61 protein-coding genes (1 of these 61 only partly in view) are annotated in these 53,535 nt (G+C 64.4%); 25 read left to right on the top strand and 36 right to left on the bottom strand.

Translation table 11 applies throughout. The features are described from left to right. The 5 genes from QQL24_RS04715 to QQL24_RS04695 form a co-directional block, all read right to left on the bottom strand. Window positions 1-893, bottom strand: the 5' portion of a protein-coding gene (locus QQL24_RS04715) for an aldo/keto reductase (protein ID WP_284310751.1). It extends 97 nt beyond the left edge of the window; 893 of the gene's 990 nt are visible here — the first part of the coding sequence; it begins with the start codon at window positions 891-893; its stop codon lies beyond the left edge, outside the window. A 23-nt stretch (window positions 894-916) separates the two neighbouring features. After that, on the bottom strand, window positions 917-1,147 hold the full coding sequence (locus tag QQL24_RS04710; protein ID WP_284310750.1) for a tautomerase family protein: 231 nt from the start codon (window positions 1,145-1,147) through the stop codon (window positions 917-919). A gap of 11 nt (window positions 1,148-1,158) precedes the next feature. Next, complete coding sequence (locus tag QQL24_RS04705; RefSeq protein ID WP_284310749.1) at window positions 1,159-1,530, bottom strand: DUF2255 family protein; 372 nt, start codon at window positions 1,528-1,530, stop codon at window positions 1,159-1,161. Between the two features lie 39 nt (window positions 1,531-1,569). Then, entirely contained in the window at window positions 1,570-1,896 is a 327-nt protein-coding gene (locus QQL24_RS04700; RefSeq protein ID WP_284310748.1) for a carboxymuconolactone decarboxylase family protein, read from the bottom strand. A gap of 66 nt (window positions 1,897-1,962) precedes the next feature. Continuing rightward, window positions 1,963-2,358, bottom strand: a complete 396-nt coding sequence (locus QQL24_RS04695; protein ID WP_284310747.1) for a (R)-mandelonitrile lyase — start codon at window positions 2,356-2,358, stop codon at window positions 1,963-1,965. Window positions 2,359-2,480: 122 nt separating this feature from the next. On the opposite strand from QQL24_RS04695, the gene QQL24_RS04690 reads away from it, so the two are divergent. Continuing rightward, on the top strand, window positions 2,481-3,416 hold the full coding sequence (locus QQL24_RS04690; RefSeq protein ID WP_284310746.1) for a LysR family transcriptional regulator: 936 nt from the start codon (window positions 2,481-2,483) through the stop codon (window positions 3,414-3,416). A 111-nt stretch (window positions 3,417-3,527) separates the two neighbouring features. Beyond that, the gene (locus QQL24_RS04685; protein WP_284310745.1) at window positions 3,528-3,923 is read left to right on the top strand and encodes a VOC family protein; all 396 of its coding nucleotides are present in this window, start codon (window positions 3,528-3,530) and stop codon (window positions 3,921-3,923) included. 40 nt (window positions 3,924-3,963) lie between these two features. On the opposite strand, the gene QQL24_RS04680 is transcribed toward QQL24_RS04685, so the two are convergent. Beyond that, window positions 3,964-4,854, bottom strand: coding sequence for a LysR family transcriptional regulator (locus QQL24_RS04680; protein ID WP_284310744.1), 891 nt, complete (start codon window positions 4,852-4,854; stop codon window positions 3,964-3,966). A gap of 121 nt (window positions 4,855-4,975) precedes the next feature. Here QQL24_RS04680 and QQL24_RS04675 point away from each other — a divergent pair, with 121 nt between their 5' ends. The 3 genes from QQL24_RS04675 (at window position 4,976) to QQL24_RS04665 (ending at window position 7,035) form a co-directional block, all read left to right on the top strand. Continuing rightward, window positions 4,976-5,725, top strand: coding sequence for an SDR family NAD(P)-dependent oxidoreductase (locus QQL24_RS04675; protein ID WP_284310743.1), 750 nt, complete (start codon window positions 4,976-4,978; stop codon window positions 5,723-5,725). 255 nt (window positions 5,726-5,980) lie between these two features. After that, window positions 5,981-6,775, top strand: a complete 795-nt coding sequence (locus tag QQL24_RS04670; protein ID WP_284310742.1) for a DUF899 domain-containing protein — start codon at window positions 5,981-5,983, stop codon at window positions 6,773-6,775. Next, on the top strand, window positions 6,772-7,035 hold the full coding sequence (locus tag QQL24_RS04665) for a hypothetical protein (RefSeq protein ID WP_284310741.1): 264 nt from the start codon (window positions 6,772-6,774) through the stop codon (window positions 7,033-7,035). Before QQL24_RS04670 ends, QQL24_RS04665 begins: the two co-directional genes overlap by 4 nt. Window positions 7,036-7,308: 273 nt before the next feature. On the opposite strand, the gene QQL24_RS04660 is transcribed toward QQL24_RS04665, so the two are convergent. The 6 genes from QQL24_RS04660 to QQL24_RS04635 all read right to left on the bottom strand — a co-directional run bounded on the left by QQL24_RS04660 (window position 7,309) and on the right by QQL24_RS04635 (window position 16,052). Further along, window positions 7,309-8,229: a hypothetical protein gene (locus tag QQL24_RS04660; protein WP_284310740.1), complete on the bottom strand. Its 921-nt coding sequence runs from the start codon at window positions 8,227-8,229 to the stop codon at window positions 7,309-7,311. Between the two features lie 198 nt (window positions 8,230-8,427). Further along, window positions 8,428-9,375, bottom strand: a complete 948-nt coding sequence (locus QQL24_RS04655; RefSeq protein ID WP_284310739.1) for an amidohydrolase family protein — start codon at window positions 9,373-9,375, stop codon at window positions 8,428-8,430. 79 nt (window positions 9,376-9,454) lie between these two features. Next, complete coding sequence (locus QQL24_RS04650) at window positions 9,455-10,165, bottom strand: transporter substrate-binding domain-containing protein (RefSeq protein ID WP_284310738.1); 711 nt, start codon at window positions 10,163-10,165, stop codon at window positions 9,455-9,457. Between the two features lie 39 nt (window positions 10,166-10,204). Next, a complete protein-coding gene (locus QQL24_RS04645) occupies window positions 10,205-13,531 on the bottom strand; it encodes a VWA domain-containing protein (RefSeq protein ID WP_284310737.1) in 3,327 nt (1,108 codons plus the stop codon). Between the two features lie 329 nt (window positions 13,532-13,860). Beyond that, a complete protein-coding gene (locus QQL24_RS04640) occupies window positions 13,861-14,850 on the bottom strand; it encodes a hypothetical protein (RefSeq protein ID WP_284310855.1) in 990 nt (329 codons plus the stop codon). Window positions 14,851-15,347: 497 nt separating this feature from the next. Then, on the bottom strand, window positions 15,348-16,052 hold the full coding sequence (locus QQL24_RS04635; protein WP_284310736.1) for an SDR family oxidoreductase: 705 nt from the start codon (window positions 16,050-16,052) through the stop codon (window positions 15,348-15,350). Between the two features lie 127 nt (window positions 16,053-16,179). On the opposite strand from QQL24_RS04635, the gene gcvA reads away from it, so the two are divergent. Beyond that, entirely contained in the window at window positions 16,180-17,085 is a 906-nt protein-coding gene (gene gcvA, locus QQL24_RS04630; RefSeq protein ID WP_284310735.1) for a transcriptional regulator GcvA, read from the top strand. Between the two features lie 388 nt (window positions 17,086-17,473). Here the strand turns inward: gcvA and QQL24_RS04625 are convergent, their stop codons facing one another. The 7 genes from QQL24_RS04625 to QQL24_RS04595 all read right to left on the bottom strand — a co-directional run bounded on the left by QQL24_RS04625 (window position 17,474) and on the right by QQL24_RS04595 (window position 23,591). Then, entirely contained in the window at window positions 17,474-18,466 is a 993-nt protein-coding gene (locus QQL24_RS04625) for a carbon-nitrogen hydrolase family protein (protein WP_284310734.1), read from the bottom strand. A 291-nt stretch (window positions 18,467-18,757) separates the two neighbouring features. Beyond that, window positions 18,758-19,390 (bottom strand): LysE family translocator, encoded by a 633-nt coding sequence (locus QQL24_RS04620; protein WP_284310733.1) that lies wholly within the window; start codon window positions 19,388-19,390, stop codon window positions 18,758-18,760. 569 nt (window positions 19,391-19,959) lie between these two features. Further along, window positions 19,960-20,451, bottom strand: a complete 492-nt coding sequence (locus QQL24_RS04615; RefSeq protein WP_284310732.1) for a YciE/YciF ferroxidase family protein — start codon at window positions 20,449-20,451, stop codon at window positions 19,960-19,962. 88 nt (window positions 20,452-20,539) lie between these two features. Beyond that, window positions 20,540-20,827 carry a hypothetical protein gene (locus QQL24_RS04610; RefSeq protein ID WP_284310731.1) on the bottom strand — a complete coding sequence of 96 codons (288 nt, stop codon included), beginning with the start codon at window positions 20,825-20,827 and terminating at the stop codon, window positions 20,540-20,542. A gap of 238 nt (window positions 20,828-21,065) precedes the next feature. Further along, complete coding sequence (locus QQL24_RS04605) at window positions 21,066-21,416, bottom strand: low affinity iron permease family protein (RefSeq protein ID WP_284310730.1); 351 nt, start codon at window positions 21,414-21,416, stop codon at window positions 21,066-21,068. A 309-nt stretch (window positions 21,417-21,725) separates the two neighbouring features. Further along, window positions 21,726-22,727: an NADP-dependent oxidoreductase gene (locus QQL24_RS04600; RefSeq protein WP_284310729.1), complete on the bottom strand. Its 1,002-nt coding sequence runs from the start codon at window positions 22,725-22,727 to the stop codon at window positions 21,726-21,728. A 48-nt stretch (window positions 22,728-22,775) separates the two neighbouring features. Next, window positions 22,776-23,591: an oxidoreductase gene (locus QQL24_RS04595; protein ID WP_284310728.1), complete on the bottom strand. Its 816-nt coding sequence runs from the start codon at window positions 23,589-23,591 to the stop codon at window positions 22,776-22,778. A gap of 89 nt (window positions 23,592-23,680) precedes the next feature. Here QQL24_RS04595 and QQL24_RS04590 point away from each other — a divergent pair, with 89 nt between their 5' ends. Beyond that, window positions 23,681-24,109 carry a winged helix-turn-helix transcriptional regulator gene (locus QQL24_RS04590; protein ID WP_284310727.1) on the top strand — a complete coding sequence of 143 codons (429 nt, stop codon included), beginning with the start codon at window positions 23,681-23,683 and terminating at the stop codon, window positions 24,107-24,109. Window positions 24,110-24,387: 278 nt separating this feature from the next. Here the strand turns inward: QQL24_RS04590 and QQL24_RS04585 are convergent, their stop codons facing one another. Continuing rightward, window positions 24,388-24,750, bottom strand: coding sequence for a hypothetical protein (locus QQL24_RS04585; protein WP_284310726.1), 363 nt, complete (start codon window positions 24,748-24,750; stop codon window positions 24,388-24,390). 566 nt (window positions 24,751-25,316) lie between these two features. Here QQL24_RS04585 and QQL24_RS04580 point away from each other — a divergent pair. From QQL24_RS04580 to QQL24_RS04565, 4 genes are read left to right on the top strand one after another with little or no spacing between them, the layout of a single operon-like run. Then, window positions 25,317-25,586, top strand: a complete 270-nt coding sequence (locus QQL24_RS04580) for a hypothetical protein (RefSeq protein ID WP_284310725.1) — start codon at window positions 25,317-25,319, stop codon at window positions 25,584-25,586. A 44-nt stretch (window positions 25,587-25,630) separates the two neighbouring features. Further along, window positions 25,631-26,491, top strand: a complete 861-nt coding sequence (locus tag QQL24_RS04575; RefSeq protein ID WP_284310724.1) for an ABC transporter ATP-binding protein — start codon at window positions 25,631-25,633, stop codon at window positions 26,489-26,491. Beyond that, window positions 26,488-27,327, top strand: coding sequence for an ABC transporter permease (locus QQL24_RS04570; RefSeq protein ID WP_284310723.1), 840 nt, complete (start codon window positions 26,488-26,490; stop codon window positions 27,325-27,327). The genes QQL24_RS04575 and QQL24_RS04570 overlap by 4 nt, the downstream gene beginning before the upstream one ends. A 27-nt stretch (window positions 27,328-27,354) precedes the next feature. Further along, window positions 27,355-28,389: an ABC transporter substrate-binding protein gene (locus QQL24_RS04565; RefSeq protein WP_284310722.1), complete on the top strand. Its 1,035-nt coding sequence runs from the start codon at window positions 27,355-27,357 to the stop codon at window positions 28,387-28,389. Window positions 28,390-28,647: 258 nt separating this feature from the next. Here QQL24_RS04565 and QQL24_RS04560 read toward each other — a convergent pair whose 3' ends face one another. From QQL24_RS04560 to QQL24_RS04530, 7 genes are all read right to left on the bottom strand, one after another. Then, window positions 28,648-29,607, bottom strand: a complete 960-nt coding sequence (locus QQL24_RS04560; protein WP_284310721.1) for a peptidoglycan-binding domain-containing protein — start codon at window positions 29,605-29,607, stop codon at window positions 28,648-28,650. A gap of 146 nt (window positions 29,608-29,753) precedes the next feature. Beyond that, the gene (locus tag QQL24_RS04555) at window positions 29,754-30,263 is read right to left on the bottom strand and encodes a hypothetical protein (RefSeq protein WP_284310720.1); all 510 of its coding nucleotides are present in this window, start codon (window positions 30,261-30,263) and stop codon (window positions 29,754-29,756) included. Next, window positions 30,263-31,153, bottom strand: coding sequence for a hypothetical protein (locus QQL24_RS04550; protein WP_284310719.1), 891 nt, complete (start codon window positions 31,151-31,153; stop codon window positions 30,263-30,265). The genes QQL24_RS04555 and QQL24_RS04550 overlap by 1 nt, the downstream gene beginning before the upstream one ends. Then, window positions 31,068-31,979 carry a hypothetical protein gene (locus tag QQL24_RS04545; protein ID WP_284310718.1) on the bottom strand — a complete coding sequence of 304 codons (912 nt, stop codon included), beginning with the start codon at window positions 31,977-31,979 and terminating at the stop codon, window positions 31,068-31,070. The genes QQL24_RS04550 and QQL24_RS04545 overlap by 86 nt, the downstream gene beginning before the upstream one ends. Continuing rightward, a complete protein-coding gene (locus QQL24_RS04540) occupies window positions 31,976-32,497 on the bottom strand; it encodes a helix-turn-helix domain-containing protein (protein ID WP_284310717.1) in 522 nt (173 codons plus the stop codon). Before QQL24_RS04540 ends, QQL24_RS04545 begins: the two co-directional genes overlap by 4 nt. A 9-nt stretch (window positions 32,498-32,506) precedes the next feature. Continuing rightward, the gene (locus QQL24_RS04535; protein WP_284310716.1) at window positions 32,507-32,686 is read right to left on the bottom strand and encodes a hypothetical protein; all 180 of its coding nucleotides are present in this window, start codon (window positions 32,684-32,686) and stop codon (window positions 32,507-32,509) included. Between the two features lie 280 nt (window positions 32,687-32,966). Next, a complete protein-coding gene (locus tag QQL24_RS04530; protein WP_284310715.1) occupies window positions 32,967-33,122 on the bottom strand; it encodes a hypothetical protein in 156 nt (51 codons plus the stop codon). Window positions 33,123-33,318: 196 nt separating this feature from the next. On the opposite strand from QQL24_RS04530, the gene QQL24_RS04525 reads away from it, so the two are divergent. The 4 genes from QQL24_RS04525 (at window position 33,319) to QQL24_RS04510 (ending at window position 35,589) form a co-directional block, all read left to right on the top strand. Then, window positions 33,319-34,152 carry a LexA family transcriptional regulator gene (locus QQL24_RS04525; protein ID WP_284310714.1) on the top strand — a complete coding sequence of 278 codons (834 nt, stop codon included), beginning with the start codon at window positions 33,319-33,321 and terminating at the stop codon, window positions 34,150-34,152. 239 nt (window positions 34,153-34,391) lie between these two features. Beyond that, the gene (locus QQL24_RS04520) at window positions 34,392-34,721 is read left to right on the top strand and encodes a hypothetical protein (protein WP_284310713.1); all 330 of its coding nucleotides are present in this window, start codon (window positions 34,392-34,394) and stop codon (window positions 34,719-34,721) included. Then, on the top strand, window positions 34,721-34,891 hold the full coding sequence (locus QQL24_RS04515; protein WP_284310712.1) for a hypothetical protein: 171 nt from the start codon (window positions 34,721-34,723) through the stop codon (window positions 34,889-34,891). Before QQL24_RS04520 ends, QQL24_RS04515 begins: the two co-directional genes overlap by 1 nt. Window positions 34,892-35,130: 239 nt before the next feature. Beyond that, window positions 35,131-35,589 (top strand): hypothetical protein, encoded by a 459-nt coding sequence (locus QQL24_RS04510; RefSeq protein WP_284310711.1) that lies wholly within the window; start codon window positions 35,131-35,133, stop codon window positions 35,587-35,589. 104 nt (window positions 35,590-35,693) lie between these two features. Here QQL24_RS04510 and QQL24_RS04505 read toward each other — a convergent pair whose 3' ends face one another. The 6 genes from QQL24_RS04505 to amaB all read right to left on the bottom strand — a co-directional run bounded on the left by QQL24_RS04505 (window position 35,694) and on the right by amaB (window position 41,605). Then, entirely contained in the window at window positions 35,694-36,662 is a 969-nt protein-coding gene (locus QQL24_RS04505; RefSeq protein WP_284310854.1) for a GDP-L-fucose synthase family protein, read from the bottom strand. 117 nt (window positions 36,663-36,779) lie between these two features. Beyond that, a complete protein-coding gene (locus QQL24_RS04500; RefSeq protein ID WP_284310710.1) occupies window positions 36,780-37,037 on the bottom strand; it encodes a hypothetical protein in 258 nt (85 codons plus the stop codon). 75 nt (window positions 37,038-37,112) lie between these two features. Then, a complete protein-coding gene (locus QQL24_RS04495; RefSeq protein WP_284310709.1) occupies window positions 37,113-37,886 on the bottom strand; it encodes a glycosyltransferase family 25 protein in 774 nt (257 codons plus the stop codon). Window positions 37,887-38,183: 297 nt separating this feature from the next. After that, window positions 38,184-38,927, bottom strand: coding sequence for a glycosyltransferase family 2 protein (locus QQL24_RS04490; protein ID WP_284310708.1), 744 nt, complete (start codon window positions 38,925-38,927; stop codon window positions 38,184-38,186). A gap of 225 nt (window positions 38,928-39,152) precedes the next feature. Then, window positions 39,153-40,046, bottom strand: coding sequence for a transglycosylase SLT domain-containing protein (locus QQL24_RS04485; protein ID WP_284310707.1), 894 nt, complete (start codon window positions 40,044-40,046; stop codon window positions 39,153-39,155). Beyond that, the gene (gene amaB, locus QQL24_RS04480; RefSeq protein ID WP_284310706.1) at window positions 40,043-41,605 is read right to left on the bottom strand and encodes an L-piperidine-6-carboxylate dehydrogenase; all 1,563 of its coding nucleotides are present in this window, start codon (window positions 41,603-41,605) and stop codon (window positions 40,043-40,045) included. Before amaB ends, QQL24_RS04485 begins: the two co-directional genes overlap by 4 nt. Window positions 41,606-41,771: 166 nt before the next feature. On the opposite strand from amaB, the gene QQL24_RS04475 reads away from it, so the two are divergent. The 4 genes from QQL24_RS04475 to QQL24_RS04460 are packed head-to-tail and all read left to right on the top strand — an operon-like array spanning window position 41,772 to window position 43,077. After that, window positions 41,772-42,068 carry a type II toxin-antitoxin system HigB family toxin gene (locus QQL24_RS04475; protein ID WP_284310705.1) on the top strand — a complete coding sequence of 99 codons (297 nt, stop codon included), beginning with the start codon at window positions 41,772-41,774 and terminating at the stop codon, window positions 42,066-42,068. Beyond that, the gene (locus tag QQL24_RS04470) at window positions 42,065-42,448 is read left to right on the top strand and encodes a helix-turn-helix domain-containing protein (protein WP_284310704.1); all 384 of its coding nucleotides are present in this window, start codon (window positions 42,065-42,067) and stop codon (window positions 42,446-42,448) included. Before QQL24_RS04475 ends, QQL24_RS04470 begins: the two co-directional genes overlap by 4 nt. A 52-nt stretch (window positions 42,449-42,500) precedes the next feature. Further along, window positions 42,501-42,794: a CopG family ribbon-helix-helix protein gene (locus QQL24_RS04465; protein ID WP_284310703.1), complete on the top strand. Its 294-nt coding sequence runs from the start codon at window positions 42,501-42,503 to the stop codon at window positions 42,792-42,794. Further along, a complete protein-coding gene (locus QQL24_RS04460; protein ID WP_284310702.1) occupies window positions 42,781-43,077 on the top strand; it encodes a type II toxin-antitoxin system RelE/ParE family toxin in 297 nt (98 codons plus the stop codon). Before QQL24_RS04465 ends, QQL24_RS04460 begins: the two co-directional genes overlap by 14 nt. A 92-nt stretch (window positions 43,078-43,169) precedes the next feature. Here QQL24_RS04460 and QQL24_RS04455 read toward each other — a convergent pair whose 3' ends face one another. Continuing rightward, window positions 43,170-45,341 carry a primosomal protein N' gene (locus QQL24_RS04455; RefSeq protein WP_284310701.1) on the bottom strand — a complete coding sequence of 724 codons (2,172 nt, stop codon included), beginning with the start codon at window positions 45,339-45,341 and terminating at the stop codon, window positions 43,170-43,172. A 491-nt stretch (window positions 45,342-45,832) separates the two neighbouring features. Here QQL24_RS04455 and leuB point away from each other — a divergent pair, with 491 nt between their 5' ends. The 5 genes from leuB (at window position 45,833) to QQL24_RS04430 (ending at window position 51,073) form a co-directional block, all read left to right on the top strand. After that, window positions 45,833-46,942: a 3-isopropylmalate dehydrogenase gene (gene leuB, locus QQL24_RS04450; protein WP_284310700.1), complete on the top strand. Its 1,110-nt coding sequence runs from the start codon at window positions 45,833-45,835 to the stop codon at window positions 46,940-46,942. Between the two features lie 352 nt (window positions 46,943-47,294). Then, on the top strand, window positions 47,295-48,044 hold the full coding sequence (locus QQL24_RS04445; RefSeq protein ID WP_284310699.1) for a rhomboid family intramembrane serine protease: 750 nt from the start codon (window positions 47,295-47,297) through the stop codon (window positions 48,042-48,044). A 312-nt stretch (window positions 48,045-48,356) separates the two neighbouring features. Further along, window positions 48,357-49,106, top strand: coding sequence for an electron transfer flavoprotein subunit beta/FixA family protein (locus tag QQL24_RS04440; protein ID WP_284310698.1), 750 nt, complete (start codon window positions 48,357-48,359; stop codon window positions 49,104-49,106). 20 nt (window positions 49,107-49,126) lie between these two features. Then, entirely contained in the window at window positions 49,127-50,068 is a 942-nt protein-coding gene (locus tag QQL24_RS04435) for an electron transfer flavoprotein subunit alpha/FixB family protein (protein ID WP_284310697.1), read from the top strand. Between the two features lie 201 nt (window positions 50,069-50,269). Next, window positions 50,270-51,073, top strand: coding sequence for an alpha/beta hydrolase (locus QQL24_RS04430; RefSeq protein WP_284310696.1), 804 nt, complete (start codon window positions 50,270-50,272; stop codon window positions 51,071-51,073). Here the strand turns inward: QQL24_RS04430 and QQL24_RS04425 are convergent. Both QQL24_RS04425 and QQL24_RS04420 read right to left on the bottom strand, forming a co-directional pair. Continuing rightward, window positions 51,060-51,644: a type II toxin-antitoxin system VapC family toxin gene (locus tag QQL24_RS04425; protein WP_284310695.1), complete on the bottom strand. Its 585-nt coding sequence runs from the start codon at window positions 51,642-51,644 to the stop codon at window positions 51,060-51,062. The genes QQL24_RS04430 and QQL24_RS04425 overlap by 14 nt on opposite strands. A 1-nt stretch (window position 51,645) precedes the next feature. After that, window positions 51,646-51,921 (bottom strand): hypothetical protein, encoded by a 276-nt coding sequence (locus tag QQL24_RS04420; protein WP_284310694.1) that lies wholly within the window; start codon window positions 51,919-51,921, stop codon window positions 51,646-51,648. A 170-nt stretch (window positions 51,922-52,091) separates the two neighbouring features. Here QQL24_RS04420 and QQL24_RS04415 point away from each other — a divergent pair, with 170 nt between their 5' ends. Continuing rightward, on the top strand, window positions 52,092-52,973 hold the full coding sequence (locus tag QQL24_RS04415; protein WP_284310693.1) for a 3-hydroxybutyryl-CoA dehydrogenase: 882 nt from the start codon (window positions 52,092-52,094) through the stop codon (window positions 52,971-52,973). Window positions 52,974-53,535: the final 562 nt, after the last annotated feature.

Raw genomic sequence — 53,535 nt, 5'->3', positions numbered from 1 at the left:
GTCAGGTGCACGGACAGCGCCCCGATATTCTCTTCGAACCGCTCAAGCCTGCGGGTGCCGAACAGGGGCACGATCCAGGGCTTGCGAGCGAGAAGCCAGGCGAGCGCTACCTGCGCCGGGCTTGCCTTGTGCCGCTCGCCGACTTTGCGCAACAGGTCGATGAGACGCTGATTGGCGTCACGCGCCTCGGTCGCAAAGCGTGGAACGCCGCGACGCATGTCGGTATCGCTGAACTTCGTGCTGGCGTCGATCGTGCCAGTGAGGAAGCCTTTGCCGAGCGGGCTGAAGGGAACCATGCCAATGCCAAGTTCTTCGAGCGTCGGAATGATCTCGTCCTCGGGCTCGCGCGTCCAAAGCGAGTATTCGCTTTGAAGCGCCGCCACTGGCTGCACAGCATGTGCGCGGCGAATGGAGTTCGCCCCGGCTTCCGAGAGGCCGAAGAAGCGAACCTTGCCCTGCTGAATCAGGTCCTTGACCGCGCCGGCAACCTCCTCCATCGGCACCTCGGGATCGACGCGGTGCTGATAATAGAGGTCGATGTAGTCCGTGCCGAGCCGCTTCAAGCTGCCTTCGGCCGCGCTGCGAATTTGCGCGGGCTTGCTGTTGACGTTGCCTCGATGCTCGCCGGTCTGCTGATCGATATCCCAGCCGAACTTTGTCGCGATCTTCACCTTGTCGCGCATTCCGCGAAAGGCCTCGCCCACCATGACCTCGTTCGTCCACGGGCCATAGACTTCGGCGGTGTCGAAGAAATCCATGCCGAGATCGGCGGCTTTGCGCAGCAGCGCAATCATCTCGGGACGATCGGGAATGTCGCGTGATTTGCCGTAGCCCATCGCGCCGAGCGATAGGGCTGTGACTTCCAATCCCTGGCTTAGCATGCGCTTTTCCATTGTTCGGCTCCTTTGGCTGTTGTTCAGAAGGGCTTGTAACCAGGCCGCTTGTAGAGCTTGCCGGGACTATTGATTATGTCGGGCGTGTAGACCTTTTCGGTCCACTCGGATGGCGCGATCTCTTCAAGACTGACCGAAACGGCATCCTCACCCACGCCGAGGCTCGTCATGACCGCTTGTGTCACGCTTTCGGCGAGCTGCTGCTTGTGCTGCTCCGACCTGCCGAGCGCGAGTTTGACGATGATATGTGGCATGGCTCCTCCTCTCAGGCGCGAAGGTCAATCCTGATCGTGGTGGTCCGCGCGCGCGTGCTGATCATTGGATCGAGGTAGCGGCTACCGCGATATTTCGTCCGGTAAGCGTCATCGATACGGTCGTCGAGCGAGCCTTCGGCTTGCTCAAAGGCAACTTCCCGCGTCATGCCGGCAGCGGTAATCCGTCCCGCTTTTTGCCGTACAGCGGCCTGGTACCAATGTGAGGCTTGTCCATTGTAAGCGCGCACGTAGAGGGCATCATCGACCACAACCGACCAAATCCACGCGAGGGTACCGTAGGTGGTCCCGTCCTCACGAAACGGTGCGATACGAAGGTCGTCCGTCTCAGCGATCTTTCTCAGTTCCACAGCGGGCCACGGCATCGCGTTCCTCATATCCAGGGTGAAGGGCGACAACCCGACTTATCTGCCGGTCTCTTCGAACACCTTGCGCGCGATCTGGAGCGAGGTCATCGCCGGCGGCCACCCTGCATAAAAGGCGAGATGGCTGATGGTTTCGATGATCTCGTCGCGCGTAACACCGTTTTCCAAAGCCCTTATCAGGTGGAAGGGCATTTCATTCATGCGGTAGAGTGAGATCAGGCAGGTGATCGTTACCAGGCTACGGTCGCGCGGCGACAAGGTTAGATTTTCCCAGACATCGCCAAACAGCACCTTGTCGGTGATGTCGGCAAGATGAGGCGCGATATCGCCAAAATTCTTTCGTGCGTTTGTCGGTTCGTCGGCCATGGTCAGACCTCCTGGAGTGAGCGGCGAGGCTGCAAGGATTGTCAATGAAGCGAGGATGGTCGGGCCTCAGCCGCCATATTGCTCGTCGGTGACCTTTTCCATCCAATCGACGTTCTTGCCGTCGAGCTTTTCCTGAATTGCCATATGGCTCATGGCCGTGGTCGCGCCCGCGCCATGCCAGTGCTTTTCGCCGGGCGGAAACCATACGACATCGCCTGGGTGAACGAGTTCGATCGGACCACCTTCGCGCTGTACCTGTCCGCAGCCGACCGTAACGATCAGCGTCTGCCCGAGCGGGTGGGTATGCCAGGCCGTGCGCGCGCCTGGCTCGAATGTCACAAGCGCGCCGGAAACACGGGCGGGCTCAGGCGGGCTGAACAGCGGATCGACGCGCACTATACCGGTAAACCAGTCGGCGGGACCTTTGCCGGACGGCTGCGCGCCACTGCGTTTGATCTCCATGACCCAATTCCTGTCGAGAAAGGAAGGGCGACGCCGCGCCCTCGTATTTCTCAAAAATAACAAGCGCCATTGCTCGCGATAATGGGATATAATCCGCATAAACTTATTAGTGAGACTTCTTAATGCGGAAGGAAACGGCTGCCGATCTGGTCGCCTTTCTCGTGGTGGCCCGGGAGCAAAGCTTCACACGCGCGGCGGCGCAGCTTGGCGTGTCACAGTCCGCATTGAGCCAGACCATGCGCGGCCTCGAAGCGCGGCTCGGGGTGCGGCTCCTGGCGAGAACGACGCGCCGTGTGTCGGCGACGGAGGCCGGCGAACGCCTGCTGCGTGCGGTCGGCCCGCGTTTTGCGGAAGTTGATGCCGAGCTGGAAGCGGTGATGGCGTTGCGTGACAAGCCGGCAGGCACGATCCGCTTGACCGCGAGCGAAAACGCCGCAGCTTCGGTTCTCCTTCCGGCATTGGAAGGCTTCCTGCCGAAGTACCCCGATATCAAAGTTGAAATCATTACCGATGTCGGGCTGACGGACATTGTGGCTGAGCGGTTCGATGCCGGTGTGCGGTTCGGTGAGATGGTCGCGAGCGGCATGATTTCGGTCCGCATTGCGCCGGATGCACGCATGGCTGTGGTCGGCGCCCCCTCATATTTCACCGAACGCAAGCCGCCGATAACGCCGCAGGACCTGACAGAGCATGACTGCATCAATCTGCGCCTGCCAACCCATGGCGGGCTCTACAGCTGGGAATTCGAAAAATCTGGGCGCGAGCTGAATGTGCGAGTCGAAGGCCAGCTCGTTTTTGGAACGGCCGGGCTCATTCTCGACGCTGCGCGGGCAGGCCTAGGCCTCGCTTACCTGACAGAAGAACAGGTGAGCGGCGATCTCAAAAGCGGTCGCCTGGTTCGCGTGCTCGGCGACTGGTGCGCGCCCTTCTCAGGCTACCATCTCTACTACCCGAGCCGCCGCCAGCCGACACAGGCTTTTGCGCTACTGGTCGAGGCGCTGCGCTATCGAGGTTCTGCAAATTTGTCGCGAAACGCCCGCAGACCGCGTGAAAACTGAGCTTGGGGGATTCCTGCGGTGTGCGGTGCGGGCTAGAATCGCATCCCTAGTGGTTTTCGGCTGCCAATACTCGCCGGTCAGTAGGATAGGATACCGCAAAAGGGAGCACCCATGCTGGACCATATGTTTCTGACGGTGAGCGACATCGAGCGCTCGATCGCCTTCTATGAGGCCGTGCTTCCGCATATCGGCATGACGGTTCGCTACGATTACGACGGCAAGGACGGGCCAGCGGGGCATCCCGACCTGAAGGGCTTTGGCGCGGATGGGCGGATACCATTCTGGCTCAGGCATGGCACGCCCGCTCCCGGCGCTGTCCATGTGGGCTTTATCGCCCATTCCGAAGCCGAGGTGCGGAGCGCCCATGAAGCTGCCTTGCAGGCCGGCGCTGCCAACAAGATCACGCCGGGACCGCAGGCCTACTACGATCCCCGCTATTACGCCGGGCAAGTAACCGATCCTGACGGCTACACGCTGGAATTCGTCTACAAGCCTTGGCAGCACTGATTGTCGTGGACCCCAAAGCGTTTTGCGACAAGACCGATCCCTACAATCGCTGCGGTATCGCCTTCGCGAAGAAGTCGGTCGCGCGGCGCACGCGGGCGGGGATGAAGCGGCGTTTCGGCCAGACGAGGCTTACGTCCCGGACATCGCTTATGAACTCGTCGAGGATCGTGATCACGTCCGGATGCCCAAGGTCATCGGCAAGCGAGACCTTGGCAAACAGGCCGATGCCAACGCCGGCCAGAACACCCGCCCGGATGGTTTCGACGCTGTTGGATGAAAGATTTCCACGAACGGACACACTGAAACGGCCCTCCGGTCCCACAAAGGGCCAATTCGCCGACTCCACCAGACCGCCATAGACGAGGCAGTTGTGATCGACGAGCTCGGCGGGGTTCCTGGGCATCCCGTGCTGCTCGAAGTAGTGGCGGGAACCGACGCAGACGAGCGGCGTCGCGGCCACGCGCCGGACGACCGCGTCCGGCAAGTCGACGGGCCCCACGCGTATCGCCAGATCGATCCGGTCTTCCACCATGTCCCGCACGAAATCCGAGAGCACGAGATCGACCTGGAGGCCGGGATTGGCTGACAGCAGTTCCGGGATCAGCGGCAGGATATGCAGGCGGCCGAAGGTGGCGGCGGCAGCGATCCTGATCAGGCCCGAGGCATCGAGTCTGCTGCTTGTCAGTTCGCTGTCGGCCTCGTCCATCTCGTCGACGAGCGGTTTCGTCCGCTCATAATATCGCTGTCCCTGATCGGTCAGGGTCACGCTGCGCGTGCTGCGGTTGAAGAGCGCCACGCCGAGGCGTTTTTCCAGCGCGCCGATGGCCTTGCTGACGGCCGGCTGCGACTCGCCGGTTCTCCGTGCCGCCGCGGAAAAACCGCCTGCTTCAACGACGGCGATAAAGGCATTCAATTCGTGAAATCGATCCATCTTATTCTCTATTAGAATTAATCTTATGGAGTTTTATATCATTATCTTTGGATTTGACATGACCTAGCTAAGAACCCTCAGCCCCGGGATGAGCCGGGACCGCAAATTGAAGGGAAGCACCATGTCTGGATTGACAGGCAAAATTGCCGTGATCAGCGGCGGCACCAGCGGCATCGGGCTCGCCATTGCCCAGCGTTTCGTGACGGAGGGCGCGCATGTCTTCATCTTCGGCCGGCGCCAGGATACGCTCGACGAGGCGGCGCAGGTCATCGGCGCCAACGTCACCGCCATCCGGGCGGACGCGTCCAGGCTCGAGGATCTCGACCGCGTCGCCGACGCCGTCCGCAGTACCAAGGGCAGGGTGGACGTGGTCGTGTCCAACGCCGGCTTCACCGAACAGGTGCCGCTGCGCGACATCACGGAGGAGCACTACGACCGCACGTTCAACCTGATGGCCAAGGGGCCGCTGTTCCTCGTGCAGAAGATGCTGCCGATGATGGGTCGCGGAGGATCGATCATCCTGGTGTCCTCGGCCATGCACTATATGGGCCTGGCGAACCACTCGACCTATGCTGCCACCAAGGCGGCGGTGCGTTCATACGTCCGGACCTGGGCGGCCGAATTCAAGGACAGCGGCATCCGCGCGAACCTCCTGAGCCCGGGGCCCGTCGACACGCCGATCATGGACGCGCAGGCGACGACGCCCGAGGAGGCTGCCGCACTTCGCAAGATGTACGCCACCTACACGCCCATGCTGAGGCTCGGGCGTCCCGAGGAGCTCGCCAACGCCGCCCTCTTCCTCGCCTCGGACGAGAGCTCGTTCATGACGGGCTCCGACATGGTCGTCGACGGCGGCGTCAGCAACGTCTGACGGCGCTCGTCCGAGTGGAGGCGCCGGTCATTCAAGGCCGGCGCCCCTCGGAGATCACGGCGCATATTAATCGCCCCCTACGCCCCGCGGCCGCGATCAGCGTCCCCGCAAATCCCGTCACACTTGTAACTCCCGCCCTTCGCGGCCCGGTGACACACTCGCCTCACGGTCAACAACCGCTGACCAGCAGCGCGTGGGCTCGCCCTCCGGCATTGGGGTGCGAGGGCCCGCCAGGAATTCGGAGGTTACAAAGCCATGACGACAGTACAGCAGAACGGACAGGAAGGCGGTCTATCCGCCATGAAGACGCCACCCGTCGTATCGCCGCAGGCCTGGGAAGCCGCTCGCCAGCGCCTGCTGGTGAAGGAGAAGCAGCAGACCCGGGCTCGCGACGCCCTGGCGGCCGAGCGGCGGCGGATGCCGTGGCTGGCGGTCGAGAAGGACTATGTGTTCGACGGGCCGCAGGGCAAGGCGAGCTTTACCGATCTGTTCGAGGGGCGGCGCCAGTTGATCGTCTACCGCGCCTTCTACGAGCCCGGCGTGTTCGGCTGGCCCGAGCGTGCCTGCCGCGGTTGCTCGATGGTGGCGGACCAGGTCGCACACGTCGCCCATCTCAACGCCCGCGACACCACCCTCGTCTTCGTCTCGCGGGCCCCGCAGGACAAGATTGCGGACCTCAAGGCGCGGATGGGCTGGACGATGCCGTGGTACACGATCACGGATGGCTTCGACAAAGACTTCGGCGTGGACGAATGGCACGGCACGAATGTGTTCATCCGCGACGGCGGTCGCGTGTTCCGCACCTACTACATCAACAATCGCGGCGATGAGCAGATGGGCGGCACCTGGAACTATCTCGACATTACGCCGCTGGGCCGGCAGGAGGTCTGGGAGAACTCGCCCGAAGGCTACCCGCAGACCCCGACCTACAAATGGTGGAACTGGCACGACAGCTATGTTCCGGAAGCCGCGCCGGACAAGGAGTGGGTCAAGGTCTCGGACGTCGGCGAGGCGGCTTTCCGGGAGCAGCAGGCGGGCACCAAGCCATGAGCGAGGCATGTTCCAGCGGGCCCGGCGGCGCCATCCGCCGGAACCCCGCCGCCTTCGGCGCGGCGGACTGGCTGGCCCTGGCGGCATCGCCGACTTTCGCGCTGATGGCCGTGCTCACCACGGTGCTGGGCGGAGAGTCGATGAGCATGCCCTGCTCGGCAAGCCCTGCATCGCCGCTGAGCGGCATGGCGATGATGTATCTCCTGATGAGCGCCTTCCACCTGGCGCCATGGCTGAGGCTGATCCGTGGCGTGCGCTGATCGGTCGTCCTTCTACAACGCCTCAAATTGTTGACTGATCGGCACAAAATGGGGTGCAAGAAAGCGGTTGGGCGAGATGAGGCGTTTGAAAAGAAGGCTCGCCGTCGAAGCCCCCTCTCCCCGTAAACGGGGCGAGGGGGCGCAAACGGCGCGCCTTGTTTCGAGATGCCTCATCTCGCCCAACCGTGGAGCGTATTCACTCCAATACAGAATCAGTGAATCGCTGGGGATGGCTGCGCATTCTGGGTTGGTCAAAGCGCCCGATCGACAGTGCTACTTCGACCCGAATTTATCGAACGTGCCGCCCCAGCTCAGCGTCAGCGTCTGCTGGCCGTCGTGCCAGTAGTAGTTGGCCTGCACGGTCGAGTTCTTGAAGTGCCACAGGTCAGCCGTCAGGCCGATGGGCAGGAACGTCTTGCCGATATCCTCGACGTCATTGATGCCCTTGATGCGGTTCACCTTGCCTTCCAGGCCGGCGAAGCCGTTCTCGGCGTCGGGAAATCGCAGCGACAGGTGGTTGACCACTTCCACGACGAGCGCTCCGATGACATTGTCGCCGATCTTGCGGTTGAGCCAGTCGCGGAACTTGGTCTTGAGCAGCAGTTCGTTCGCCAGATGCCCCCAGAAGGTGGGCGTGACGATGGCGCCATCGGGTGCGTTCACCACGAAGCCGCGCTCGTCGATGTGGACGTTGCACTTCCTCTTGGAAACGGAGGCGTGAAGGGCGGTGAAGGTCAGCCTTTTGCCGGTCTCGCCGAAGCCCAGCGAGATGCGCTTGCTGCCATATTGGGTCTGCGGCAGCAGCGCTGGCCGGGGCTGCGGCGGGGGCCGCCACTGCTCGCGGAAGCCCACGCCCTCGGTCGCGCCCAACGAGGCCTCCAGGGCCCAGTTGGTGGGATCGTCCCTCATGCCGATCATCGAGGCGTTGGCTGAACGGGGCGTGCGCGTGGCGTCGAAGGAGGTGCCGCACTCGCCGGGCTTGGGCAATTCACCGGCGTCGGGACGTTTCGCCCGCCCGCTCAGCTCGGCCTCGAAATCGGCGGGATCGTTCGCCCAGAAGTCGATGCCGTCCAGCGTGCTGTGGGACACCACCAGCGTGCCGTGCTTGATGTGCTTGTGGAGGTCGAGAGGCGGGATCAGGTCCTTGCAGCGGGCCAGAATCGCGTCGTATGTCCATTGCTGTCGGTCGTCCATGATCGATTTCCAAAGGCCCCGGCGGATGGCGGGGCGACGGTAAGAACAAGGGGCGGCACTGCCCCGCATGGACCGTCATATGGCCGATTGCTTGTGCCCGACATTTGCCGGGCGCGCGGCTCATCCCAGCAAGATTGATCCCAAAGGCCGCCATTGGCAAGGTGCAAATCCGCCCCAGCCGCCGCGGCGAGGGCGAGTTCAGGCCTCGGACAGCAGCTCTCGCTTCGGCACGCCGAACCATTGCATGGCTGTCCGCCGGAAGACCTGGTTTTTCTCGTCTTCCGAAAATCCGGCCAGAATGGCTTCGTAACCGTCGTAGAGCGGGCCGAAGCCGTGTGAAAGCCCGGTGATAGGCAGATGGCTGCCGAACATGGCTCGCCCGGGCCCGAATGCCTCCACCATGGACAGCACCCAGGGCTTCACTTGCTCCGGCCGCCAGGACATTCCGAAGATGCACTCCACCGCCGAGATGCTCACCACGGTGTTGTGGCATCGGGCGATGGCCGTGAGATCGGACCGCCAGCGCCTGTAGCCCTCGGCCGAGAGGTCGGTCGGCCAGCCCATGACGGCGACCGTGAAGCCGATGTCCGGAAACTGCCTGACGACGTCGAGCAAATCGGGCAATTGCGGGGAGAAGACCTCCAAGCCGCAGCGCAGCCTTCCATGGCGCAACCGCTTCAATCCTTCCCGCCACTTGCCGTCCGAAAGGAAGTCGGGGCGCGTGGCAAAACATCGGAGCGGATTGTTCTCGTCCCAGCCCAGATGCTGCCGAACGCCTGTAACAGCCGGTAGGGAACCATAGAACTCCAGCCGTTCCATCAGGCCTGGGTCGAGGAAGTCGACAAGGCCGACCAGGGCCATGGGAAGCTGCGACGCAGACGCGAGTTGTTGGCCCCATGCCATTTCCCGGTCGGCATCCCGGGAGATGAATTCATGCCAGACGATGCCTTCGACATCCCTCGAAGCGCTGTCGCGAAGATAGGCGTCGAGGAGATAGGTCCTGGGCAGGGCCGCATAGTCGCCGACCAGGGCCTCAAGGCCGGGTTGCCTCTGTTCGAAGATGGCAAAGGCATTGGCATGGCTGTCATAAAGATGCAGATGCGCATCAACAATCGCCCGCCGCCGAGGCTTTGAGTGGTCGGTCATGAAAGCTGCTCCGCCCGTGGATGGCCAGATATACGACGTCGGCATCTCGCAAAAAAGGGTCGGCATTTCTGCGGCTTCGTCACGCGACGAGATCGATGTCGGCATCGCTGAAGCCGTATCCTTTCATCATCGCACGATGTTGCAGGGAGCCGAGGTAAGCCCCAAGCGCCTCGTCGACCGCCTGCCTGAAGGCATCGTCGTCCAGGTTGAAGGCGAAGGCGCCGAAGGCTGGCTCCTTTTCAGCCGCGCCGATAGTCACCACCTCGAGATCCAGTGCTCCCGCCCCATCGATGAAGCCGCCATGCGCCCGTGCCACGCTCGCATAGGCCTGGGCTCGGCCGTTCAGGATGGCGCTGGCGGCGCTGGCGTAGGTCTCGAAGACCTGGATGCGATCTTGGGGGACGCCGAGCGCCACGGCGGAGCGGTGCTGGATCTGGTCGCGGACCACGGCGAGGATAGATCCGGGCGTGCGGGCGAGGGAGCGGTAGCCCGTCAGCCGCAGGGGATTGCCCTTGCGCACCAGCAGCCCGTCCGGCAGCGCCCAGATCGGCCGGCTGAAGGCGGCAAGCCTGCGGCGCTCCGCAGTGGCGAACAAGCCTGTCGTCATCCGCCAGCGGCCATCGACGAGGCCCGGCAGGAGCTGCGCGAATTCGGTCTCGGCGGGCTGGAAATCCTCGGCGCCGGCCAAAGCAAGGACCGTCCGCGCCAACTCGACGTCGCAGCCCGTGACGGTGCCGTCGGACATGCGGTCGCAGAAGGGAGGCTCGATCAGAAAAGCGAAACGGGTCATTCTGTCTTTCTATGAGGGGGGACCAAGATCACGCGAACGCTAGATGATCGGCCGATGCGGCGCATTGGCAATCTCCCGTTGCATCCACGTGACCGCAGCCGGAGGGTCGGACCGCAAGAGGTCCACCAGCGATCGAACCGCGTCCAGGCCTTTTCTGGCATAGACCTGCTCGATCACCGCAGCCCCGGCATAGGGCCAGGTCGGATATTCGCCGAAATTGATGTAGTCCCAGACCTTCGCGGACAGATCCGGCAGGTCGCGTGCCAGATGCACCTGCATCCAGGTGGCGAGCGCTTCATTGACCGGAATCGCATCTTGCCAGACCTGCTCGAAGCCGGGGCCTGCCGGCGGGTGCCCGTCCTCCGTGGGGGACGTCGCCGCATAGGCGTGGAAATGTTCATGGACGAGAATGCTGCGCAGAAACAGCCGGGCCAGGTTTGGCGCGGCCCGCTCGGTCTCCACGGCGGCGCGGAAGTCATCGAGAGCATCGCTGCAGAGTAGCACCCGAGCCGTGCCGGGCAGCACCAGACCTAGAGGCACCGCCCAATTCCGGGCCTTGTCGAACAGATGCGCGTCCACCTCGCTGGCGCGCGCCGGGGCAAAAATGCCGTAGGTGGGGGCGTCCACCACAGCGAGGGTCGAAGACTTGCGATGTTGCGCCGAGGTCAACAAGGCTCTTGCCTGAGCCCAGGCCCGCTCCACCGCCTGCGCAAATGCGCTCACGGGTCCCACCCTATAGACCTTGGGTGTCTGATCCTGGCCGTAGCTCGGTGCTGCCACGGTCTCGAGACCCGCCGTGACGCCTGTCGGCACGAGCCGCTCCCAGATCTCCAAATCCAGGGCATATCCGCTGGTAAACGGCCCAGCGCCGATTTCACGCGCGCGCGCGTGAAGGATGCGCGCTACCGCGCCAAAATAGGCGTCGGCAAACTCGATGAAGGGTTGCGCCGGGCGCAGACCGGGAAGCCCGGCGGCCAGCAGAATCCCATGGGCCGCACGCCAGCCGCCTTCGGGCTCAACTTCTCCACGAACGAATCCCAGCCCGTGGGATGGCTCGCCTTTGCTCTTCATCAGAAGGCCGTCGCAGAGGGCATCGGCGAGCCTCAGCGACGCATCGAACCCCTCAGGGAGTGCCGGCCGTTCGCCAAAGCGATCCTTGCAGGCCACAAGTGCAGGCTCCATGTCGGCCCACAGCAGGCCGAGGCCTTGGCGAAACGCAGCCCGGCTTCCGCTGATCGTCGTGGCATAGGAATGGCCGGCAAGCGTCAGGCCGAGCGGTTCGAGCCGGTCCCGCCATGCGGGCCAGACTTTATCGAGCTCGTAGCGCCCTATCTGCAAGTCGGCGCCGTCGCCGGTCTCCTTCAGGGCAGAGGCCACCACGCGGGCCGCCGCATCCCGCACAGTTGCGCAATCGGCGAGGCCGGCAGGATGGTCCCTCCACGGGGGAAGGAGCCATGAGGCAGGGTCGAATTCACACCAATACCTCAACTGCTCGAAGGCGGTGGCGGACACACCGGCATGCTGCGCGGTCGCCGTCGCAGCGGCCTTGGCGATCTCCCAGTCGGCATCCTTCCAAAACCTGCCGACATGGAGATCAAGACAAACGACTTGGAGCAGTTCGGCCAGGTCGTGCAGCGTGCCTTGGCGAGCCTGTTCATACGGTCCGAGATCGACGGTTTCCGTCTTGCGCACTGCCCGGACGGTGAAGCGATCGACCAGCAGGGTCGGCACGGGATAGTAGCGGACACCGAGGGTCTGCTCGATGAAGCGGACGGCAAAGGCGGTATCGGCGGCTATCTCGCGGTTGGCGGTGGCAGAGGAATCCGGCATGAGCGGCAACACTGTCACCGGGATGGGACTTGCGCCTTCCAGAGGGATGTCGCGGCCGCGAGGGGGCGGCAGGACCTGCGCCGGCGATGCTCCCAGGCCTTTCAGATCCAGGAATGCGAAATTCAGATGGCTGAGATTGGCTGGCAGTGTCGGGGGAGGCTCTTGCCAATAGGTGGGGCGGATAAAGCCGACACCGCGATTGCTCTGAATGGCCAAACCGTCCACTATTTCATCCTTGACATTGTCCGATACGCTGCTCGCGGGTGACCAGAAGAGCTGAAAGGCATCGGATTTTGCAATCAGCAACTTGATCGCGCTTCGCCACGCCTCTCCGGCCAGCAGTTCCTGCTTGTCCACGATCACATAGATACCGAGACCCCTGTAGACCTTGGCGCAGGCTTCCACGACCGGCAGATCGGTCCGCGCATAGGAGGCGAAAACCGTGCGAAAGGCGCTCGCGCTGTTCAGCGTCGGCTGGCTGTCCGAGGGCCGCGGCTCCTTCGGCGACCGAACCTGAATCGAGAGGGGGATGCGGGCGATGGCAAGGCCTTGTACCGTGACCTCCACTTCGCCAACCACAGGTCCCGGCGGGGCATTGGTTGGCCGGATGCGGAACTCGCTCTTGCTGATATCCTCCAACCAGGTTGTGGGCACGAATCTCGGGTTCACGTCGAAGCCCGGGATCTTGGGCGTGAGCACCACATCCGTGCCTCGCGACAGCCGCGTTGAAGCAACCGGGGCGCTCAGGACATCGGCTCCCTTGAGCCTGCCGGTGCTGAGCGCATCGCCGCGCACCTGATCCGTCAGACTCGCCAGGTGCATGAAGACCAGCAGCGACGCCCAGGCATCCTGGGCGAGCTCTCCAGGCGATGCGAGGGTGAACCCGACATCGTCCTTGGTCGGCGTCGGAGCGGATTGCGCCACCGCCTTCTGCAGGTTTTGCAGCGCCGTCTCCGTGGCCGCCAACTCCGCCGCGAAGTCGTTGCCGACCGACTCGAGCGCCGCTTTCATACCCGGCTCCGAGGTGACGCTCGTCACGCTGCCGCTGGCGCCAACGACGCGTCGTATCAGGTCGATGCCTGCTTCCGCTGTATCGATCAGAATGGCGTCGATCGGAATTCGTCCGCGCTGCAGTTCCGCAGCAGCCTCGGCGGCCTCCGTCGCATCGGAAAGCCCATCCGAGATCAGCAGGATCCTTGCCAGCAGATCGGCCGGATGGGCGTCCAGCCGTGTCTTGGCGGCCCGCAGGGCGGCTGCGATGTCGGTGCCTCCCTTCGGCTCGACGCCGGCCAAGGCCGCGCGAATGGCTGCGATGTCGGTGCTCGCGCCTTCGAAGATGGGCTCTGCGGTGGTCGTGAAGGCGAGGATCGTCACCTGCGTTGCCCGGCCGAGGCTCTCGAGATGAAGCAGAAGGGCTTCCCTTGCAGCCTCGATCTTGGTCTTGGCCTGTGTCGTTCGCTGGCGGCCGCCGGTAATGATCGTTCCGCTGAAGGGGTCGGCCATCGAGCCCGATATGTCCAACAGGATCAGCCACATCGCTTCCCGCCCCCCGGTCGCGTGGTTTGCTCGCGAGCAATAGTGTCGGCAAAGCCCCGCTCAAGCCAGCGCTTTTTGCCCTGGATTACTGGCATCGTCGTATCGCGATGCGGGGATTATTGGACGTGCGAGATATAGATCTGTCGCGTGCCAGTGCAGGAAGGCGGATGTATCGGCCGAATCTCGCCGCAGGAAGGCGATTACGGGAAGGGTTTACTTGATTGCTGGGATCGAGCCTCGCGCCAGGCTCCTGCTCGTCGCAGGATTGGCGCGGCCGATGGTGTATGAGCGGGCTCAGGCCTTGACGCCGCCTTCAGGGGCGGCAGCCCTCACTGCCCCGCGCAGATCGGCGTCGGCCGTTGTGGTCCCGGCGGATGGGCCGCCTTGTATTGGGCGATGAGCGGCTCCAGCGTCTGCCTTGGCCAGAAATGCGGCGCGCCGATGGCCCTCAGGCACGAGGCGTTCCAGTAGAGGCCGGCGCGCGCCGGCGACTGGCCCGAGGCCACGGCCCGCGCCACCGCGTCGACATCGGCGGCGCCGGGATAGATATACAGCGTCGTCGGATTGCCCTTCACCATCGCGAGGATCTGCTGGATATTGCCGGGCGACCAGCTGGTGCAACCGTCGCTGCGCCCGCCGGTGTAATCGACGAGGTTGCCGAACGGCACATAGCCGTTGCTGTCGGCATAGGGGCTGCCCGGTTCCTTGCGCAGGCACACGCCTTTCAGCGCCGCGGCCTCATGGCCGCCGATGGCGCGCTGGCGGGCATTGGCGGTCTCGCCCTCGCCGTCGAACTGCAGGAAGGTTCGCATAAAGATGGCGTCCTGCTTGCCCGAGGTGCGGTAATAGCCCTTGAAGGAGGTCTTGGTCTCGCCCGTCACATAGGGGCCGCCGGCCGTCAGGTCCGAATCCAGGGCATTGCCGAAATTCTTGGCGCACGCCCTGCCATTGGCGAAATTCGCGGCGCCCGGCAGGCTGCGCCCACTGCCATGGCCCGCCGCAATCGCGCGGAACGCGTGAGCGGATTCGCAGATGATGTAGAAGCGCCCCGCGCCGGGATCGTTGGGACGGGTGGCGTCCATGGCGAAGTAGCAGGCATTCCGCACCGCCCCGGAACTCAGCTTCTGCATGTAGAGCGAGCGCGCCCGCAGCAGCACCGGCTGGGCGATCTGGCCCGGGCCTTCGCCGACATGGGCGGCCAGCCAGCCCGGAATGCTCGACGATTGCGCCGCCGCCTGCGCTGGCGGCGTGGCCGACAGCGCAAGGGTGGCAAGGCCGAGGACAGTGGCGATGTTGAGAAGGGCAGATCTTAGCCGCACCGGACCGGTTCTCCTGTCGAAGCGTCCCGTCAACGCCCGCGGCGCCAGCAGCGGGAACTGACTCACGAGGGCCACCGCACGAATCGGCGACGCCTTCATTCTAGCCCGGCCCTGTAACGAATCTTGCACGAAGAACGATGAAGCGGAAGCTAATGCGTGAGGGGAGGCGCGATAAAACGGTGGGGCGAGGGCGGCTGGGCGAGATGGGACGTGTGAGGAATAGGCGCGCCCTCGAAGTCCCCTCGCCCCGTCCTTACGGGGAGAGGATAGAGGTGAGGGGCAGCGCGAACTTTGGCAGGAAGGTTGCGATCAGCGGGCGCGCGATTCAAGCAGCTCAGTTTCCCTGCTTTTCGAGCAATAGACCAAGCTTTCAGAGGTCCCGCTGCCCCTCACCTTTATCCTCTCCCCGTAAGAACGGGGCGAGGGGGCGCAACCGTTGCGCCACGTCTTCAACCGCCTCATCTCGCCCAACCAAGCTTAACCCAACCACCGTCCCCTCACACCGCACGCGTGAGCCCGCCATCCACCCGGATGTTCTGCCCCGTGATGTAGGCTGCCCCGTCCGAGGCCAGGAAGGCGATGGTGGCGGCGATCTCCTCGCTGGTGCCGTAGCGCTGGAGCGGCACGCCCTGGCGGCGCTCCTCCGTGGCGGGCAGGCTGTCGATCCAGCCGGGCAGCACATTGTTCATGCGGATATTCTCGCCCGCATAGGTGTCGGCGAAGATCTTGGTGAAGGAGGCGAGGCCCGCCCGGAACACCGCCGAGGTCGGGAACATTGCGCTCGGCTCGAAGATCCAGGCGGTGGAGATGTTGATGATGACGCCGGCCTTCTGCTTCTGCATCACCGGCGTCACCAGCCGGGTGGGCCTGATGACGTTGAGGAGATAGGTGTCGAGACCGCGATGCCAGTCCTCGTCGGAGATCTCGAGGATTGGCGCGCGCGGGCCATGGCCGGCGCTGTTGACCAGCACGTCGATGCGGCCCCAGCGCGCGACGGCAAGGTCCACCAGCCGGCCGAGATCCTCGTTCGACTGGTTCGATCCGGTCACACCGACACCGCCGAGCTCGCCGGCCAGCGCCTCGCCCTTGCCTGAGGAGGAGAGGATGCCGACCTTGAAGCCCGTCTCCGCGAGCTTGCGCGCCGCAGCCGCTCCCATGCCGCTGCCGCCCGCCGTGACCAATGCTACTTTTTCTACTGCCATGTCTGCCTCGGGATTCGCTGTGGGTGAAGAAACTTGCCGCTGCTGCATGAATATGATCTAGCTATAGCATCCCGGTGCTGCAATCGCGAACCAGTTCCCGGCGCATCATCCAGTAGAAAATCTATCGATGCCAGAGAGTGTCCGCCGCCTTCCTTCCCTCAACGGGCTGCGCGTGTTCGAGGTCGCCGCGCGCCAGCTCAACTTTCGCGTCGCGGCGGAGGAACTCGGTGTCACCCAGGGCGCCGTCGCCCAGCAGGTCCGGGGCCTGGAGGCCGAGCTCGGCGTGAAGCTGTTTGAGCGGCTGCCGCGCACCTTGGCCCTGACCGAGGCGGGGCGCAGCTATGTCGCCCATATCCGCCGCGCCTTCGAGCTCATCGCGGAAGCGACCGGGACGTTGCGGCCGGAGCCGCAGCACCTCACCATCAGCGTGACGCCGACCTTCGCCTCCCGATGGCTGATCCCGCGCCTGCCCGACTTCACGGCCGCCCATCCCGATATCGACCTCAGGATCGTCGCCAATGACCGTATCGCCAATTTCCAGACCGACGGCGTCGATCTCGCCGTTCGCCATGGCCGCCCGCCTTTCGGGCCGGGGCTGCATGCGGAGCTTCTCTTCGAGCACGTCCTCGTCGCCGTCGCCAGCCCGCTGCTGATCGAGAAGCTCGGCCGGCCGGAGGAAGGCGCCAATCTCGGGCGCTATCCCCTCCTGCACGATGCCCATGATCTCTGGCCGCCCTTCCTGGAGCAGGCCTTTCGCATGGGTCCGCCGGCGGCGGCCAAGAACATCCGCTTCAACCAGACCTCGCTCGCCATCGAGGCCGCCATCGCCGGCCAGGGCCTGGCGCTCGCGAGCCGCCTCTTCATCGAGGGCGACCTCGCGGCCGGCCGGCTGGTGCCTCTGTTCGGGAGGGAGTTGCGCGGCGGCTCGGACTTCTACCTGGTCTCGCCCCGCAAGCCCCGCCATGCGGCGAGCGTGAACGACGTACGGCAGTGGCTGGTATCCGCGGCGGGCAGGGGGCAGGCGCTGGCATGAGCTTGGAGAGGCGCGCGGAGTCCTTCTCCACAGTGGCTGCCGGATTCACGCATTTCGACATTAAGCGCATTGCGCTCGACGGTGGGGCGAGATGACTCGGTTTGGAAAAGGGCGAGGGGACTTCGACGGCGCATTCTATCCTCTATCCTCTCATCTCGCTTTGCCGAATGACTTGCGTCTATTTTTTCAGGCTGCTCCCGGAGTTGTGGAGGGGGTGGCGGAGCGGAAATCGGATGCTGCACTTGCTGCATACCAGCTCTGGGTCGATCTCCAACCCCATGGCGGCCCGTGATCCCCCGCCTGGGGCATGGGCAGCCAGTCTGACGGGGCACGCCTCGCGAGACAAGCCGTCAGCGGGCAAATCGGCCTCGCTGACGCTTCTGCTTCCTCAGAAGGCCTTGCGGCTGTCGCTTCTCGGATCGCTGCTGACCTGATGCGGCATGTAAAGATCGGAGCGCGCCAGGCGCCGCCACGGCCGCGCCGGATGGTGCGGATCCGTCCTGATGTCCGCGACTGCCAGAGACGGCGTGCCGTCCCTCGAGCATTGGGCGGCCCATTGGCCGTCGGGGGAGGCTATGCCCGAAGGCGCCGTCACGCTTTGCCGGGCGTGGGCGGAGAAGCTCACCCAGTAGGAATTGCTGGCCGCGTGTCCCAGCACCTCCGCCGGGAAGGCCGGCACCGGGAAAGGCGACCCGCCCGTGGTGGAGAACAACACGCAATCGACGCCCAGCTCTTCATATTCGGTGAAGATTTCCGGGTAGTGCGCCTCCATGCCGAGCGCGCAACCGAAGCGGACACCGTCGACCTCGAAGGTGATCGGAATCCGTCCCGGCGCGTACATGAACGAAATCTTGGTGTTCGACAGCATGCGCTCGTCATAGCGCGTCGCCAGGGTCCCGCGATCGGAGACGACATAGAGGCTGTTATGGGGCCGGTGCGGCGGGGTGAGCTGATGCACCGAGCCGAACACCGTCCAGAGCCCGAGATCCCGCGCCAGCCTGCTGGTGGCGTCCAGTTCCTCGCGCAGGATGGCCCATTCGAACCGGGACCAGTCGGACAGGCCGACGTCCTCGGGGCCGGTTTCGGACATGATGCGCTTGTTGGGGGAGCAGGTTGCGCCCTCGGGGAAATGGATGAGGCGCGCCCCGGCTTCATGGGCCTCGCGCATCAGGCGGCGCATTTCCATTCCGCTGGCCCGAAGCCCCGCAATGTCGCGGGGGTCGTTGAACAGCGAGGTTTGCGTGACGGCCAGCCGCACCGACCTGGCATCGGGATGCTCGGGCGGGGACTCGCGAACATGTCTGAGAGCCGCGGTGTAGGACTCGCCCGTCTTGGCGGCGCGAGCGCGTACACGGCGCTTGAGGTTTCCGTTTTGCGTCATGGTCAGGCCTTTCACGCCCGGACGCAAGTTCCCCAGCAACCACGCCCGAAGCGATCGGACCCGGACAGCGACCTGAGACTGAAGTCCCTTTGCCTCCGTTGAAGACCGTGCTGGGGAGGGTCTTGGGAGGTTGGGCGTAGGTCACGCCACAATGAAAGATGTCGCTGGCGCCTCGATTTGTCAATCGGCCACAACCACCCCGCGACCGTGTAAAAGACCCGGCGCGACCTTTGGTAAAGCGGCGATCTCAGGAAGGCGTGTACTTGCCCTTTCCACCGCCCGAGGCGGCCGTCAGCCTCTCTGCAAGGCGAGGTGCGCACCCAGGCCGATCAGGAGCGTTCCGCCTGTCCGGCGCATGAGGGCCTGCACCCCGCTGGAGCGCTTCAGCCGGTTCACGATGGAGGCGGCGAGAAACACCACCACGATGTCGCCGAAGCTGAAGATCGCATTGGCCGCCGTGCCGAGGATCGCCAATTGCAGCCAGATCGGCAGGGTTGCGGCACCCACGACGAATTGCGGAAGGAAGGCCACGAAGAACAGCGCCGTCTTCGGGTTGAGAACCTCGACGGTGATGCTCTGCACGAAGGCCTGGCGGGCCGACCTTGCACCGTTTCCGGCGATCTCGCCCTCCTGCGCTGGTCTGGAGCGTACAAGGGAGATGCCGAGCCAGATCAGATAGAGGGCACCGGCGAGCTTGACGGCGGCATAGGCAATCGGAATGGCATGGAACAGCACGGAAAGCCCCGCCGCCGCTGCAGCGACATGGACATAGGCGCCCAGGTGAAGACCCAGCGCCGCCATCAATCCCGCCTGGCGCCCGCCCGCCATCGTCCGGGCCGCGGCATAGAGCATCGACGGGCCAGGGAGGAGAGCGAAGAGCGCCGTGGTGACGACGAAGGCAAGCAGCACATCAAAAGGGGGCATCGGTCCATTCTTCCGCTCGGCAGCAGGGCTTCTCATTCAACACGAGCGGGGCGCGTTCCACCAGCGGAACATCGATGGGGGGCTGCGTGATCGCTGCAAGAGCCGGACGAGGTGTCCGCAGGGGCTAACCTGAGCCGGAGAGGGCGCGGCCAATCCTTCCCCGACTTCGGGGATATCGCGCACACAGAGTGTGCGCTGGGACCGGCGCAGCCGGGCCGGAAGGGGTAGGGTGGCGCTGCCTATCCAAAAAAACCGGCCATGTCGCGTCGCTCTCCCCTTTCCGTCATTGCTTCGCAATGCCACCTTCCCCGCAGTCGGGGAAGGATGACCCGCGCCCTTTCATGTCGATACTGCGATGCGCGATTCCGACAGCCGCAGTCGGGGAAGGATTGGTCGCCCATGCGCCTTAATTTGGCGCCCATGGACCACCTGTCTGCGTCGATGAGTGGCAGGAGAAAGCGTCGAAACTCCGATCATGGAAATGATCAAGCGAAGCCTTCCTCCGGCCAAGACGAAAAAGGCCCGTCCCACGTCATTCGCAGGACAGGCCCCGTCATTGAGAATACCGCTTAGGCGGCGGCAGCCATCTTGTTCGACATCTTGGAGAGACCGGTCAAAAGCTTGTCGGTGGCCTCTTCCTCGCTGAGGGTTTCTTCAAAAAGCTTCGCGGCTTCCTTCAGGCCGAGCTCGCCGGCCCATGCCTTGAGGGCGCCATAGCGGGCAATTTCGTAGTGCTCCACGGCCTGGGCGGCGGCAATCAAGCCAGCGTCGAGCGCCGAACCGCCCTCGAATTCTTCGCCGACTTCGTTGCCTTCCTTGAGAATGCCCTTGATCGCCTCGCAGGGCACGCCTTCCGGCTTCAGCTTCAAGAGCTTGAAGACGGATTCGAGACGGGCGACATGCCCCTCGGTCTGCTTGAGATGGGTTTGAAAGGCCTTCTGCAACGCGCGCTCCTTGGCGGCCTTGGCCATCTTCGGAAGCGCCTTCAGAATGGCGTTCTCGGCAAAATACACGTCCTTGAGGGTATGCACGAGAAGTCGATCGAGGTTCTTATCAGACATGACAGTCTCCTTTTCGTCCGGCACAGCCGGACGGGTTCTTGATTGCATCGAAATTGCAGGTAGGTAGGGAGGTCTCGGCCTATCGCGGTTACCGCGATAGGCGTCGACGGTTTGCGCTGACCTGGCGTTGGAACACGGCGATAGCGCGGCCAGGCGCAAGAAGGCCTTGCCCGGTCGCAATGTCCGTCAGCATACCGATCTGAGCTTCAGCCAGAGCCGCAAGTTTTTCAGATATCATACGTTGAGATTCGATCTCGGAACGCCTTCCGCCATGGGCCAGTTTCATGACTCTGAGACTAATGACCTGTTGCGCCTCGACATTTAACTTCAAGATGGAATTGTAATTGTCGAGCCAGGGGCCAAAGAATGCGTTCACTGAATCTCCGATCTCTTGAGGCTCAGTATTATTTCTTGCGGCCTCAGGCAGATCAACTGTGTGGAGAGGGAATGGTTCCGTACACTCCCATCCCAGGATGCCGGCCTATCGGTCGCGCCGTGTCAAAAGCCCGCGACGCCGTGGATACCGAGAAGCAGCAGTCACGCGGCGGAAAGGACCGGCCAGCGTTTTCAAGACCGTGCGAAACTACCTCCATGGCCTTCTGGCCCTGCTGCGCTCAGGTGTCCCTGTCGGCATGCTGCTGATCGCGTATATCTTCGATCTCCTCGATCGTGGATTTCTCAATTCCGACCAATTGATTATGTGAATCCCCTGACAAGATCAAATGGTTCAGCTTGGCCTGGATAGCATTCGTATCCCGTTTCTGTGCAACCAGGATAGTCGCTGCTATGACAATAGCAACGACGGAGAGATACATATTGAATAGAAGGGACCAACTCTCTCCGAACCTTGAGATTATGCCGATCAGGAACCCCAATAACAGTGTCAGCATAATTCCCAGGAAGCCGAGGGAGGTGGCCAGGGTCGCTGCAAACCAATGAATAAGCGCGTCGATCTGTTTCATCATGGCGATACCCCTTGGAATTGGACCAACCTGCGCATCCCTTTCACCCGGTTCACAATTGGCGGAAGCGCACGAATGAAATTGAACGCGATGTTCGGCCAAGCCGCCGGCAAGGGTTCCAAAGCTACCTGTCACCCTGTCACATTCGTGCTGTGCTGTCTCGTGATCGAAATCTTGCCCGAACGGGCGGCGGCCCTGTGGGTCCCTATAGCGTTTTGCGATTTGACTGAATCGGCAAGAATCGCAAAGACGCGCTAAAACAAGGAGTTAGAGCAGGAGGCGTTTACGTGTAAACGCGCTTTGCTCCTGGCGTCACTTCACGGTGACGACGACTTTGCCCTTCGCACGACCCGTTTCGACATAGGCCAGCGCCTCGTTGGTCCTCTCGAACGGGAAGACCCGGTCCATCACCGGGCGTATGTCGCCTGCCTCGATCAGGGAGGTGATCTTTGCGAGCTGGCCGCCATTCGCCGTCATGAAGTGAAACGAATAGCGGATCCCCCGGCGTTTCGATTTTCTCCTGATGCCGGAACTCAGCAAGCGCATGACCTGTTGCAGCAGCCAGCCGGAGCCGTTCTGCCTCGCGAAGTCCGGATCGGGTGGACCGGAAATCGAGATCAGCTTCCCGCCCGGCTTCAGCACGGCAAGGGATTTCTCCAGCGTATCTTTCCCGAGGCTGTTCAGCACGACGTCATAGCCCTGCAGCACTTTCTCGAAGTCTTCCTCCTTGTAGTCGACCACGACGTCCGCGCCGAGACCTTTCACCAGAGCGATGTTTGCCGTGCTCGTGGTCGTGGCCACATGGGCGCCGAGATGCTTGGCAAGCTGGATCGCGATCGTGCCCACGCCGCCCGAGCCGGCGTGGATCAGGACCTTCTGCCCCGTCTGCAAGTTGGCCCGCTCGACAAGCACCTGCCATGCCGTCAGCCCGACAAGCGGAATGGAGGCGGCCTCCTCCATGGTCAGATTGTTCGGCTTCATCGCCACATCGGCCTCGTCCATGGCGATGTACTGGGCGAATGTGCCGATGCGATCCTGGGCCGGACGCGCATAGACCTCGTCTCCGGGCTTGAAACGCCGGACATTGGCCCCGACGCGGACCACGACGCCCGCCACATCGTTGCCCAGCACCAGCGGCAGCCGGTAGGGCAGGATGAGTTTGAACTCGCCATCCCTGATCTTGCTGTCGAGGAGGTTTACGCCGGCGCCGTGAACCGCAACCATGACGTCGTTTTCGCGCAACGCCGGCTCGGGACTTTCGCCAAGCCGCAGCGCCCCGCCCTTCCTGTAGCGATCGATCAGGAATGATTTCATTAGATTGACTTTCGTTTCTATGGCGAGCAGGCAGACCGAGCGATGCCGTCAGACCGGCAAGCGGAACTGCTTTCGCAAGATCTTGTCGAATATCTCTGCGGGGGCAAACCGGCGCAGCATGCCGATCTGCTGCGCTACCTTGCCAGCGGTATAGCGCCGTCGCGGATGGGCATCGGTCGCGGCCTTGACGACCACCGCGGCCACGACATCTGGCAGATCGGCCTTAGGCATCACATCGCGAAGGAGCGCGTCGAGGTTAGCTCGAGCTCCGTCATATTCATTCAAGATGGAATCCGGCTTAATCCCATTCTGGTCGAAGATAGTACGGACAAACGCAGGCTCGATAACCGAGACGCGAATATTGAAGGCACGAACCTCGTGATCCAGCGATTCCGAGTAGCCCTCGATTGCGTGTTTTGCCGCTGAATAGTGAGCCGAATATGGCGCGGGTATGAGGCCTAAGATCGAGCCGATGTTGATGATGCGCCCTTTGCCGCGCCGCCGCATCGAAGGCAACACCGCATTGGTCATGCGGATGGCGCCGAACAGATTGACGTCGAACAGGGCTTGCACCTGTGCGACCGAGGATTCCTCAGCGCCCCCAAAGAGAGCGAGACCGGCGTTGTTGACGAGAAGATTGATCCCCCCTGCGCGGCTTAGAACCTCGTCGACGACACTCTGAACGGATGCATCGTCGATTACGTCGCAGATCAGCATCGTGATGCCATCCGAGGTATCGGGCATCGATTTTCGGCTGGTGCCGAAGACACGATAGCCATCGCGCCGCAGCGCTCGCGCCGTCGCCAGCCCGATGCCCGAGGAAGCACCCGTGACCAGGGCAATGCCGCGTTCTGTCTTGCTCATCCGCTTTGGCTCTCATTTTGTCGTGGAACATCGTTGCGAAGTCAGTTACTATCAATTTAATAGTAAGTCACTACTAAAAAGATACCGACATGAAAAATCTTTCGGACCAGCCATGCCTGATCGCCCGGAGCCTGGCGCTCGTGGGGGACGCGTGGAGCATGCTGATCCTGCGCGACGCCCATGCGGGGCTGACCCGCTTCGATGATTTTCGCAAGAGCCTGGGTATCGCGCCGACGATGCTGACGGGGCGGCTGTCATCCCTGACCGAGGACGGGCTGCTGGAGAAACGCCGCTATTCCGATCGTCCGCCACGGGACGAATATGTGCTGACGGAGGCCGGCCGCGACTTCCTGCCGGTTCTGTTTGCGATCGGTGCGTGGGGACGCAAGCATCGCGCCGGAGGCAAGGTGACCCGGTTCTTCGACGCGGAGACCGGAACGGAGATCGATCCCGTCACCATCGACCGCGCAACCGGCGCCCCGGTCGGGACGCGTCCCATTCGCATCGCCGCACCGTAATCAGCAGCTTCCAACGCGAATTCGCCTATCGGAGACGGTCTGTCGAGCGGCAGACTCATGGCCTACGGCTGGCAAGGATGGCGACGGCCTAATCGAGTAATTGCGGGGGGCAGTTGCTGGCGGGCGGGCATGGTCATGCCTCGGCTTTCCACAGCACAGGCCCTGATTTCGGAACCGGATCCGATGCTGCAGATCCTTGTTGTCGCGTCGTGCCGAAAGCCGGGATCCGTCTTCCGGCACGACGCTTCGGCGGGACTCGTCGGGAAGTCCGCCGATTCCTATGGCCAGGCCGATGGCAGGATGACCAGTTCATCCGTCGGCACCAGGGTCGTGAGCGACAGATGGGGCCAGGTCAGGCCGGCAAACTCGCTCGGTGGCTTGGGCGGCAGTGGGTTGACGGCGGCCGGGAAGGTTGTGGACGTGGGCGCGTCGCTGTTCGGCCGGAAGATCAGGTTGAGGCCAGGCCCCGAAAAGGTTCCGGTGAAATTGGCCACGACGCCCAGCGGCGGCGTCGGCAGGGCGTGTACCGTAGGCGCGGCATTGCGATAAACGTGCTCGGCGCTGCGATAGGGCGTGATCGCGTCGATCTTGAAATCAACCGGTATAGAGATCTTGGCATGCGGAATCGTATCGTCAGCCATGACGCTTTCCCTATCGCTTGGAAGCCCCCACAGCCCCAAACCTACCATCAATATTGAAATGGCCAGTAGATTTTGAAATTGAGTTAAAAATATAATTATAGTTTTGAAAATTTTTTTGAAAACAACGGTGTGTAAATTCTTAGATGTGCACTCTATATTCAAATAATACATAGCCGCCGTGACTCGTTGGTGACTCCGGTCCGCAGGCCGAAATAGAGAATGGCTGTCTGGGGGCTTCGTCTGGCATGCAACCCCCTTCTCGCGCTGCTGCTCCCAAAGCGGAAGGGCGATTTGCGATGCACTTCTTGGGGAGGGGTCGGGGTCGCTCGGGCGGCTGCGACGAGGAAGGTGTGAAGTTGAAGCTTCCCTCCCAGTCATAAGCAAAGCTTGTGACGCGCTCGCCGGGGATGACGGCTCCAAGTCGATTCACTTGGTCTCGGGAGTCTCCTAATTCCTCCCTAAGTCTGCCTTCCTATCGTGTCCTTCGCGGAGTTCCGGTTCTGGTACGAGTTCGCCATGAAGGGGGAAGCCGCGGGGATTTCTCTCGATCGCGTCTGGTTCCCGGCATGGCTGTCGCTGTTCTGATGCTCGCGGTGGAAACGGTTATGGCCGCCGGAAAGCCGGCGTGGCCCGAGCACAGCCCGTCTGGCAACATTCCCGACAAACAGGTCTTCATGCCCCACGATTCCCCGGATGGCCGTGAGCCCCAGGCTCCGGCGGGATGGGCGCGGCGTGCTCTCCCGTATCACCGCCAGTCTGCCGGCAAATATGAAACCGCTGCCGCGGGACAGATCGTTGCCAGGCTTCAGAGGGAGGGCAGGGCGGTCGAGCATTAAAGGCGTGAGCAAGAGTCATATAAAATATAAAATTGGGAGTGCCCATGGGGAACGATCCGCCGACGAGACTTGGCGATGTCAAAGCTGGTCATGTCAGGTTTGAAGGCGTCACCAAACGGTTTGTATCTCCGGTGGGGCAGACGATGACGGCGCTCCACGACGTCAATCTCGAAATATTGCCGGGGCAATTCTGTGCGATCGTCGGACCTACGGGGTGCGGTAAATCCACGACCCTGACAATGCTGGCCGGCCTTGACCGACCGAGCGCCGGCAAAGTGACCGTTTCGGACCAGATCGTCTCCGGAATCACCAAAGGCGTGAGCTTCATGTTTCAGGCGGACGCCCTGCTGCCCTGGCGATCGGTCGTGACCAATGTGTCGCTCGGGCCCATCTTCAACAAGGTCCCGCAAAAGGACGCGCTGGAGATGGCGCGCAATTGGCTGCGCATCGTCGGATTGTCCGGATTCGAGCAGCATTATCCGCATCAATTGTCCGGGGGCATGCGCAAGCGCGCGAGTCTGGCCGCCGCCCTCATCAACAAGCCCTCGATCCTCTTGATGGACGAGCCCTTCTCCGCGCTCGACGTTCAGACCCGTTCGATCATGTCGAATGAATTGCTCACGCTCTGGGAGCGGGATCGGCCCACGGTCCTGTTCGTCACCCATGATCTGGAGGAGGCGATCGGTCTCGCCGACAAGGTGGTCGTCATCACCGCGGGGCCGGGAACGGTCAAGGCGATTTTCGACATCGATCTGCCTCGCCCGCGCGGCGCCTTGCAGGAAATCCGTTTCCAGCCGCGGTTTCTCCAATTGCATCAGCAGATCTGGGAGGCGTTGCGTGACGAAGTGCAGCGAACCTATGCCCGTCAAGGCGCGCCGGTAGCGGCCAAGGAGACCATCGCATGACGGATGCCCCTGTTTCGACGGGTTTTCGCGCCGCCGCCAGGCGCCGCCGTCTCCTGGTCTTGCTGGGCCAACTCGTCATTCTGGTCGGTTTTATCGGAACCTGGCAAATTGCGTCCGACACAGGTGTCGTCGATCCGCTGTTTTTTGGTTCGCCGACCGGCGTCGTCACCCGGCTGGCGGACTGGTTCGTCAACGGCACGGCCTATGGCTCGTTCTGGTTTCAGATCTTCGTGACCCTGGAAGAGGCGGCAATCGGGTTCGTCGTCGGCGTCGCCAGCGGTGTTTTCATGGGCATCCTGCTCGGCCAGGTCGATTATCTGTCCGATGTCATGAACCCCTATATCAAGTTTCTGAATGCCATCCCGCGCATCGTGCTCGGCTCGATTTTCGTGATGTGGCTGGGGCTGGGGCTCGCGGCCAAAGCCATTCTGGCCGCTGTCCTCGTCTTCTTCGTGGTGTTTTTCAACGCCTACCAGGGCGTGCGCAGCGTCGACCCGAATCTGGTGGCGAATATTCGCATCCTGGGCGGCTCCCGAGCGGATGTCATCCGCCAGGTGATCATTCCCTCGGCCATGACATGGATTGTCGCAAGTCTGCATGTCGCGCTCGGGTTTTCGATCATCGGCGCCATCGTTGGTGAAATCCTGGGGGCGCAGCACGGCCTCGGCCTGGTGATCAAGACGGCGCAGAACACCTTCGATTCCGACGGCGTTTTCGGCTGCATGTTCGTGATCGGCATGATCGTCCTGGGCGTGGAAATGCTGATGGCGAGGATCGAAAAGCGCCTGCTGGCCTGGCGCAAACCCACCTCGGCCGAAAACATTCAGGACGTATGACAATCAACACCAAGGGAGGACTATAAGTTGAAGCAAATCATGCAACGCGTGGCGCTCGGCGCTCTCGTGGCAGCAACGCTCAGCCTTGCGGGGGGTATGGCGGCGCGTGCGGACGACATGAAAGTGACGATGATGGTCGGGGGCATCGACAAGCAGATCTATCTGCCCTACCAGCTCGCGCAAAATCTCGGCTTTTTCAAAAAGCACGGGATCGACATTGAGCTTTCGACCGAAAACGATGCGGTCGGAGCCGAAGACGCGATGATTTCGGGCCAGGTCGATATGGCTGGCGCCTGGTACAATCACACCATTGATTTTCAGCTCCATGGCAAGAAGGTCATCGATATCGTGCAATTGAGCGGCGCTCCGGGCGAACGCGAAATGTGCGCCAAGGATTCCAACATCAAGAGCCCCGCCGACTGGGCCGGCAAGACTGTCGGCGTGACCGATATCGGCTCCGGCACGGACGCGCTGACGCTCTACCTTGCCGCCCATAGCGGTCTCACATCCGATAAATTCTCGCGCGTGGGCGTCGGCGCCGGTGCGACATTGATCGCGGGCCTCATTCACGGCGAGATCGTCTGCGGCATGACCACCCAGCCGACCGTGAGCGCGATCGAAAAGAAGGGCATCGGCTATTCGGCCTTCGATCTTGCAACGACCGAGGGCGTCAAGAAGTGGCTTGGCGGAACCTGGCCGACTGCCTCGATCATCGTACGCGCCGACTGGGTCGAAAAGCACCCGGAGGAAACCCAGCGTGTGGTATCGGCCATGGTCGAGACCATGCATTGGATCAACACCCACAGCGCCGCCGACATTGCCGATAATTTGCCCAAGGATTTCGTCAGCAACCAGCTCACCAGCCGGCAGGATTACATCGACGCGCTCAACAAGGATAAGGGGCAGTTCCTGCCTGATGGCATGATGCCGGCAGACGGCCCTGCGACCGTGTTGGAGGTGCTGAAAAAGGCGGGCAAGGTCAAGGGGCCTGTCGATCTCGCCTCCACCTATACGAACGACTACGTGATCAAGGCCAACAAAGAACTCGGCTTTACCAAGTAGGGTAGGGCAGACCCGGATATCGTCTCGCTCGCCGTCAACTGCGCCAAAGCGTTTTGCGATTTGCCGGAATCGGCAAGAATCGCAAAGACGCGTCGAAACAAAGAGCTAGAGCAAAGCAGCGTTTACGCTTAAACGCGCTTTGCTCTAGGGCATGGTTGATGGCGAGCAGCGGAGTATTGCACGCCTGCATTGTCATCAACGCCGTCTCTCTTCATCCTTGCGATTCGAGCGACACGGCGGCATTCCTGTTGTGCCCCGTCATTTCTGGTGAAGCAATTGCCAGATATCCAAACCCAGCCCGACGCCGACTTGCGGCGAGATCGGTTGTCCTTCTCCCGTATGCAGATCCCAGGCCTTGACGGCCTGGAGGTTGAGCGAGAGCGTCAGGATGGGGTCGTCACCCGTGCCCTTGATCAGGGAAAGGCTTGGCTGCCAGCCCACGCCGCCGCCTGATTGAAAATTGTTGGAGTTCTCGTTTCGCTGCACGAAGGCCGTGACGAAAACCGAGGTCAGGTCGAGGCGCTCGTCGAAGAATTTCAGGTTCCTGTCCAGCCATGGTGCGAGGGGCTGAAGCTGGATCCCGCCCTGCCCCGTCCATTTGCCGTTCGGCGAGTGGAGCGAATTGACCGAAAACTGGCCTTGGCCGCTGAGTTTCAGGCCGCTGACGCCCGCATCGCCCCAGCGAATGACGAATGTGCCCGTCACGCCCGCCACGAAGGGTGAGGGCGCCCAGGGGTTCCAGGCGAACTGATTGCCGCCCTGCACGATCAGATTCTGGAAATTGATGCTGGGCGTGGAAGGAGGAGCAGCAGTAGGAGCAGGCGTAGGCGTAGGCGTCGGAGGGGAAGCAGTCGCAGGAGAGGTTGGCGGGGGCGGCGGCGCTGCCGTGACATTCGCGGTCTGAATCTTTGGGAGGGTCTGCGCCACCAGCGACGATTGCGCCATGGCCCTCGCAAACAACGGCCGGAGGTCGATCCCGAGAGGTGAAAGGTAATACACAGAGTCGATCTGCAGCGACGGGAACAGAGCGAGCTTGGTGAGAGGGCCGACGATGCCATCCTGGTTTATCGTGGCGGCGCCTTGAAGGCGCCGGACTTCCCGCAAGGTCAGCGGCCCGAAAATGCCGTCCGGTATAAGTTTGCTGCCATGAAAATTCAGCATTTTCTGCAGGTTTCGGACGTCCGGTCCTGTATTTCCGAGACAAAGGTTACGGCTCATCTATGCCTCCGGTCGACCAGATGGACGTCGCGCCAGTGTGCAATATATCAGCTCTTCCGGCCGGGCCGTAGGCCTTTCATGGAAAGCAGAGAGCATTCAGCATCGAGTTTTGGTTTACTACAACCATTGCGCGTTCATACCGAGTTTTACATCCAGGGGTGCGCGCCCTTGCGCATCACCCCCAGATGCACCGCCAGCGCCATCAGCCCCTCCACCGCCGGCCCGTCCTGGTCCATGCCGAGTTCGTTCCCATCCAGCGTGAGTTGCTTCACCGCCAGCAGTGCCTTCAGACCCGCCTCCATCATCGCCCGTTCCATCGCCAGCATCTGGCGTTGCCAGATGGCGACGGTGGCGTCGGCGGCGCCACGGCCGGAGCCGGAGGCTTCGTTGTGGAAGGGTGTGGGGACGCCCTTGGCGGCGCGCCAGCGCTTGACGGTGGCGGCGTATTCCTCGCCGGCCTCGGTGAGCTCCTGGCGCAGCTTCAGGCGCAGGCAGAAGCGGCCGAACACGCTGGCGCAGCGCCGGTCGGTGCTGCCGCGGCGGTGAGGCTGGGCGAGCACCACCGCCTCCATGGCTTCGACGGGGTGCTGGGCGCGGCTGGGGCGTCCGTTCTTCTCGCGCGCGACGATCGCACGCTTGCGGCCTGGGCGGGACATTATTCGGGGCTCCGGGTGGGGGTGGGGGATGGGGAGAGCTGTTCGGCTAGCGTCGCGGCGGAGCGAGGCCGGTTCGCCGGACCGAGCTCTGCAGGGTGGGCGCGGATCGCGGGAGCTTCCAGGGCCTCGGGCGAGGGGTGCAGGAATTCTTCCCCGACTGCGGGGAAGGTGTCGGCGCGTAGCGGCGACGGAAGGGGGAGGGTGGCTCTGTCGGTAGCTTGATCGAAAGTTAGCGCCACGCTACCCCTTCCGACCTCACTTCGTTCGGCCACCTTCCCCGCAGTCGGGGAAGGATTGGCTGCGCCCGTGTCGGCATGGCTGTATCCCTCGTTCCAGGTGCCTCCCAACCTCTCCGCCTGCAACGGTGTGCGGGAGAAAAAATCTGCGCTCTCCTGGTTGACCGCCGCCACCGCCGCCGCACGCCCCGGTTCCACCCTCAGCGCACGCAGCTTCTCCAGCGTCGCGGCCCTGGCCCCCGCGCTCGCTGTCGGCCTCGCCGCTTCCGCTTCGCGCCTGGCCCTTTCCTCCAGCAGGTAGCGGGCGCGCCAGGCGACGGCGTTGCGGCGGCACTGGGCGGCGTCGAGGGCTTCGCGCACTTCGGCCAGCGCCGGCGGGAATTTCTGCCGGGCCGGCAGGCCGCGCACCGGGTCCACCACCTGCCGGCCGAGGCTGGCCGGATAGGCGGCGAACAAGGCGGCGAGGCCGGTGCAGAACAGCGCCGCATCCTCGAATTCGGCGCGGCGGTAGAGGCCGGTCAGCGTGCGGGCGAGGGCGAGCGCCTCCTCCGGCGCCGCGGGCACGTTGTCAGAGGCAGCCGCCTCGATCAGGGCCCGGCAGTCCGCTTCCGGGATCGGCAGGCCGGCCGCCTCCTCGTAGCGGGAAGGGGCCATGATCGTCTGCGTCAGCAAGGCGAGCTTCGAGGCGATCGAAGACAGTGGCGAGGCCGGCAGGCCGTGCCCGTTCCGGAGCTCCGTCGCGGCGGGAAGGTCTATCCCGCTCTGGCGCGTGGTGGGGGAGGGGATCGGGTTCATCGTTCCAGCGTCCTGCTTGCAGCCAACTGGCCGGGTGGGGGGTGAAGCGCGGTTCGGGTGGGTTCCTGGCAAAGCGCCGCGTGGCGGCCATCAGCTCGGGCCAGGGCACGGATCCGGCCCGCTGCAGGGCCTCGAAAACCTGACGGGCCTTCTCCTTGGCCTTCTTGCTGGGATAGAGCGCGTACCAGGCCTCGAACGCATCAGCCGGCCAGTCATCGTCATGCAATGAAGCGGCCTGGGCCGGCGCAGAGGCAGGCGAAATATCTGTTCTTGTCTGTGCTGCGTCTGCCTCTGGTTCTGGCTCTGGCTCTGGCTCTGGCTCTGGCTCTGGTTCTGTATCTGTCTCTGGGGCCGTTTCTGTAACGGTGCATTGGCCGTTACGGTAACGTTTCACGCGTTCGGCGGAGCGGTCGCTCTTGTATTGGCGCTTCGCCCAGCCATGCGGGACGAACTCATCGCCTTGCCTGTCCAAGAGGCCGCGGGCGATGAGATCGGCGAGGAGGGCGGCAACCTCGTCCTCCCCCTGGCGCAGCACGAAGGTGAGGGTGTCGAGATCGGGCAGCATGCCGTCATGCTTGCTGGCGATGCAGAGCAGGTTGATCCAACCCTTGAAGACGGCTGGCGGCAGGCGCTGCACCTTCGGGTCCTCGAGGATCTCCTCGTAAAGGCGAAACCAGCGGCTCATGAGCGCGCCACCGGGGGCAGGCCCGTCAGTACAGCGTGACGATGGGCGGCATAGTAGATGGTGGTGTGGTCCTTGTTCAGGAGCACGCCGATGCTGCCATAGGAGAGCTCGGGATGGCGCATCACCAGTGCGTAGCAGGCTGCGCGCCTGGCGAGGCGTACGGCCGGCGCACGGCCGGTGCCGCGAATGTCGGCCAGGCTGACGCGATGGGCGGCGGCGATGCAGGCGACCTCTTTCGCGAGCGCGGCGAATTTGCGCTTGCTGGGGCCGTGGGGCCCGGCAGGCTCGGCAGCGGCGCCGCATTTCGCCGGCTGGCCCGGGAGGAGGAGCATCATCGCCGGCGGCTCATAGGCATAGACGAGGCGGTAGAGCGCCACGGCATCAGACTTGGGCGGCATTGAGTTAGCCGGCAAAGGAGGTGGTGGGGGCTGGGCGCCCCACAGCCGCTCGCGGCGGGCGCGGATCTCCCGGGCGGAGACCAGGCGTATTTCGGGATCGCGGATGGACAGGCTGGTCATGGCAGAACCTCAGGCCGCTCGCGCGCGGATGAGCCGCGCTTCGGCCTTGATCGCTTCGATATGCCGGCACAGCCGCGCCTCGCGGGCATCGGGCGTGCCGGGAAGGTCGCGCATCGCCTCGGCAATGGCGCGGGTGTCGTAGCCGGCAGCCCAGAGCCGGGCGGCCTGGCGAATCTGCGAGGCAGTCATGCGGAGTCCTTTCGGGTGTTTATTCGGCCTAGGTCGCGCAGAACGGCTGGGCGAGATGAGGCGCCGGAGAACAAGGCGATTCGGTTGCGCCCCCTCGCCCCGTTTACGGGGAGAGGATAGAGGTGAGGGGCTACGCCACACCGGTCGAATTGCATTTTATAAAACGATTTCAATAACATAGGTCTACGTTGCCCCTCACCTGCATCCTCTCCCCGTAAGATCGGGGCGAGGGGACTTCGAGGGCGCGCCTTGTTCTGAGGTGCCTCATCTCGCCCCACCGTCAGCGCCAGCCGTCCGGCACATGTTCGTGGCGCTCCTCCTCCCGGCTGATCCGTCCCGCCAGCAGCACGCCGCCGGCGAGGGCGGTGATGCCGATGACGCAGAGGGGAAAGGCGAGGAGGCCGAGGGCTACATAGACAATTGTGATCCAGTTCATGCCGCTTGCTCCGTCCGGCTATGAGGGGGGATGGGCCTCCTGGCCTCCAGGCGATCGCACGCCACGCGGAAGGCATCGGCGGCGACAGGGAAGGTGGTGATGAGGTCCATGGAAGAATTTTAAGGGAAACATCCCGCGTCGTCAAAGGGAAAAATCCCTCTTCCCTTATGCGGGAAATGCGGGCATGATCCCGCGTATGAGCGATATCATCACTTTGATCGACAAGCGGCTGGCCGAACTCGGCAAGAGCCGCCGCAAGGCCAGCCTGGAAGCCGGGCTTGGCGCCGATGCCATCCGCGATCTCGAGCGCAAGGGCGGCTCGCCCACCTTGCGCACGGCGGTCAAGCTCGCCAAGGTGCTGGGCATCCCGGCAAGCCGCCTGGCCGAGAGCGACGCCTTGGGGCGGGTGGAGGCCGGGGCTTCAGGCGCCGGCGCGGCGGGCGGCTTCAAGGAAGAGGAGCGTCCCTTCGCGGTCGCTACCTATGATCCCGATGCGCCCGATCCCGTGGCCGCCTTCGAGCCGGAGGCGCCGGATCCGGCCGATCCCGAGCAGCCGCCCTCGATCCCGCCCAACGGCGTGGTGGAGGCCGATACGCGCTTCGCCATGGGCGCCGGCGGCCATGCCAACGCCGCCACCTTCGTCTACAACCGCAATGGCGATCCCGTGCAGTCGGTCGATGCCATCAAGCCGGACGCCTGGATCTTCCCGCCCTGGTTCCTGCGCGCCATGGGCGCCCGGCCGGGGGATCTGATGGTGGCCGAATCCATCGGCGATTCCATGCGCCCCACCATCGAGCCGAGCATGCCGCTGATCATCGACCTCCGCCACAAGGTGCCCTCGCCCGACGGCATCTACGCCATTCGCGACCGCTGGGGCGCCCTGCAGTTCAAGCGCCTGGAAACCTCGAAGATCCTGGGCGACCAGACCATCCGTGTGATCAGCGACAATGGCGGCCACGTCCAGGTGGCGCAGACGGAGGACGACCTGAACATCGTGGGAAGGGTCGTGGGGGGGTGGAAGTTTTTCTGAGACTGGGAGCGCGGACATCTTGTCCGCTCTTCCTCCATCGTAGGTCGCTTCGTTTGCGGCATTCGCTGACAGCCGCGACCGCCAGCCGGCGCCCCCTGAAAAGCGCCAGCGACCCCGCGATGTGCCAAATCGGGACGCGTCTCTCCTCTCTTTTCAAGGGATTTTTCCCTCATTCATCTCTTGACACGGGAAATATCCCTTAATACACTTCTCCCATCCTCTCCACCGGAATCCCCGCGATGCCAGACCTCACCGTGCAGTTCGATGACCTCCCGCTCATCCACATCAACGGCATGACGGCGGCCACCGTCGACGGGGCTGCGGATATCGAGATGCGCTCGTCCCCGCGCGACTGGGAGGTGGTGGCCATCCGCCTCAATGGCTGGCTGCCGGGCCTGCGCAAGGGCGCGTTCGCTGCCATCGGTCAGGCCGATCCCTGGTTTTTCGAGATCGCCAACGCCATCGGCGTGAACCTGGCTCTGTCGGGTGCCATCGAGCGCGGATTGGCGGGGGCGCTGGCCCGCCCGAGCGCCTATGACCGCGCGCGCGACCTGCGCGAGGCGGCGTGATGGCGCGCGGGCCTTCGATCAGCGAGCTGCTTGCCATGCGCAGCTGGTGCTGCCGGCAGGGACGTCCGGCCGATCACTGGAACGCCCGGCTGAAGGCGCAGCTCGCCGAGGCCAAGGAGGCGGTGCGCGAGAGCCGGCGGCAGGAGCGGGGAAGGAAAACGCAAGCTTAGCCGGCTATTCCGCTGCAAGCGCCGTGGCTGGGAGCGCGGACGTCCCTACGACGCTCAAGAGAGTGTCGGACGATCCGCTCTTCCTCCATCGTGGGGCGTGTCGTTTCCAAGAGCGGACGAGGACGTCCGCGGTCCCAGCCACGGCGCCTTGTCCGGTGGACGACAAGCCTTTGCATTCCAAATCACAGAGCGTGTCGGTTCCAGGAAGGGCCCGCGCTCCCAGCACCAGGAGCCCTGCCATGACCACGCCCTCCCTTCTCGCCACCTGGACCGGCCAGGCTTTCACCCCATCGCCCCGTGCGACCGCGGCCTCCGCCGGCCTGTTCGATGTCGGGCAGCGCTACCGCGTGGCGGTGGTGGCGGAGCGTTCGAAGCGGGCGCACAAGGCCTATTTCGCCGCGCTTCACGCCGCCTTCGCCGCTTTGCCCGAGGGGCGCTTCCATTCGGTGGAGCAACTGCGCAAGACGGCGCTGTGCGCCACCGGCTTCTGCAACGAGATTCGCATCGCCTGCGCCTCCCGCGCCGAGGCCCTGCGCACGGTGGCTGGCATCGCCGCACTCGATCCCCATGCGCTATGCACGGTGCGCGAGCGCACGGTGGTGGTGCGCACCGCCCACAGCCAGTCCCGCCGGGCCATGGGCCGGGAACGGTTCGAGGCGAGCCGCAAGGCGGTGCTGGACTATGTGGCGGGGCTGTGAGCGGATAGGCGCCGTGGCTGGGAGCGCGGACGTCCCGTCCGCTCTTGGAAACGAGGCGTTCTACGATTAAGGAAGAGCGGATCGTCCGACACTCTCTTCGAGTGTCACAGGGACGTCCGCGCTCCCAGGTTCTCTACATACCAGCGATGGGTCTCCCTCAACCCTTCCTCCAGGCCAATCCTCGGTTCCCATCCCAGTTCCCGCATTCTGGACGAGTCCATCAACTTCGCCGGCGTGCCGTCCGGCTTGGAGCGGTCATGCGTGGTGGCGCCCTCATAGCCCACCACCCGCTTGATGGTCTCCAGGAGCTCCAGGATGGTGATGTCCTGGCCGGCGCCGATATTGATCAGGCGTTCATCCGAATAGGTTTCCGACAGGCGCACCAGGGCGTCGGCGGCATCGTCGACATGCAGGAATTCTCGGCGCGGCGTGCCCGTGCCCCAGATCTCGATCGAGGCATCGCCGCGCAGCTTCGTCTCGTGCACGCGCCGCAGCAGGGCGGCCAGGACGTGGCTGGACTTCGGATCGAAATTGTCGCGCGGGCCGTAGAGGTTGCAGGGCATGGCCGCGATGAAGTCGCAGCCATGCTGGCGTCGATAGGCCTGCACCAGCTTGACGCCCGCGATCTTGGCGATGGCATACCATTCATTGGTGGGCTCGAGCGGGCCGGTGAGCAGCGCCGTTTCGCTGATGGGCTGGGGCGCCTCCCGCGGATAGATGCAGCTGGAACCCAGCAGCACCAGCTTGGCGACCCCGGTACGCGCCGCCGCATGGATGACGTTCGCCTCCATCATCAGATTGTCGTAGAGAAAATCGGCCGGGAAGCGGTCATTGGCGAGGATGCCGCCGACCTTGGCCGCGGCAAGGAAGATCGCGTCGGGCCGCGCCTTGTCGAGCCAGGCCTCGGTGTCGGCCTGGCGGCGCAGGTCGAGCTCGGCCTTGGCGGCGGTGAGCAGCGTGCAGTCCTCGCTCGCGAGCCGGCGCAGCAGCGCCGAACCCACCATGCCGCGATGGCCGGCCACCCAGACCTTCGCTCCCGCCAGAGAACCCACAGAGTGCCTCCCCTTGTGCATGCCCTTTGTGAGGGGGAATCGGGTCAAGCTCAAGGCGACCGGGAGCGCCGGTGTACCCAGCCGGCCGGAAACGCCGCGTTCAACCACAAATGGTGGAAGGGTGTCCCCTCCGCAGCCTCATTCCTCGTCCTTGTCGGCCTCCTCGGCATGCCTTTGCGCGACCGGCCGGACCTTCTCGAAATCGGTAGGGGCCATCAGGAAGGCACGGATGCGGGCGCGACCGAGTTCCTCGCAGCGCCGGCGCAGCTCGGAAGTCGGCACGTCATGCACGCTGTCATCGTCCAGCACCACGGCGACGGAGCCGGGTGCGACGAGTTCGTTCTGGCCGACCAGCACGCCATCGAGGAAGAGCTGATCCGGCAGTTCCGTGGACAAGGCGGTCTCCTTCAGGCTGCGAGATGCTCCCTTTGTGTCATCCCTCGCGGAAGGCCACAAGCCCGGAACGCTCCCTCATACCGCCAGCGGGATCAGCGTGACCTTCGCCCCATCCGCCTCGCCCTTGCGCTGCAGCGCGGCGCGGCGCCTTGCGTGAGGGGTCGGGATCACCGTGCGGGCGAGCACGCGGTCGCGCCAGGCGTCGGCGATGTCGCTGTCCGCGACACTGCCGGCGGGGTTGCCCGATTCGGCGGGCATGACCAGGCCCGGCACGGCCTGCGCCACCGCGAGGCGATGGAACACCGGCTCGTCCGGGTCGAACAGGATGCGGTCGAGCGGCACGTCGAGCGGCACCGAGCGGGCCAGGAGCTTGCGGGCACCAGCCTGGGAGAGCAGATAGCCGCCACCGCCGGCGGCGAAGCTGTAGGGCCGGTGCAGGCCGATGCCGGGCATCAATTCGCCTGCCTGCCGGCCGATATTGGCAATCTGGTCGCGCTGCTCGATCTTGACGAGGTCGAAGCCGGCGAGGTCTGTCACGGTCGCGATCAGGCCGGCAAAGGCGGGCGAAAGCCAGGCGTCGTCCTCGAGGATGCAGGCGACAGACAGATCGCGCTCGACGATCTGCCGCCAGGCCTTGCGATGGCTGAAGGTGCAGGCGAGCTCCGGCGGGCTGACATGGCGCGGGCGTACCGGATCGGTCCAGCGGGCGAGCGAGGCCACCGGCACGGCCTCGGGCGTGAACGCCTCCACCCGTTCGGCGGAAAGCGCCAGGGCGGCAAATTGTGCTGCCATGAACCGGCGCCGGTCGGTGCGGCGGTCAAGATTGAGATAAAAAAGGCAAAGCGGCATGGGCTCAATGAATCATCTGAAACCGGCCCACCCTGAAAATTGTCTCCTCCAAAATATCGGCACCGTCTACCCATCTGGGGTTGAACGGCGTGTGGAGACGCGTGGGACACGGAAGTGGTAGGGATCGACTTTTATCAAATCAACTCAGCATCATAGCTCGCGCGATCGAATATTTCGCGCGCATCTTCCTCCTTTCCGGGCACGACAACTATAACGCGGCCTGGGCGAATACTTCAATCCCGTGTTGTCCGCCAGTCGGAGAGTCCCGTATACAAGTACGGGAGACGGCGAACGCCTTCAGCTCATGGTATTGCCATCCCTGGCGATGGATTCGTGGTTCCTGACCACCAGCTCGCTCAGCCCATGCTTGGCGGCCAGGCGGTCGAGATTGGCGCGTCTGGCCTGCGCGTTCCCGTCCGCCGAGACGCTGTCGCCGCGGGCCGAGATGCGCACGGCCTCGCTCAGCGGCCCGACGAAGTCCACGTCCGCGGCGAAGAGGCGCAGATACCAGTCCCAGTCCCAGTAGAAAGGCAGGCTGTCGTCGAAGGGGCCGAGATTGCCATGCAGCGCGCGTGGATAGATCACGCCGGGAATGAGCAGGCGGTTGTCGCGGCGGATCGCCTGCGCATCGGCGTGGGCGACGAAGGGCATTTCCGTCCCGGCATCGGGCCGCTCTCCTTCGGCGACGATGCGGCCGGAGGCATAGAGCAAAGCGTGGCGCGGGCCGCCCGCCAGCATGGCGGCGAGATGCCCGGGCTCTGCCCACCAGTCGTCGTCGTCGAGAAAGGCGATACGCTCGCCCCGCGCCAGGCTGACGCCGAGATTGCGCGCCGGTACCTGCCCGGCGCCCCCGGTCGCCAGCGTGCGGATGACAGGATCGAAGGCTTCGGCCGCCGCGCTCCCGCTGCCGTCGCCATCGTCGACGACGAGGATCTCATGGTCGCCGAACGTCTGTGCCGCCACGGAGCGCAACGCCCGTACAAGCAGCTCCGGCCGGTCCTTGGTGGGGATGATGATGCTGAGCGCGGGGAAATCGGGCAAGAGGTGGACTCCGGTGCGGTGACGCGGAGACTAGGAGGTACAACGGAAATAGCGTCATGGAAACAAGGAGATAATATGACGTAAGGGAAGGCCTGGGACCGCCGGCTTTCCAGCCGGCTCTTGAACCGCTGGTGGTGGTCGAAAGGGCGTGAGCCGTGCGGCGGACGCTCTTTCTTGGCAGCTCCTCGTTTCCAGGAGCCGGCTTGGAAAGCCGGCGTTCCCAGCCTATTTCGCCGGCACGCCCTTGATCAGCCTGGGCAGCATGCCCTTCCGCTTCGCCTCGTAATAATAGCCGCCGGAATAGAGGCTCACCGCCCGGTCAGGATTGCCGCCGGAGACGCGCCAGGCATTGGCGAGGTAAGCCGCGCCATAGGTGAGGCTGGTGTCGGCGTCGAGCAGGCCCTCGGCGCCGCCGTTGTAGCCCATGCCGCGGGCCGTATCGAGGCGCATCTGCATCAGGCCGAGATAGGGCCCGTGGCGCAGGTGCGGATTGCCGCCGCTCTCGCGCTTCACCACCCGCCGCAGCAGGCTCTCGGGCAGTCCATAGCGCTGGGCATGCTTGCTGATCAGCGCATCGACGGGGTCGCCCGTGCCTGGGCCCTGTCTGGTCAGTGTCTCGGCCGAGACGCGCACGCCCAGCGGCCCGGAGACCGGGATGCTAGCCGTCTGCAGGTCGTCCTCCGTGGGGGACATCTGGCCAGCGCGGTCGAGCTTCACCAGCTCCAGAGGGCGGGAGGGGGGCAGGGGCGTGGCAGCGACGGAAGAGCCCGAGCTTGCCGGGCTTGCGTCCGCGGCAACCGGCATCGTGGTGGCGGAAGGCTTCGTCGCGGGTGGCTTGGCTGCGAAGGGCTTGCCAGCGGCAGACTTTGCGGCGGTGGGCGTTGCCGCCAAGCCCGCGTCCATCGGCTCAGGCTGCGGCAGCAGCAGGGTGCCGGCGCCTGCGGGCTTGGCGGCCTTCGTGGCCGTGGCCTTCGCCCTGAGCAGTGGTTTCGCCTTGGGCTTCGCGGCCGCTTTCGCTGGCGGGACCGGCACCGTGTCATCAGCGCTGGCGAGGCCCGGCGCGGCCATCAGGCCGAGCGCCACGCAGCCCACCAGCAGGCGTTTGAGCGGCGCCTTCAAGCGTCCGCCTCCATAGCTCCATCGCCGTGCGATGGAGCGTCGGCCTCGACGTCGAACTTCACGCCCTGCGCCAGCGGCAGGGTGCGGCCGTAATTGATGGCGCTGGTCTGGCGGCGCATATAGGCCTTCCAGGCGTCCGAGCCGCTCTCACGCCCGCCGCCGGTCTCCTTCTCGCCGCCGAAGGCCCCGCCGATCTCGGCGCCCGAGGGGCCCATATTGACGTTGGCGATGCCGCAATCCGAGCCCTGCCCGGAGACGAAGCGCTCGACCTCGCGCATATCGGTGGCGAAGATCGAGGACGACAGGCCTTGCGGCACGCCGTTCTGCAGCGCCAGCGCCTCGTCGAAATCGCCATATTTCAGCACATAGAGGATGGGCGCGAAGGTCTCGTGCACCACCGGGCCCTTCTGCTCCGGCATTTCCACCAGAGCAGGCCGGACATAATAGGCTTCGGCCGGGCCGGCCTCGGCGACGCGGGCGCCGCCATGCACGGTGCCGCCAGCCTTCTTCGCCTCGTCCAGGGCCTTCTGCATACCCTCATAGGCCTGGCCGTCGATCAGCGGACCGACCAGCGCGTCGGTGGCGACGGGATTGCCGACCTTGATGGTGGCATAGACCTGTCTCAGCTTGCCGACGAGGGCGTCATAGACGCTCTCATGCACGATCAGCCGGCGTAGCGAGGTGCAGCGCTGGCCCGCCGTGCCCATGGCGGCGAAGGCGATCGCCCGCAGCGCGAGATCGAGATCCGCCGAGGGCGTGACGATCGAGGCGTTGTTGCCGCCGAGCTCGAGGATCGACTTGCCGAAGCGCCGCGCCACCCGCTCGCCGACGATGCGGCCCATGGCGGTGGAGCCGGTGGCCGAGACCACGGGCACGCGGGCATCGTCGACCAGCGCGGCACCGACCTCGCGGGCGCCGAGCACCACCGTCATCAGCCCGTCGGGCACGCCGCCGAAGCGCTTGGCGGCCTTGTCGAAGATCGCCTCTACCGCGAGCGCGGTGAGCGGGGTCTTCTCGGAGGGCTTCCAGACGACGCTGTCGCCGCAGACGAAAGCGAGGGCGGCATTCCAGCTCCACACCGCCACGGGGAAGTTGAAGGCCGAGATCACGCCGACCACGCCGGCCGGGTGCCACTGCTCCATCATGCGATGGTCGCCCCGCTCGGTGGCGATGGTGAGGCCGTAGAGCTGGCGGGAGAGGCCGGTGGCGAAGTCGCAGATGTCGATCATCTCCTGCACTTCGCCCAGGCCCTCCGAGACGATCTTGCCGACTTCGAGGGAAACGAGCCGGCCGAGTTCGGTCTTGGCGGCGCGCAGCTCCTCGCCGAGCAGGCGCACCAGTTCGCCGCGCTGCGGTCCCGGCACCTTGCGCCAGGCCTCGAAGGCGGCATGTGCCTTGCCGATGGCGGCAGTGGTCGATTCTGGCGTATCGTCCTGAACCCGGCCGATGATTTCGCCGGTCAGGGGCGTGCGGACGATGCGGTTGCCGCCGGAAAAACGGCTGGCCGGAACGCCGAGCGCCTCGAGAAGCTCACGGGTTTCGGCAACGGGACTGGTCATGATGGCTCGCTGTGATGGCTGCGATTTTGGCATGCTCATAGCGTTTTTGAAGGCCGGGGGGAAGCCTGGGAGCGCGGACGTCTTACGACACTCACTTCAGAGTCGTAGGACCTCCGCGCTCCCGGCGCCATCTTGTTCCCGCTATGGGAATTTGCTAGCATGTCCCATGCAGGTGATCGCCAGGCGTACGCTCAAGCTGTTTTGGGAGGATTACCCTCACGCGAAGGCACCGTTGGAAGCTTGGCATGCGGAAGTGTCGCGAGCGATTTGGACGGGTCCGGCCGATGTGAAGCGACAATTCGGGACGACCATCGATTTCGTGGCGGACAACCGCATTATCTTCGATATCGGCGGCAATGAGTTCCGCCTCGTCGTTCATGTGGCGTATCTGTATAAAAGCGTTCTGATCAAGTTCGTAGGCACACACAGGGACTACGACAAGATCGATCCGGAGACGATATGAAGGACATCCGCCCTCTTCGCACCGAAGCGGACTACGACTGGGCGCTTGCCGAGGTCGAACATTATTTCAACCGTCAGCCGGAGCCGGGAACGCCGGATGGCGACCGCTTCGCCGTACTTGCCGATCTGATCGAGGCCTATGAGGCTCATCACTGGCCGGTGGGACCCGTCGATCCGATCGAGGCCATCCGCTATCGCATGGAGATCGGCGGCAAGACCCGCAGGGATCTTGCCGCATTGCTCGGCTCGCGCTCCCGCGCCTCCGAGATCCTGCGGCGCAGGCGCGCGCTCACCCTGCCGATGATCCACAAGCTCAACCGTGAATGGGGCATCCCGGCCGAGGTGCTGATCACGCCCTATCATCTGGACAAGGCGGCTTGACCTTCCCTGCGGATGCCGTACGTTGTGTTCACCTGTATGCGAAGGTGTTGCGATGCCCAGTAAGGCCGATACATTTTCTATCCGTCTGCCCGACGACCTCAAGCGGGATGTTGCCCGCCTCGCCACGGCAACGCGGCGGTCCCGGGCCTTCATCGTCAAGGAGGCGGTTGCCGCCTATGTCGAGGACCAGCGCGATTATCTGGCTGCGCTCGACGAGGCGGCTGAAGAGGCAGACAAGGGCATATTCGTTTCCGAAGACAGGGCGCTTTCCTGGCTGAGGAGCCTCGGCACGGAGGACGAGAAGCCCCTTCCCGAGGCGGATATCGGCCCCGATGCCCGGACATGAGTTGCGCCTCCTCCGGCGCGCCCTCAATGATATCGCCGAGCTTCACAAGCATATCGCCAAGGAAGACAAGATCGTGGCCCGCAACGTGGTCGAGCGCATCGACAAGGCGCTGATCGCGATCCGCAACAATCCGAATATCGGGCGGCCGACCCAACGCCCGCCCATTCGCGAATGGTCGGTTCCCGGCCTGTCGCTGGTGATTCCCTATCGCGTGAAGGGCACAAGGGTCGAGATCCTGCGCGTGTATCACACGAGGCGCCGCCGGCCATTGAGGTGGGAGTAGTCGGTCTCCGGGTGCACGGGCATCCTGCCCGTTCTTCCCTTGCTACCGGCGTGCCGCTTCAAGAACGGGCAGGATGCCCGTGCACCCGGAAATCACGCAAAGCTCATCGGATCGATATCCACTTCCACCGTGAGCTGCCCGTTCGCCTTGGGCCCTGCCGCCAGCCACGCCCTGATATAGTCCTGCAGCGCGAATTCCCGCGGCGCCTGCAGGATCAGCCGCATGCGGTGGCGGCCGCGGATCACCGCGATGGGGGCTTCCGCCGGGCCGAGCACGCGCAATGCGGCGTCGAAGGGCGCCACCTTCACCAGCGCCCGCGCAAAGCTCTCCGCCTTGCCCCGATCCTCGTCCGAGATGGTCAGTGCCGCCATGCGGCCATAGGGCGGCAGGCCGGCCTTGGCGCGGATGGCGATCTCGCGGGTGTAGAAGCTCTCCTTGTCGCCGGACATCAGCGCCTGCATCACCGGATGGCCGGGATCGTAGCTCTGCAGCAGGGCGCGGCCCGGCCTGTCGCCGCGGCCGGCGCGGCCGGTGACCTGGCCGAGGAGCTGGAAGGTGCGCTCGGCGGCGCGCGGATCGCCGGTGCCGAGGCCGAGATCGGCATCGACCACGCCCACCAGCGTGAGATGCGGGAAGTTGTGGCCCTTGGCGACGAGCTGCGTGCCGATCACGAGGTTCGCCTCGCCCTTCGCCACGGTGTCGAGCTCCTGCTTCAACCGCTCGGCGCTGCCATGGATATCGGAGGAGAGGATCACCGTATGCGCGTCCGGGAACAGGCCGGCGACCTCCTCGGCGATGCGCTCGACGCCCGGCCCGCAGGGGGTGAGCGTGTCCTCGCCCTCGCAGCTCGGGCAGTGCCTCGGCACCGGCGCGGTGTGGCCGCAATGGTGGCAGACCAGGCTCTTGCGGAAGCGGTGCTCCACCAGCCAGGCCGTGCAGTTCGGGCACTGGAAGCGGTGGCCGCATTTGCGGCAGAGGGTGAGGGGGGCATAGCCGCGCCGGTTGAGGAAGAGGAGCGCCTGCTCGCCCGCCTCCAGCGCCTGCCTCACCGCGGTGGCAAGGCCGGGGGCGATGAACTTGCCGCGCTCGGGCCCGCCGGTGCGCATGTCGATGGCCGAGATCGCCGGCAGCGCCCGCCCGCCGAAGCGCTCGGGCAAGGTGATATGGCCGTAGCGGCCGCGATCGGCATTGACGCGGCTTTCGATCGAGGGCGTGGCTGAGGCGAGCACCGCCGGCGCGTCGACGAGGCGGGCGCGCACCACCGCCATGTCGCGGGCATTGTAGCGCGGGCCGTCCTCCTGCTTGTAGGCGCTGTCATGCTCCTCGTCGACGATGATGAGCCTGAGATCCGCGAAGGGCAGGAACAAAGCCGAGCGCGCCCCCGCCACCACCGCCACCTCGCCCTTGGCAATGCCGTGCCAGAGCCGGGCACGCTTGCCCGGGTTGACGCCGGAATGCCATTCGGCCGGGCGTACGCCGAAGCGCTGGGCGAAACGGTCGAGGAACTGGTTGGTGAGGGCGATCTCGGGCAGCATGATCAGCGCCTGCCCGCCCTGGCGCACGGCCTCCGCCACCGCCTCGAAATAGACCTCCGTCTTGCCCGATCCGGTGACGCCTTCGAGCAGCGTCGCCGAAAAGCGCCTGGCCGAGACGGCCTGCTGCAGGGAGGTGGCCGCCAGCGCCTGCGCCTCGTTGAGGCTGGCGGCGGAAAAATCGAGGTCGGGCATCAGCGCCGGCGGCTCGGGCGGCAGCGCCACGGGCTCGACCGCGCCGGCATCGACCAGGCCGTCGATCACGCCGGGCGAGACGCCGGTCGCCTCGATGAGAGCGCGCTTTTCATGCACGAAGCCATCGGCGAGATGGGCGAGCACGCGTCGGCGCGCGGGAGTGATGCGCTCCGGCTCATGCTTGTAGCGATAGCCGAGGCGCGGCTTTTCCGGTGGCAGCTCCGGCGCGCGCAGGGCCATGCGCATGATCATGCCGCGCGGGGTGAGCGTCCAGTTCGCCACCCATTCGATGAAGCGGCGCATGTGATCGGAGACCGGCGGCAAAGCCAGGCGCTCCTCGACATATTTCAGCCGGTTGGAGGAAGCGGGCAGCACGCCGTCGCCGTCCCAGACCACGCCGACCACCTCGCGCGGTCCGAGCGTCACGCGCACGACATCGCCCGGCATCAGCACGATGCCGAAGGGCACGCGATAGCTGTAGGTGCGCTCCAGCGCCACCGGCAGCAGAATCTCGACGACATCGCCCGGGTTAGCCATGCTGGGAGCGCGGACGTCCTACGACACTCAAGTGAGTGTCGGACGATCCGCTCTTGGAAACGCAACGGAGATAAGGGAAGTGATGCCCTTTTCCCGCATTCGCCCGCGATGATTTGGCCGTGCTCATCGCTGACAGGTCGGGGAGGGGGATGAGTCTGTCAAGACGCCTGTCTGCGGCGATGGCTGAAATGGGTGCGCCCTCTCTGGCATACGCATTGTTTCCAAGAGCCGCCCGGGAGGCCAGCGGTCCCAGGGCACACCAGGGCTGCGCCTCTCCGCTGCACACTCCGTTTCCAAGGAGCAGGCGTCTCGCCTGTCTCTTCCCCTCCAGCACGCGCCGTCCGCCACCGTGGCACTAAACATACCCGTATAATCTATGAACTTATACCGGTTTCGATTTGCCGCAGGATGGCCCCAGACCAAGCACCTTGCACCATCCCGCGCGCTCGTCTAATCACCCGCCAATCCCCAACTTCGAGGCCCGCATCATCATGGCGACGCAAAAGCTCCTCCTTCTTCCCGGCGACGGCATCGGTGTCGAGGTGATGGCGGAGGTCAGGCGACTGATCGCCTTCCTCAACAAATCAGGCCTCGCCTCGTTCGAGACCGAGGAGGACCTGGTCGGCGGTTCGGCCTATGACGCGCATGGCAAGGCCATCTCGGAAGACGCCATGAAGCGCGCCCAGGAGGCCGATGCGGTGATGTTCGGCGCGGTGGGTGGCCCGAAATGGGCCGACGTGCCCTACGAGGCCCGCCCCGAGGCCGGCCTCTTGCGCCTGCGCAAGGATCTCGGCCTGTTCGCGAACCTGCGCCCCGCCGTGTGCTATCCGGCGCTGGCCGATGCCTCCTCGCTCAAGCGCGAGCTGGTCGAGGGTCTCGACATCATGATCGTGCGCGAGCTCACCGGCGGCGTCTATTTCGGCGAGCCGAAGGAGATCGTCACGCTGGAGAACGGGCAGAAGCGCGCGGTGGATACCCAGGTCTACACCACCCATGAGATCGAGCGCATCGCTCGCGTCGCCTTCGACCTCGCCAAGGTGCGCAAGGGCTTGCTGCATTCCTCCGAGAAGCACAATGTCATGAAGTCGGGCGTGCTCTGGAAGCAGGTCGTGACTTCAGTGCACAAGGCCGAATATCCGGAACTGAAGCTCGAGCACATCCTGGCCGACAATTGCGGCATGCAGCTTGTGCGCACGCCCAAGCAGTTCGACGTCATCGTCTGCGACAATTTGTTCGGCGACATGCTCTCGGACGTGGCGGCCATGCTCACGGGTTCACTCGGCATGCTGCCCTCCGCCTCACTCGGCGCCGCCGATGCCAGGACCGGCAAGCGCAAGGCCATGTATGAACCGGTGCATGGCTCGGCTCCCGACATCGCCGGCAAGGGCCTCGCCAACCCGATCGCGACGCTCGCCTCCTTCGGCATGGCGCTGCGCTACTCCTTCGGCCTCAGCGAAGCCGCCGACCGGCTCGATGCGGCGATTGCCGACGTGCTGGGCGAAGGCCTGCGCACCAAGGACATCGCGGCGCCGGGCCAGAACGCGGTCTCGACCAGCGACATGGGCGGCGCGGTGATCAAGGCGATGGAACGGGCCAGGTAAGGCGCCGCTTCCATCTGGAGGCAAGGCGCGACGCAAAAAGCCTCCCCCCACGAAGCTGGGGGAGGTGGCCCGACGAAGTCGGGTCGGAGGGGGTGTGGCCAGGATAGAGCGCGGGAAGCGGCCTCCCAGGTTTCGTTTCCCGCGCCTTTTCCGGACCACACCCCCTCCGTCATTGCTTCGCAATGCCACCTCCCCCAGCTTCGTGGGGGAGGCTAATCGCGCCTTGCTTTCCTCGGATTGCTTCGGCGACTCGGGACAGGCACAACCCCCGCCTTTATTCTTTCGCCTTCACGCTCTACACTGTCCCGAGGCCGGCACGCGACTTGCATCGGCATCTCGATCGGGGCGCGCCATGATCATTCCGCTCTACGACGACAATCCCCACCGGCGCATCTCCCAGGCCTGGGTGAACTGGGCGCTGGTGGCGACCAATGTCGCAGTGTTCTTCTTCTTCCAGTCGGGCTATGTGCCCGGCACCTTCGTGGCGGATACGGCAGGCTTCACCTATTCCTACGGCACCATCCCGGTGGTGCTGTTCGAGAAGATGAACCTGCCGCCGGAATATCTGCGCGTGCCGGAATGGCTGACGCCGATCACCTCCGCGTTCGTGCACGGCTCCTGGATGCACCTCACCGGCAACATGCTGTTCCTGTGGGTGTTCGGCGACAATGTCGAGGACGATCTCGGCCATTTCAAATATCTGTTCTTCTATCTCGCCTGCGCCGTGCTCTCGACCTTCGCCTACGCCCTTACGGCGCCGGATTCCACCAGCCCGCTGATCGGGGCGTCGGGGGCGATCTCGGGCGTGGTGGCGGCCTATGTGCTGCTGCATCCCAATGTGAAGATCTGGGTGCTGGTGCTCTTCCGCATCCCCTTGAAGCTGCCGGCCTATTGGGCCATCGGCGCCTGGATCCTCTACCAGGCCTATTTCGCCATCTATGCCTATTTCGTCAGCTCCACCAGCGATGTCGCCTGGTTCGCCCATATCGGCGGCCTCCTCGCCGGCGCCGTGCTGGTGCTGCCGCTGAAGAGCTCGGACGCGCCCTTGTTCGACAGGGCGCCGCCGCCGGCGAAGAACGACTGGCGCGATACGTTCGATTGAGGGGAGTGCCTGGGAGCGCGGACGTCTCGTCCGCTCTTGGAAACGGCACGCCTGCCGGACGACATGCATAGGCGGCGTGTACTCTCTCAGCTATCGTTATCGTTTCAAGAGCGGACGGGACGTCCGCGCTCCCAGCAGGTCCCCGCTAGTGTCGCATTGACACAAATGCCCGCGCCCATTAGCTGAAATCCGTCATCGAATTGCCATGGCGGCGGCTTTGGCGCGACGCGAGTTGTCGGTTCATCGATAGCGTGTCGCCTCCAGGGTCGCTATGCCGCCGTAAATCACCCGGTTCCCGTCTGGAGAAGCCCCATGAAAGTGCTCGTGCCCGTGAAGCGGGTCGTCGATTACAATGTGAAGATCCGCGTCAAGGCCGACGGTTCGGGCGTCGATCTGAACAACGTCAAGATGTCGATGAACCCCTTCGACGAGATCGGCGTCGAGGAAGCGCTGCGCCTGAAGGAAGCCGGCAAGGCCACCGAAGTGGTGGTCGTCTCCATCGGGCCCGCGCAGGCTGCCGAGACGCTGCGCTCGGGCCTCGCCATGGGCGCCGATCGCGGCATCCTGGTCAAGACCGACTCGACCGTCGAGCCCCTCGCCGTCGCCAAGCTGCTCAAGGCCGTGATCGGCAACGAGGCCCCCGGCCTCGTCATCCTCGGCAAGCAGGCCATCGACGACGACATGGGCGCCACCGGCCAGATGCTGGCCGCGCTGCTCGGCTGGCCGCAGGGCACCTTCGCCTCCAAGGTCGAGCTGGCCGGCGACAAGGTCGAGGTGGTCAGGGAGGTCGACGGCGGCTCGCAGACCGTCAGCCTCAACCTGCCCGCCATCGTCACCACCGACCTGCGCCTCAACGAGCCGCGCTATGCTTCGCTGCCCAACATCATGAAGGCCAAGAAGAAGCCGATCGACGAGACCAGCCCCGAGGCCCTCGGCGTCGACATCGCCCCGCGCCTCACCGTGCTGAAGACGGTGGAGCCGGCGGCGCGCCAGGCCGGCAAGAAGGTCACCTCGGTGGCCGAGCTGGTCGACAAGCTCAAGAACGAAGCCGGCGTCATCTGAGAAGCGAAGGAAACCAAACAATGACCACACTTCTCATCGCCGAGATCGACGCCACAGGCCTCAAGGACGTCACCAACCGCGCTTTGACGGCGGCCGCCGAACTCGGCGCGCCCGTGCATGTGCTGGTGGCCGGCGCCGGCGCGGATGCCGCCGCCCAGGCCGCCGCCAGGCTCTCGGGCGTCGACAAGGTCCTGGTGGCCGATGCCTCCTACGAGCATCGCCTGGCCGAGCCGACCGCCGCGCTGATCGTCGGCCTCGCCGGCAACTATGACGCCATCGTCGCCCCCTCGACGCCGGCCTGGAAGAATGTGCTGCCGCGCGTCGCCGCGCTGCTCGACGTCATGCAGATCTCGGACATCGTGAAGGTGGTCTCCCCCGACACCTTCGAGCGGCCGATCTATGCCGGCAATGCCGTGCAGACCGTGAAGTCGGCCGACGCCAAGAAGGTGATCACCGTGCGCACTGCCTCCTTCGCCGCCACCGGCGAGGGTGGTTCGGCCGCCGTCGAGCCGGTCTCCGCCGCAGCCGATCCTGGCATCTCCTCGTTCAAGGGCGAGGCGCTGGCCAAGTCCGACCGGCCTGAGCTGGCTTCGGCCAAGATCATCATCTCCGGCGGCCGCGCCATGCAGAACCGCGAGAACTTCACCACCTATATCGAGCCCATCGCCGACAAGCTCGGCGCCGCCATGGGCGCCTCGCGCGCCGCGGTCGACGCCGGCTACGCCCCGAACGACTGGCAGGTCGGCCAGACCGGCAAGGTGGTCGCCCCCGACCTCTACATCGCCGTCGGCATTTCCGGCGCCATCCAGCATCTGGCCGGCATGAAGGATAGCAAGGTCATCGTCGCCATCAACAAGGACGAGGAAGCCCCGATCTTCCAGGTGGCGGATTACGGCCTGGTGGCCGACCTCTATACCGCGCTGCCGGAACTCAAGGACGAGCTCGCCAAGCTCGGGAAGTAAGCCGGGGGCGCGGACTTCCAGTCCGCCTCTTGGAACCATTGCCATAGAAAGAAGGGGCGCTGACCTTGCCGGTCGCGCCCCTTTTCGTGTCGTACCGTTTCAAGAGCGGACAGGATGTCCGCGCTCCCAGTGAACACTGTTCATTTCTCCACAAATCCGCCTCACTCCCATGCGGAAGTCCCTCGCTCCCGAGGTGCCTCCATGCTGGCGCGGCGTCTGTCGAAACTCCTGCTCATCTGTGCCGGTGCGCTGGTTTTCCTGTACCTCGCTGTTCTCACGACCCTCGCCCTCGCCCAGCGCTCCTTCCTCTATTTTCCCGCCGGCATCGTCGAGGCGCCTGTGATCAAGGGCGCCCAGGTGCTGCACCTCGACACCGCCGATGGCGAGCGTCTGCTCGCCTGGTATGTGCCGCCGGCCGCCGGCAAGCCGCTGCTGCTGTTCTTCCACGGCAATGGCGGCAACCTCGCCACGGTGGAAGATACGCTCGCCGATCTCGCGAGGCCGGGCAACGGCGTGCTGGCGGTCGAGTATCGCGGCTATCCCGGCTCCAGCGGCACACCCTCTGAAGGTGGACTGATCGCCGATGCCCAGGCGGGCTACGACAAGGCCCGGGCGCTGGGCATCGCGCCGCAGCGCATCATCGCGTTCGGCGAGTCGCTGGGCACCGGCGTCGCGGTAGCGCTGGCGGCGAAGAACAAGATCGGCGGCGTCGTCCTGATCTCGCCCCACAGCTCCGTGGCCGATGTCGCCGCGGCGGAATATTGGATGTTTCCCACCCGCTACCTGATCTGGGACAGCTTCCATTCCGACCAGCGCATCGCCGGGATCAAGGCGCCGCTCCTGATCGTGCACGGCACGGATGACGACGCCATCCCGATCCGTTTCGCACGCAAGCTCTTCGACCTCGCCAGCCAGCCCAAGCGCTTCATCGCCATCGAAGAGGGCGGCCACCGGCCGACGCAGGAAGCCATGCCGCAGGTGCTGGCCTGGATCAGGGAGAGGTGAGGCTCCCAGCCTCCCGATACATCAGCACCCGTCCCGCCGGGAACAGCTGCAGCAGATAGTCGAAATCCCGCACATTGCGCGTCAGCACGGTGAAGCCGAGGCGTTGGGCTTGCAGGAAGAGCACGCAATCATGCTGGGCCCTGAGCCTTTCGTCCTTGGCATAGCCCTGGAGGCGACAGAGCATGCCGGCGAGCAGGGCGGCGCGGCCGAGGGTCTCTGCATCGGGAGCGAAGAGACGGTGCGGCGGCATGCTGCGGATAAGCAGGCCGATCTGGGAGATGACCTTCGGCATGCCCGGATGGTCCGGGTTGAGCACGCCGACGGTATGCATCAATTCCTGAATGGCCACCGTCGAGTGATTGGTATAGCCGCCCGTCACAAGATTTTCGACGAGATCGGGCAGTCTGTCCTGGAGCGTATCGATATAGACGTTGGTGTCGAGCAGAAGCGTTCCATCGGCCCGCGTCTGCGCGTCGACGAAGGGCAACTCGGCATCCTCGCGCCGCGCCGGGGCGTGACGGGGATCGAAACGCGCCCAGCGCAAGGCAGCGTCGAAATCGAAGCGAGCCACGTCAGTAGCCGAGCTTCAGCGTCGGATCGACGGTCCCCTTCACTTTCTTCAAGGCTTCGATGAACTCGTCCTCCAGGGCGATGCTGGCGAGGGCGAATTTCATCAGCTCGGTATCGGAGGCCAGGCCCGTGCGTGCCCGCGCCTTCTCGATCAGCACCTTGCTGACCCGCGCACCGATACGCCCGCTTTCCTTGTCGAACAGGCCTGCACGCTCGGCATGCGACATCACGGAGGCGACGCGCTCCTGCAGAGGGGGACGGGTAGAGGCCTTGGGCATGGATGGCTGTCCAACAGGATTTGATTTTGTCCAACATATGCTGTCGGGGAGCGGGGTGCAAGGGCCGAGCGCGAACCGCCCTCCCGCAAAGACAACTTGCAGCCGCCAAACTATCTTCCCTACCGCACTGCACATCGATAAGATCGCGCACAAAGCGCAAGGACTGGGAAATGACGGTGGATATCAGGACGGTCGGGATCATCGGCGCCGGGCAGATGGGCAGCGGCATCGCGCATGTCGCCGCGCTGGCCGGATTGAACGTGGTGCTGAACGACATCTCGGCCGAGCAGGTCAACAACGGCCTGGCCACCGTCAACGGCAATCTCAAGCGCCAGATCGCCAAGGGCACGATCACGCAGGCCCAGGGCGACGAGGCCCTGTCGCGCATCAAGGCCGCGCCGGATCTCGAGCCGCTGGGGGCCTGCGACCTCGTCATCGAGGCGGCCACGGAGGCCGAGGCGGTCAAGGTGAAGATCTATGGCGCGGTCTGCCCGCATCTCAAGCCCGAGGCGATCCTGGCCACCAACACCTCCTCGATCTCGATCACGCGCCTGGCCGCCGCCACCGACCGTCCCGAGCGCTTCATCGGCATCCATTTCATGAACCCGGTGCCGGTGATGCAGCTGGTGGAGGTGATCCGCGGCATCGCCACCGACGACGGCACCTTCGAATCCGCCAAGAACTTCATCCACAAGCTCGAGCGCGAGATCGCGGTCGCCGAGGATTTCCCGGCCTTCATCGTCAACCGCATCCTCCTGCCGATGATCAACGAGGCGATCTATACGCTCTATGAGGGCGTGGGCACGGTGGAATCGATCGACACCGCCATGCGGCTCGGCGCCAACCACCCGATGGGCCCGCTGCAGCTCGCCGACTTCATCGGCCTGGATACCTGCCTGTCCATCATGCAGGTGCTGCATGAGGGCCTGGCGGACTCCAAGTACCGGCCCTGCCCGCTGCTGGTGAAATATGTCGAGGCCGGCTGGCTGGGACGCAAGACCAAGCGCGGCTTCTACGACTATCGCGGCGAGAAGCCAGTGGCGACAAGGTAGCTGGGAGCGCTTTCCTGGGATCGCAGGCATCCCTGCCTGCTCTTGGAAATGATGTGCGTGCAAGCAAGGGCGCCACACTCACGGGGGTGCCCTTTTCTATTCGTCTGTCGCTTCCCAGAGCAGGCAGGGATGCCTGCGATCCCAGGAACGCCTTCGATGCCACGCTCCCAGGACATCCCGTTAACCCTGCCGCGGTAAGATCTTGCCGAGTGCCCCGATGTGGCCGCAAGCGGCTGGTATATGCGCCGTTGTGGTTAATCGGACACGCCGCCCGGCTTTTCGTGCGGCGAGAATGTGGCGGCCATACCGCGTGGAGCGCCCGCGTGATAGAGGACCGCTTATGATCCCTTTTTGTGCTGGCGCTGCCTCCCGCCGGCGAGCCCGGAAGTTTCAGGAATGAAGCAGTTCGTCCATATTGCCCTCGCGGCCGTTTCCGTTCTGGCCCTGGCCGCCGCCGTTCCGGCGATGGCGCAGGATGCCTCGGCGCCCGCTCCTGCCGCCGACGCCCCCGTCGTCACGCCTGCTCCCGCCGCCCCGGCTGAGCCCGCGCCGGCCGCCGCCG

Origin of the sequence: Labrys miyagiensis, from assembly GCF_030160835.1 — a bacterium.
GTDB classification, from domain to species: Bacteria; Pseudomonadota; Alphaproteobacteria; order Rhizobiales; family Labraceae; genus Labrys; species Labrys miyagiensis.
Note: the sequence above shows the minus strand (reverse complement) of the source record. Positions and strands in the feature narration are given on the sequence as shown.

What these genes read in the sequence shown, in the direction of transcription:
- QQL24_RS04515 (WP_284310712.1), top strand. Translation starts at nt 34,721, where the DNA reads ATGGCGCGCGGGCCTTCGATCAGCGAGCTGCTTGCCATGCGCAGCTGG.
- QQL24_RS04650 (WP_284310738.1), bottom strand. Translation starts at nt 10,165, where the DNA reads ATGACCCGTTTCGCTTTTCTGATCGAGCCTCCCTTCTGCGACCGCATG.
- QQL24_RS04620 (WP_284310733.1), bottom strand. Translation starts at nt 19,390, where the DNA reads ATGCCCCCTTTTGATGTGCTGCTTGCCTTCGTCGTCACCACGGCGCTC.
- QQL24_RS04695 (WP_284310747.1), bottom strand. Translation starts at nt 2,358, where the DNA reads ATGGAGATCAAACGCAGTGGCGCGCAGCCGTCCGGCAAAGGTCCCGCC.
- QQL24_RS04440 (WP_284310698.1), top strand. Translation starts at nt 48,357, where the DNA reads ATGAAAGTGCTCGTGCCCGTGAAGCGGGTCGTCGATTACAATGTGAAG.
- QQL24_RS04530 (WP_284310715.1), bottom strand. Translation starts at nt 33,122, where the DNA reads ATGAACTGGATCACAATTGTCTATGTAGCCCTCGGCCTCCTCGCCTTT.
- amaB (WP_284310706.1), bottom strand. Translation starts at nt 41,605, where the DNA reads ATGACCAGTCCCGTTGCCGAAACCCGTGAGCTTCTCGAGGCGCTCGGC.
- QQL24_RS04475 (WP_284310705.1), top strand. Translation starts at nt 41,772, where the DNA reads ATGCAGGTGATCGCCAGGCGTACGCTCAAGCTGTTTTGGGAGGATTAC.
- QQL24_RS04460 (WP_284310702.1), top strand. Translation starts at nt 42,781, where the DNA reads ATGCCCGGACATGAGTTGCGCCTCCTCCGGCGCGCCCTCAATGATATC.
- QQL24_RS04430 (WP_284310696.1), top strand. Translation starts at nt 50,270, where the DNA reads ATGCTGGCGCGGCGTCTGTCGAAACTCCTGCTCATCTGTGCCGGTGCG.
- QQL24_RS04670 (WP_284310742.1), top strand. Translation starts at nt 5,981, where the DNA reads ATGACGACAGTACAGCAGAACGGACAGGAAGGCGGTCTATCCGCCATG.
- leuB (WP_284310700.1), top strand. Translation starts at nt 45,833, where the DNA reads ATGGCGACGCAAAAGCTCCTCCTTCTTCCCGGCGACGGCATCGGTGTC.
- QQL24_RS04495 (WP_284310709.1), bottom strand. Translation starts at nt 37,886, where the DNA reads ATGCCGCTTTGCCTTTTTTATCTCAATCTTGACCGCCGCACCGACCGG.
- QQL24_RS04505 (WP_284310854.1), bottom strand. Translation starts at nt 36,662, where the DNA reads ATGCACAAGGGGAGGCACTCTGTGGGTTCTCTGGCGGGAGCGAAGGTC.
- QQL24_RS04455 (WP_284310701.1), bottom strand. Translation starts at nt 45,341, where the DNA reads ATGGCTAACCCGGGCGATGTCGTCGAGATTCTGCTGCCGGTGGCGCTG.
- QQL24_RS04470 (WP_284310704.1), top strand. Translation starts at nt 42,065, where the DNA reads ATGAAGGACATCCGCCCTCTTCGCACCGAAGCGGACTACGACTGGGCG.
- QQL24_RS04700 (WP_284310748.1), bottom strand. Translation starts at nt 1,896, where the DNA reads ATGGCCGACGAACCGACAAACGCACGAAAGAATTTTGGCGATATCGCG.
- QQL24_RS04560 (WP_284310721.1), bottom strand. Translation starts at nt 29,607, where the DNA reads ATGAGCCGTAACCTTTGTCTCGGAAATACAGGACCGGACGTCCGAAAC.
- QQL24_RS04615 (WP_284310732.1), bottom strand. Translation starts at nt 20,451, where the DNA reads ATGTCTGATAAGAACCTCGATCGACTTCTCGTGCATACCCTCAAGGAC.
- QQL24_RS04675 (WP_284310743.1), top strand. Translation starts at nt 4,976, where the DNA reads ATGTCTGGATTGACAGGCAAAATTGCCGTGATCAGCGGCGGCACCAGC.
- QQL24_RS04605 (WP_284310730.1), bottom strand. Translation starts at nt 21,416, where the DNA reads ATGATGAAACAGATCGACGCGCTTATTCATTGGTTTGCAGCGACCCTG.
- QQL24_RS04655 (WP_284310739.1), bottom strand. Translation starts at nt 9,375, where the DNA reads ATGACCGACCACTCAAAGCCTCGGCGGCGGGCGATTGTTGATGCGCAT.
- QQL24_RS04625 (WP_284310734.1), bottom strand. Translation starts at nt 18,466, where the DNA reads ATGACGCAAAACGGAAACCTCAAGCGCCGTGTACGCGCTCGCGCCGCC.
- QQL24_RS04600 (WP_284310729.1), bottom strand. Translation starts at nt 22,727, where the DNA reads ATGAAATCATTCCTGATCGATCGCTACAGGAAGGGCGGGGCGCTGCGG.
- QQL24_RS04525 (WP_284310714.1), top strand. Translation starts at nt 33,319, where the DNA reads ATGAGCGATATCATCACTTTGATCGACAAGCGGCTGGCCGAACTCGGC.
- QQL24_RS04535 (WP_284310716.1), bottom strand. Translation starts at nt 32,686, where the DNA reads ATGACTGCCTCGCAGATTCGCCAGGCCGCCCGGCTCTGGGCTGCCGGC.
- QQL24_RS04660 (WP_284310740.1), bottom strand. Translation starts at nt 8,229, where the DNA reads ATGGACGACCGACAGCAATGGACATACGACGCGATTCTGGCCCGCTGC.
- QQL24_RS04415 (WP_284310693.1), top strand. Translation starts at nt 52,092, where the DNA reads ATGACGGTGGATATCAGGACGGTCGGGATCATCGGCGCCGGGCAGATG.
- QQL24_RS04570 (WP_284310723.1), top strand. Translation starts at nt 26,488, where the DNA reads ATGACGGATGCCCCTGTTTCGACGGGTTTTCGCGCCGCCGCCAGGCGC.
- QQL24_RS04680 (WP_284310744.1), bottom strand. Translation starts at nt 4,854, where the DNA reads ATGGATCGATTTCACGAATTGAATGCCTTTATCGCCGTCGTTGAAGCA.
- QQL24_RS04580 (WP_284310725.1), top strand. Translation starts at nt 25,317, where the DNA reads ATGGCTGTCGCTGTTCTGATGCTCGCGGTGGAAACGGTTATGGCCGCC.
- QQL24_RS04595 (WP_284310728.1), bottom strand. Translation starts at nt 23,591, where the DNA reads ATGAGCAAGACAGAACGCGGCATTGCCCTGGTCACGGGTGCTTCCTCG.
- QQL24_RS04710 (WP_284310750.1), bottom strand. Translation starts at nt 1,147, where the DNA reads ATGCCACATATCATCGTCAAACTCGCGCTCGGCAGGTCGGAGCAGCAC.
- QQL24_RS04545 (WP_284310718.1), bottom strand. Translation starts at nt 31,979, where the DNA reads ATGAGCCGCTGGTTTCGCCTTTACGAGGAGATCCTCGAGGACCCGAAG.
- QQL24_RS04690 (WP_284310746.1), top strand. Translation starts at nt 2,481, where the DNA reads ATGCGGAAGGAAACGGCTGCCGATCTGGTCGCCTTTCTCGTGGTGGCC.
- QQL24_RS04590 (WP_284310727.1), top strand. Translation starts at nt 23,681, where the DNA reads ATGAAAAATCTTTCGGACCAGCCATGCCTGATCGCCCGGAGCCTGGCG.
- QQL24_RS04520 (WP_284310713.1), top strand. Translation starts at nt 34,392, where the DNA reads ATGCCAGACCTCACCGTGCAGTTCGATGACCTCCCGCTCATCCACATC.
- QQL24_RS04555 (WP_284310720.1), bottom strand. Translation starts at nt 30,263, where the DNA reads ATGTCCCGCCCAGGCCGCAAGCGTGCGATCGTCGCGCGCGAGAAGAAC.
- QQL24_RS04550 (WP_284310719.1), bottom strand. Translation starts at nt 31,153, where the DNA reads ATGGCCCCTTCCCGCTACGAGGAGGCGGCCGGCCTGCCGATCCCGGAA.
- QQL24_RS04575 (WP_284310724.1), top strand. Translation starts at nt 25,631, where the DNA reads ATGGGGAACGATCCGCCGACGAGACTTGGCGATGTCAAAGCTGGTCAT.
- QQL24_RS04465 (WP_284310703.1), top strand. Translation starts at nt 42,501, where the DNA reads ATGCCCAGTAAGGCCGATACATTTTCTATCCGTCTGCCCGACGACCTC.
- QQL24_RS04705 (WP_284310749.1), bottom strand. Translation starts at nt 1,530, where the DNA reads ATGCCGTGGCCCGCTGTGGAACTGAGAAAGATCGCTGAGACGGACGAC.
- QQL24_RS04510 (WP_284310711.1), top strand. Translation starts at nt 35,131, where the DNA reads ATGACCACGCCCTCCCTTCTCGCCACCTGGACCGGCCAGGCTTTCACC.
- QQL24_RS04645 (WP_284310737.1), bottom strand. Translation starts at nt 13,531, where the DNA reads ATGTGGCTGATCCTGTTGGACATATCGGGCTCGATGGCCGACCCCTTC.
- QQL24_RS04540 (WP_284310717.1), bottom strand. Translation starts at nt 32,497, where the DNA reads ATGACCAGCCTGTCCATCCGCGATCCCGAAATACGCCTGGTCTCCGCC.
- QQL24_RS04435 (WP_284310697.1), top strand. Translation starts at nt 49,127, where the DNA reads ATGACCACACTTCTCATCGCCGAGATCGACGCCACAGGCCTCAAGGAC.
- QQL24_RS04685 (WP_284310745.1), top strand. Translation starts at nt 3,528, where the DNA reads ATGCTGGACCATATGTTTCTGACGGTGAGCGACATCGAGCGCTCGATC.
- QQL24_RS04445 (WP_284310699.1), top strand. Translation starts at nt 47,295, where the DNA reads ATGATCATTCCGCTCTACGACGACAATCCCCACCGGCGCATCTCCCAG.
- QQL24_RS04420 (WP_284310694.1), bottom strand. Translation starts at nt 51,921, where the DNA reads ATGCCCAAGGCCTCTACCCGTCCCCCTCTGCAGGAGCGCGTCGCCTCC.
- gcvA (WP_284310735.1), top strand. Translation starts at nt 16,180, where the DNA reads ATGCCAGAGAGTGTCCGCCGCCTTCCTTCCCTCAACGGGCTGCGCGTG.
- QQL24_RS04585 (WP_284310726.1), bottom strand. Translation starts at nt 24,750, where the DNA reads ATGGCTGACGATACGATTCCGCATGCCAAGATCTCTATACCGGTTGAT.
- QQL24_RS04635 (WP_284310736.1), bottom strand. Translation starts at nt 16,052, where the DNA reads ATGGCAGTAGAAAAAGTAGCATTGGTCACGGCGGGCGGCAGCGGCATG.
- QQL24_RS04665 (WP_284310741.1), top strand. Translation starts at nt 6,772, where the DNA reads ATGAGCGAGGCATGTTCCAGCGGGCCCGGCGGCGCCATCCGCCGGAAC.